This window comes from Arthrobacter sp. WCS2018Hpa-7, assembly GCF_031843805.1.
GTDB lineage: Bacteria > Actinomycetota > Actinomycetes > Actinomycetales > Micrococcaceae > Arthrobacter.
On record NZ_JAVTJB010000005.1, the window covers coordinates 229996 to 286615 of the forward strand.

Consider the following 56620-nt stretch of genomic DNA (forward strand, 5'->3'; position numbering starts at 1 on the left):
CGTCTCAGCCCCCACCACCTGAGATTTTCTGTCAGGCGAGGATCTCCACCACCGGCTGGACGTAGCTCCGGAAAACGTCGGGCTCGGCCAACAGCCTGTGGCTCATGATCATCGTGCTGGGCTCCAGATACCAGGCACGTGGTTCATTCAAGGGCAGCTCAATGATGGTCAATTCGAAGTCGCGGGAACTGCGCCCGACTTCCAGCAGCCTGTCCTCCACCATCTCGTTGAGGACCTGGGTCACACCGTTGGCTTCACGGGCCGCTTCGAGGTCGGCGTACTCGTCGATCCTGTCCGTGGCCCATCCCAGGGCCGAGCCGAAGTGGGCCTGTAGGACACGTTGGAGTGCCGGTGAGTTGCCGAAGGCCTTGAAACTGGGTGGCGCCAGTTCCGAGGCGGGCTTGGGGTAAGCCTTGACCAGGCTTTCCCACCAGGCTTCCCACTCAGTCTTCAGGGCGTGGATACCCCCGACGTCGGAGGTCAGGTGGCTGTGGTCGGCATGCCGGACTTTGGGGGCTGCGTGGGACAGGCTTGGTCTGCCGGCACCATCCAGTCCGGCGACGTCCCGCAAGTACAGGGCGATGAGCATCGGCCCGGACGTGTCCATGGTGATGCGCCACCCCGGGCCGCCTGATTCGTGCATCCGAATTCCTCCCTTGGCAGGTTCCCGACATCTCCCAGTCTATTCCCGTTGGGTCAGGACGGTAGGGGCGCGGCCGCATTTGCCTTGTGGCGGCACTGGTTGCCGGAGAAGAACCCCTTAGTGGGCAGCGGACATCCCGGACAAGGAGCGCAGATGGGCGGTGAGGACGTCGCTGCACATCTCAGCCGTCATCCACTCGGGCTGCAACAGCGCGTGCATGCACAAGCCGTCCATGGTCGCCAGAAGCCGCTCCGCCTCCGTGACGAGGGTTTGTTGCGCCTCCGCTCCGCCGGGGCTCAGGTGCATGATCAAACGCCCGACGACGGCCGCTACAGTGCGGTGGCTGCGCTCGGCTTCGGCTGCGAGGACGGGTTTGATACGGGCGGCATGCCTGAACGCGGTCCACACGCACGCATCCACGGCGAGTTCTTCGTCCAGGGGCAGGAACTGGCCCAGGAGGTTCAAGACTGCAGCATGCTGTTCCGTGCTGCCCGGCACCTCTTCTTCAACAGCTGCCATTGCTGATTCAAGTCGTCCCGCAATCCGGTCAATCACAGCGCCAAAGGAAAACACCAGGAGATCGTCGCTGCTGGCAAAGTAGTGCCGGACAGAGCCCACTGCCAGTCCGGCCTCATCCGCTACTTCCCGGAGGGATGCCCTTTCCAAGCCATCGCTGGCAATGATCCGGAATACGGCTTGGACAACTTCCTGGCGCCGGGCTTCGGCATCAACAATTTTGGGCACCAGTAGTTTTTAGCACGAACGTGCTTCAACACCGCTCAACACAGAGCGGCGTGGCTTCAATTTCCGCTAGCGTAGAGACCATGAAAATTCTTGTCACGGGTGGCACCGGCTATATCGGTTCCCACACCGTTTTGTCCCTTCAGGAAGCCGGCCACGACGTCGTCGTGCTTGATAACCTCGTGAACTCCAGCGAGGAATCCCTCCGCCGGGTCTCGGAGCTCACCGGCAAGACCGCCGTGTTCCACAAGGTTGACCTGGTGGATGAGCCCGCAGTTGAAGCCGTGTTCGACCAGCACCAGATCGACGCCGTGATCCACTTCGCTGGCTTGAAGGCCGTAGGAGAGTCCGTCCAGGAGCCCCTCGCCTACTACTACAACAACATCGTTGGCACCCTGAACCTGCTCCGCGCCATGGACAAGCACAACGTGCGCTCCATCGTCTTCAGCTCTTCAGCCACGGTGTACGGCGAGCACAACCCCATCCCGTACATCGAAAAGATGGAAATCGGCGCCAACAACCCCTACGGCCGCACCAAGGAACAGATCGAGGACATCCTCTCGGATCTGGGCAACGCGGACGACCGCTGGCATATCGCACTGCTGCGCTATTTCAACCCGGTGGGCGCGCACCCGTCCGGCCGCATAGGTGAGGACCCCCAGGGCATCCCCAACAACCTGGTACCGTTCATCGCCCAGGTAGCCGTAGGCCGCCGTGAGAAGCTCATGGTCTTCGGCGGGGACTACGACACCCCAGACGGCACCGCACAGCGCGACTACATCCACGTGGTGGACCTGGCCGACGGCCACGTAGCAGCCCTGAACTACATCGCCGGGCGCGCAGGCGTCCGACGCTGGAACCTCGGCTCCGGCCGTGGCTCCTCGGTTCTGGAGGTGCTGCGCTCCTTCGAGAAGGCCGTCGGCCAGCCGATTCCCTACGAGATCACCGGCCGCCGCGCTGGCGACCTCCCCGCTTTCTGGGCCGACGCTTCGTCCGCCCTGGCCGACCTCGGCTGGTCCACCACCAAGACCGTGGACCAAATGTGTGAAGACCACTGGCGCTGGCAGAAGAACAACCCCTACGGGTACAACGCCGCGCAGCCGGCCGCAGCCGGCGCTTAGGCGACCAGGCGCCGAGGCGACCAACGCCTCAGTAATTAACGACGGCGGCCGCCCACCTCGCGCGAGGTGGGCGGCCGCCGTCGTTATTGACTATTTTTGCCGTATCAGTTGGCCGGGTAGTTGCGCTCCGGCTCCCCTGTGTAGAGCTGCCGCGGGCGGCCGATCTTGGTCTGGGGGTCGTTGATCATTTCGCGCCACTGGGCAATCCAGCCCGGGAGGCGTCCGATGGCGAACAGTACGGTGAACATCTTCTCCGGGAAACCCATGGCCTTGTAGATGAGGCCGGTGTAGAAGTCGACGTTCGGGTACAGCTTGCGCTGGATGAAGTAGTCATCAGCCAGGGCCTTCTCTTCGAGGCGCATGGCGATGTCCAGCAGTTCGTCGTTGCCGCCGAGCTTGCCGAGAACTTCGTGGGCCGTTGCCTTGATGATCTTGGCGCGGGGATCGTAGTTCTTGTAGACGCGGTGTCCGAAGCCCATGAGGCGGACGCCGTCTTCCTTGTTCTTGACCTTCTCCATGTAGTCCTCAGGCTTGATGCCATCGGCCTGGATCTGGCGGAGCATCTTCAGCACGGCCTCGTTGGCGCCACCGTGGGCAGGGCCGAAGAGGGCGTTGATGCCTGCGGACACCGAAGCGAAGAGGTTCGCGTTGGACGAACCCACCAAGCGCACAGTGGACGTGGAACAGTTTTGCTCGTGATCCGCGTGCAGGATGAGGAGGAGGTCAAGGGCCTTGACCACTACCGGGTCCATTTCGTACTGCTCGGCGGGAAGGCCGAAGCTGAGTCGAAGGAAGTTCTCCACCAGGTTCATGGAGTTGTCCGGGTAGAGCATCGGCTGGCCGATGGACTTCTTGTGGGCGTAAGCGGCAATGACAGGCAGCTTGGCCATGAGGCGGATGGTGGAAACTTCCACGTGCTCCGCGTTGAACGGATCCAGCGAGTCCTGGTAGAACGTGGACAGCGCCGAAACAGCCGAGGAGAGCACCGGCATGGGGTGGGCGTCACGCGGGAACCCGCCGAAGAAGCCCTTGAGCTCTTCGTGCAGGAGCGTGTGGCGCCGGATCTTCTGATCAAACTCTTCCAACTCCGTGGGGGTGGGAAGGTTGCCGTAGATCAGCAGGTAGGAAACTTCCAGGAAGCTCGAGTGCTGCGCGAGCTGCTCAATCGGGTAACCGCGGTAGCGCAGGATGCCTGCGTCGCCGTCGATGTAGGTAATGGCCGAGGTGGTGGCCGCTGTGTTCATGAAGCCGGGGTCATAGGCAACGGCGCCCGTCTGCTTCAGCAGCTTGGAAACGTCGTAGCCTTCGTTTCCTTCTACAACCTGGATGCGCGGCAGTTCGAGTTCGCCGCCGGCATGGCGCAGTGTTGCGCTGGTGGTCTCAGTCATGGAGTCCCCTTCATGAGGCCTTTGGGCCTCTATCGAACGCTTGTCCAACCAACTTCTGGTGCCGCCGCCTTCGGCCCTACTGTTGCAGGGCTCCAACGGCCGAAGTGCTTTCTTAGAGAAGGCCACCATTGATAGTCAGTTAAAAAGCTACCGCCAGTAACCCTCCGGAACTAATCCGTGCCGTCGGGTTACTGGCGGAATGACGCTGTTAGTGGTGCAAGTCACAGCATTGTTATGAGGCTGTGGCAAGCCGCTCTACTGCAGCGTCGATGCGTTCGTCGCTGCCGGTGAGGGCAACGCGGATGAAACCATTGCCGGCGTCGCCATAGAACACCCCGGGGCCCACCACAATGCCAAGGTCGGCGAACCGTGCCACCGTGTCCCAGGTGGCTTCGCCTGCCGTGGACCAGAGATAGAGCCCGGCCTTGGATTGGTGGATCTGCAGTCCGAACTTCTCCAGCGCAGGAACCATCCTCTCGCGCCGGTCGCGGTAGAGGTCCTTCTGGGACAGCACGTGGCTGGCATCGCCCAAAGCAACGCGCATCGCTTCCTGCACGGGGTAGGGCACGATCATGCCCGCATGCTTCCGGCTGTTGACCAGGTTGGCCATGATGGCCGGGTCCCCGGCGACGAATGCTGCACGGTAGCCGGCCAGGTTGGACTGTTTGCTCAACGAGTACACGCACAGCAGGCCGTCGGTGGAACCGCCGGTAACGCGGGGATCCAGGATGCTGGGTATAGCTTCTCCCCCGCGCTGGGCATCCCATTCGCCCCAGCCCAGTTCGGCATAGCATTCGTCAGAGGCCACCACGGCGCCGAGCTCGCGGGCCTGGCCCACGATCCTGCGGAGCGACTCCACATCGCGAACGCTGCCTGTGGGATTACCCGGGGAGTTGATCCAGATCAACCGGACTTTGGCGCGGGTGGCCGGATCAAGTTCATCCAGGTCGTCGGCAGCGATGGCTGTGGCACCCGCCAACGAGGCGCCGATGTCGTACGTCGGGTAGGCGACAGTAGGCCGCACAACCACGTCTCCGGCGCTCAGGCCGAGCAGGAACGGCAGCCAGGCTACGAGTTCTTTGGAGCCCACGGTCGGCATGACGTCCTGCGGGTCCAGGCCGGGCACGCCGCGGCGGCTTGCGAACCAGTCCACCACGGCCTGGCGCAAGGCCACGGTGCCATGAACCGTGGGATAGCCGTGGGCGTCCGCAGCAGCCGCCAGGGCGTCACGGATCAGTTCGGGAGTGGGATCCACAGGTGTCCCGATGGAAAGATTTACTGCGCCACCGGGGTGCTTTGATGCCGTGGCGACATAGGGCGCCATGGCCTCCCAGGGGTAGTCGGGCAGGTTCAGGCCGAAAGCCGGCGCCGCGGAAATCAAAGAAGCTACCGCCCTTAGTGGTCTTGGTTCTGCGGGGGCAGTGCGGAGATGAACGGGTGATCCTTACCCGTGTTGCCAATCTTGGCTGCTCCGCCCGGGGAACCGAGGTCGTCGAAGAACTCGACGTTTGCCTTGTAGTAGTCGGCCCATTCTTCCGGGGTGTCATCCTCGTAGTAAATGGCCTCAACCGGGCACACGGGTTCGCAGGCACCACAGTCGACACATTCATCGGGGTGGATATAGAGGGAACGCTCACCTTCGTAAATGCAGTCGACAGGGCACTCTTCAATACATGCCTTGTCCTTGACATCCACACACGGCTGCGCGATTACGTACGTCACGTCCCAGACCTCTCCACGGTTTGTCCCGGCGATGGCCGGGGTAATACGGCCGGCATCATGCCGGGCACTCAACTTCCGAGCCTATTATCCAACAGTCCAATGACGCCAACCTAGCCCGCGTCTTAGTATGAAACGGTGACTCCCCCGCATTTGCCGCCCAGACAATTCCTACTCACCGCAGAGCCAGGCATCCGCGTGGTGGTCCGCTACAGGATCGACGACGGCCTGACGGATGCCCTTGGCTACTTGCTGGACACCAGCGAAAACAGTTGCACGGTACGGACGCGTACCTCCGACGTCGAAATTCCCTTGGCGATGGTCATCGCGGCGAAAGAGGTTCCACCGCCACCGCCACGGCGGCAGCCCGTCCGGCATGCAGGCGGCTCGCTGCCGCCAGCATGACCAAGGTCACCGCTGCGATGCCGAAGACCCACACGTTACCGGCAGCGTCGCCCAGGACCAACTGCTTGGCGGCTCCGGCTGATGAGAAGACGCCGACGGCGGCATAGGTCACCACGCCGGCTACCGCCGTTGGGATGACCGAGCGCGACCACGCTGCAAGCCACAGCTGCACGGACGCCAGCAACAACAGTGCCGCTGCAACGCCCCACGGAACCTCGACGCCGGCCACCGGCCCTGCTTGGCGATGCAGGGCCGTACCTGCTGCAGCAACGAAAAGAGCCGCCAGTACGGCCGCAGCAATGCCACGAACCGTACCGGCGGCTCCTCTCTTCATTCAGCTGTTCCTGACTGTTTCAGCCAGCGCAGGCTAGGACTTGGCGCGGGCGCGGTTGGCCTTGGCGCGCTCGTTGGAGTCCAGGATGAGCTTGCGGATACGGATATCTTCCGGCGTCACCTCAACGCACTCGTCTTCACGAGCGAATTCGAGGGACTCTTCGAGGGTGAGATCGCGCGGCGGCGTCAGGTTCTCGAAGGAGTCGGAGGAAGCTGCACGCATGTTGGTGAGCTTCTTTTCCTTGGTGATGTTGACGTCCATGTCGTCTGCACGGGAGTTCTCGCCCACGATCATGCCTTCGTAAACCTCGGAGGTGGGCTTCACGAAGAAGGAACCGCGCTCCTGGAGGTTGATCATGGCAAACGGGGTCACAACACCGGCGCGGTCGGCGATCATCGAACCGTTGGTGCGGTATTCGATGGGGCCGGCCCACGGCTCGTAGCCTTCGGAGATGGAGGCAGCGATACCGGCACCGCGGGTGTCCGTGAGGAACTTGGTGCGGAAGCCGATCAGGCCACGGGCGGGAACGATGAATTCCATGCGGCACCAGCCGGTGCCGTGGTTGGCCATGTTGGTCATGCGGCCCTTGCGGGCAGCCATGAGCTGGGTGACGGAGCCAAGGTACTCTTCCGGCACGTCGATGGTCATGTGTTCCATCGGCTCGTGGATCTTGCCGTCGACGGTCTTGGTGACAACCTGCGGCTTGCCCACGGTCAGCTCGAAGCCTTCGCGTCGCATCTGCTCAACCAGGATGGCCAGCGCGAGCTCGCCACGGCCCTGGACTTCCCAAGCGTCGGGACGCTCGGTGGGGAGGACCTTGATGGAGACGTTACCGATCAATTCCTTGTCCAGGCGATCCTTCACCTGGCGGGCCGTGACCTTGGCGCCCTTGACCTTGCCGGCCAGCGGCGAGGTGTTGATACCGATCGTCATGGAGATCGCGGGATCATCCACGGTGATCAGCGGCAGCGGCTGCGGGTTTTCGGCGTCGGTGAGGGTTTCACCAATGGTGATTTCCTCGATGCCGGCCACAGCGACGATTTCGCCCGGGCCTGCGGATTCGGCAGGAACACGGGTCAGCGCCTTGGTGGCGAGGAGTTCAGTGATCTTGACGTTCTTGAGCTCACCATTGGCGCGGGCCCAGGCAACAGTCTGGCCCTTGCGGAGGGTTCCGTTGTAGATGCGGAGCAGGGCGAGGCGGCCAAGGAACGGCGAAGCGTCCAGGTTGGTCACGTGTGCCTGCAGCACGCCGTCCGGGTTGTAGGTAGGAGCCGGGATGTGCTCAATGATGGTCTTGAAGAGGGGCTCGAGGTCCTCGTTCTCCGGAGCCGAGCCGTTGGCCGGCTGGTCCAGGGACGCGCGGCCAACCTTGGCGGCGGCGTAGACGACGGGAACTTCGAGGACCTTGTCCAGGTCCAGGTCCGGAACTTCGTCGGCGAGGTCCGAGGCGAGGCCCAGGAGCAGGTCCATGGACTCGTGGACAACTTCGTCGATGCGGGCGTCGGGACGGTCGGTCTTGTTGACCAGGAGGATGACCGGCAAGTGCGCAGCAAGGGCCTTGCGGAGCACGAAGCGGGTCTGGGGCAGCGGGCCCTCGGAAGAGTCGACCAGCAGGACCACACCGTCAACCATGGACAGACCGCGCTCTACCTCGCCACCGAAGTCGGCGTGGCCGGGGGTGTCGATGACGTTGATGGTGATGGTCTCGCCGTTGGACGACGGGCCGTTGTAGGCAACCGTGGTGTTCTTCGCGAGGATGGTGATGCCCTTTTCGCGCTCCAGGTCACCGGAGTCCATGACACGGTCCTCAACCTCACCATGGGAAGCGAAGGAGTTGGTCTGCTTGAGCATGGCATCGACCAGGGTGGTCTTACCGTGGTCAACGTGTGCGACGATCGCGACGTTGCGCAGATCGCTCCGCGACGCAGTGTTGGTGATGGTTTCAGACATGCGTTAATGACTCGTTTCAGTGGTGAAGTCAGCTGTTTGTATCCGCGCGCATACCTGATCGACTTGATCGGAACACACAGCGAAAAGACCCCGGGACACAGGGCACCTGCATCCAGTCTAAACGCAGTTGCATTTCCCAGCCTAAAAAGCAAGCGATTCGACCTCCGAATGTGGCGCTGCTCACATGACGTCGCGCTTTAACAACCGCTACTCCAGATGCTGGATTTTCTTGGCGTCGTGCCTCATGATTGCTGCAGAACCAGTGCAACACGGAGAACAATCGATGCGACAATCTTCGGCCGCGTTCCGCCTGCTCGCTCCATTGATCGCCGTCGGCGTTCTGGCAGTAGGTTGCGGACCCAGCCCAGCTACCCCCGTTTCCACCGCCACGCGCTCCGCCGCGCCCGGGCCCGCCCAGACGGCCGCCGCCCCGCCACTGCGGACTGCACCGGCTCCCAGCGCACTGGACCTGCCGGTTGGCTCCCTCTTCAAGAACCCGGCAAACAACCGTAATGAACTGGTACTGGCCGACGTACGCCACACGGCCGTTCTCATCGGTGATTCCCAGGCCATGCCCAAAGACTCCTGGCCCCAGCAGGGCATCGCTGCCCTGGGGTACAAGTTGCACGTGGTGGGCATGGGTGGCACCGGCTTCGTTGCGGCCAATGGCAAGACAGGCAATTACATCGACGCCTTGCAGCGAGGAGACTGGATACTCCCCTACGGAGATCCGCCCCTGATTGTAGTGCAAGGCGGCGGCAACGATGCCTCGCAAAAGGCCACGGATGCGCAGATTGCCAGTAATGCCGAGCGCCTGCTCGCGGCCCTAAAGAAGCGCTACCCCGGGGCTGCCTTGGCCATGATCGGAACCTTGGCACGCGGCGCTGACAACGGAGGCGGCCGCCGTACCGAAGTGGACGCCCTGCTGGGACGCATCGCTGCGAAGCACGGAATTCCCTTCGTCAGCACTGGCGACTGGCTCACCCGCTTCAACGCTGTGGGCGATCTCCAGGACGGCGTGCACCTTAAGCCGTCCGGGCACGTCAAGCTTGGTGCCGTCCTGGCCCGCGAACTCGCAGCACTGGGCCTCACTGCCCGCCCGGACAGCAGCGCCCCGGCGAAGTAGCCGCCGCCGTCGTCCTATCGGTCGTTGTGGGGCCTGCTCTGCGTGCTTCGTGGGCGCTATGGCACGCAGAGCAGGCCCCGCAACGGGCTCGTTAAACGGCGAGAGCCGGTGGTTTCCTTTCGGGAACCACCGGCTCTTCCGCTATCCAGCGATCAAACGTTCGACGCCGGTCAGGCCACGGCAGGTGGCAGCAGGAGCGATCCACCCGGGATGGCGTCCAGGAGCGCCTGGGTGTATGCCTCACGGGGGTTGTCGAAGACGTCGTCAGTGCTGCCCGTTTCCACAAGCTGGCCCTTTTCCATGACGCAGACGTGGTCCGCAATCTGGCGGACAACGGCGAGGTCGTGGGTGATGAACAGGTAGGTCAGGCCAAGGTTGTCCTGGAGGTCTGCCAACAGGTTCAGCACCTGAGCCTGGACGAGGACGTCCAAGGCTGAGACCGCTTCATCGCAAATGATGACTTCGGGATCCAACGCCAGCGCACGGGCAATGGCGATACGCTGCCGCTGCCCGCCCGAGAGCTCATTGGGATACCTCTGCATCATGGACTGGGGCAAAGCCACCTGGTCCAACAATTCGCGGACCTTCTTCTCGCGGCTGGCCGCATTCCCGATCTTGTGAACACGCAGCGGCTCTTCGATGGTCCTGAAGATGTTGTACATCGGGTCCAAAGAACCGTACGGATCCTGGAAGATGGGCTGCACGCGGCGACGGAACTTGAAGAGCTCCTTGCCCTTCAACCCCGCGGTATCCACGCCGTCGAAGATGATCTGGCCCTCAGTGGGCTTCTCGAGCTGGAGAACCATCTTGGCAACAGTGGACTTGCCCGAACCGGACTCGCCCACGATCGCCGTCGTGGTCCCTCGTTTGACGCTGAAGCTGACATCGTCAACAGCAGCGAAATCGGACGTCTGCCCCAGTCCCTGACGCAATTTGTAGATCTTGCGCAGGTTCTTGATCTGGAGGACCTCGTCCTGGACCCGGCTTTCTGCGGCAGCAATGGGCGCCAAAAGATCGCCGGCCTCCACACCCTGTTCCTTGGCCACCTGTATACGGCGCGATGCCAGGGAAGGCGCCGACTCAACCAGGCGACGGGTGTAGGGGTGCTGGGGGTTGCGGAGGAGTTCCAGCGAGGGACCGGCCTCCACCACGTTGCCCTGGTACATAACGATCACTTTGTCGGCGCGTTCGGCGGCAAGGCCGAGGTCGTGCGTGATCAGCAACACCGAGGTGCCGAGTTCAGTGGTCATGGTGTCCAAGTGGTCCAGGATCCTGCGCTGTACCGTGACATCCAAGGCCGACGTCGGTTCATCGGCAATGAGGAGCTTGGGCTGGCAGCTCAGGCCGATGGCGATCAGCGCGCGCTGGCGCATGCCGCCGGAGAACTCATGCGGGTACTGTTTGGCACGCCGTGCAGCGTCAGGGAGTCCGGCTTCCGCGAGGACGCGGGCAACGTCCTCCGGACCGTCCGGACGACCGTTGGCCTTCAGGGTTTCCCGCACCTGGTAACCGATCTTCCAGACCGGGTTCAGGTTGGACATGGGGTCCTGGGGAACCATGCCGATGTGGCTGCCGCGGAGCTCGATCATGCGCTTTTCCGACGCATGGGCGATGTCTTCGCCGTCAAGCAGGATCTGGCCAGCTGAGACGCGGCCGTTGTTGGGCAAGAGGCCGATGGCGGCCAGCGCCGTCGTCGACTTTCCAGAGCCCGACTCCCCCACAATGGCGACCGTTTCGCCCGGCATGATGGTCAAATGGGCGTTCTTGACCGCCTTGACCTCGCCGGAACCGGTCTTGAAGGTGATGGCCAGGTCCTTGATCTCCAGGATGGGCCGTACTGGTGCCGTGGCTTCATCAATTCTGATGTTCGCAGAAGTCATGGTCGCCTCCTTAGCGCTGACGGCTCTTGGGATCAAGAGCATCGCGGACGGCGTCGCCAAGCATGATGAAGCTCAGGACGGTGATGGACAGGGCGGCTGCCGGGTAGAGCAGGATCCCGGGGTTGGTGCGGATGGATGCGTTGGCCGCGGAAATGTCGTTACCCCACGACATCACGCTGCCGGGCAGCCCGACACCCAGGAAGGACAACGTGGCTTCCAGGACGATGAAAACGCCCAGTTCCAGCGTGGCAAGGACAATCACGGGTGCCAAGGCGTTCGGCAGCGCATGTTTGACCAGGGCACCGAACTTGGAAACACCCAATGACCGGGCCGCCGTGACGAAGTCCGCGTTACGCACTTCTATGACGGCACCTCTGGTAATACGTGCCATTTGGGGCCAGGCAAGCAGGGATATGGTCAGGACCACTGTCCAGACGCTCCTGTTCTCACGGAACAACGGCAGCTGCGTAATGACCAGGGCGCCCAGGATGATCGGCAACGCGAAGAAGATATCGCCAAGACGTGCAAGGACGGAGTCCAGCCAGCCACCGTAGTAACCGGCCAGCGCACCGAGGGTGACGCCGATAATGACAACGGCAAGCACGGACAGGACACCAACGGACAGGGACGCTTGCGTACCGTGGATCACGCGGGAGTAGACGTCGCAACCCTGCAGGGTGAAGCCCAGAGGGTGGCCGGCAGTGGGTGCGCCCTCGGAGTTGGCCAACTGGCAGTCATTGTTGGGTTCGACGCTGGTGAACAGCCCCGGGAACACGGCAACGATCACAAGGAGCAGGATCAACAGCGAGGAGACGATGAACATGGGGCGCCGCCGAAGCTTGCGCCAGGCATCAGCCCAAAGACTCAGGGGCGCCTGATCTGTCTTGACAGCGTCAGTGGCCAGAAGCGGTGTCTCCTCGACGGGAGCCACAAAGTGTTCATTATTACTGGTCATAGCGGATCCTCGGGTCAAGCCAGGCGTACAGGAGGTCAACCAAGAGGTTGGTGATAACAAAAACCAGGACCAGGACACTCACAATGGCAACGATGGTGGGACCCTCGCTGCGCTGGATGGCCTGGAAGAGTTTGTTACCCACTCCGGGAACGTTGAAGATACCTTCGGTAACGATGGCGCCGCCCATGAGCCCGCCAAGGTTGGCGCCCAGGTAGGTCACCACCGGGATCAATGAGTTCCTGAGGATGTGGGCCATCACGACGCGGGGCCGGGACAAGCCCTTTGCTGTCGCAGTGCGTACGTAGTCAGCGTTCATGTTCTCGCTGACCGAGGCCCGGGTCAGGCGAAGGACATAGGCGAAGGACACCAGGCCCAGGACGACGGCGGGAAGGATCAGGTTGCCCCAGTCCGCATTGGCACCCACCGTAGGTTTGGCCCAGCCCAGCTGGACACCGAACACCAACTGGAAGACGAAGCCCAAAACGAAGGTGGGAACTGCGATCACCAGGAGCGAAACGACCAGAACGGTGGAGTCGAAGAGCTTGCCCTTCTTCAGGCCAGCGAAGACACCGAAGGCGATGCCGAACACGGCCTGGATGATGAGGGCCTCAATGGCGAGCATTGCCGTGACAGGGAAGGCCCTTGCCAGGGAGTCAGCAATGGGCTGCTGGGTGAAGTCAACGCCGAGGTTGAAAGTAAACAAGTTCTTGATGAAGAGCCCGTATTGAACCCAGAACGGCTGGTCCAGGTTGTACTGGGCCCGCAGGGCGTCGATGACGCTCTGCGGCGGCTGGCGATCCCCGAAGAGGGCAGCAATCGGGTCGCCGGGTAGTGCGAAGACCATGTAGTAGACGAGGAGCGTGGTCCCCAGGAATACCGGGATGACCTGGAGGAGTCTACGGAAAATGAAGCGAACCACGGGTCACCCCTCTCCGGTGGTGGGGCATTGGTGTGTCATGTGTGCCTTCCTGCCAAGCAAGCAAGGGGGGCCCGGCACGTTGGCCGGACCCCCTTTGCCCTAAGGCAAGTTCAGATCCTGGAGACTACTTGGCCTCGATGTCGAAGTAGCGGACGCCGCCGTTCCAGCCGGTTTCAGCTGACACAACGTTGTTGCTCCAAACGATCGGGGTCGCCCGGTACCACAGGGGCAAGCCCGGGAGTTCCTTGAACAGGATCTCCTGTGCCTCGTTGAACTTCTTGTTGGCGTCTTCCGGAGTCTTGGCTGCAAGGCCTTCCTTGAGGAGCTTGTCGAACTCGGCGTTCGAGTACTTCTCGTAGTTGGACGAGGCGTTGGTTGCCCATACCGGTCCGAGGAAGTTGTAGAGCGACGGGTAGTCACCCTGCCAGCCGGCGCGGGTCAAGCCCGGGAGGGACTGCGACTTGCGCAGGTCCAGAACTTCAGCGAACTTTGCGAACGGCTGGATTTCAGCCTCGATGCCGAGGTTGTTCTTGAAACCGTTTGCTACGGCGTCGATCCATTCCTTGTTGCCACCGTCAGTGTTGGAGGCGATCAGAAGCGGCTTGGAACCGTCGTACGGCTTGATCTTCTCGGCGTCGGCCCAGAGATCCTTGGCCTTCTGGGCGTCGAACTTCAGGACGTCGCTGCCGGGGATGGCGTCGTTGTAGCCGTCGAGCACGGGAGCCGTGAACTCGGTGGCCGGGGTACGCGTGCCGTTGAAGATGACCTTGGTGATCTCTTCGCGGTTGATGGCGTGGGACAGTGCCTGGCGACGCAGGATACCGGCTTCACCCTGGAAGTTCGGGTTGTAGCCCGGGATGTTCAGGGTGGCGTTGTTGGCGTTCGGGCGCGTGGAGTTACGGTCCGGGAAGTCCGTGGTGTAGGTCTTCAACGCGTTCGACGGAACAACGTCCGTGATGTCGAGGTTGTCGGCCTGGAGATCCGTGTATGCGGGGCCCGGATCGGTGTAGAACTTGAAGGTCACGCCGCCGTTCTTGGCAGCACGCGGGCCGGTGTAGTCGGCGTTCTTGACCAGGGAGATGGACTGGTCGTGTACCCAGGCACCTTCCTTCTCGAACTTGTACGGGCCGTTGCCGATCGGGTTCTCGCCGAACTTCTTCGGGTCCTTCAGAGCCTCGGTAGGCAGCGGGTAGAAGGCGGAGTAACCGAGGCGCAGCGACCAGTCAGCCTCGGGCTGGCCGAGCTTGACCGTGATGGTCTGGTCGTCAGTCGCGGCCAGGCCGGACATGGTCTGCGCCGTCGGTGCCGGAGTGGAGGTCTTCTTGCCGTCGGCGCCGGTGGTCTCGGTGACTGCACTGACGTCGGCGTAGCCCTCGATGGACTCGAAGAAGAAGCCGTTGTTCTGGAGGTTGGTGCTCAGCGCGGCGAAGTTCCAGGAATCAACGAACGTCTTGGCCGTGATGGCCTCACCGTTGGTGAATTTGGCGCCGGACTTGACCTTGATGGTCCAGTTCTGCGAGTCGGTTGTCTCAATCGACTCCGCCAGAGCGTTGACGGGCTTGCCGTCCGAGTCGTAGGCGCGAAGGCCTTCGAACAGCAGCTCGACGACGCGGCCACCGTACACCTCGTTGGTGTTGGCCGGAAGCAGCGGGTTCTGCGGTTCGTTGCTGTATGCGGAAATGACCTTGTTCGGGTCAGCTGCGGCAGAGCTGTTTGTGCTGGTGCCGCCACCGCCGCCGCAACCGGTCACTGCGAGGGCGATGATCGCCGCTACGCCTAGAGCTTTGGAAGTGCGCGAGAAACGCATTCCGCCTCCTATGAGTCGTGGAGTTGAGCAGGAGAAATTCGTGATTTCCCCCAGGCACAGGCACAGTTTCCTACTGTGACGTTGCCTACATGTGTGTGTAAGCCTACCCACATTGTGTCCGGATGTTGGGACATGGTGGCCAAACTGTAACCGTTCCGCAACCTACACATGCCTAAATTGGCGGGAATTTCAAGTCAAACCCTACTCGGTGGTAGCATTCGCTGTCTGACAGCAGGACAGGACGATTTTTGGGCAAAAAAGGACCCCGGTTCTGTCGAACCAGGGCCCTTCCGATATTCTGCAGCGTGCACAGCGACCTACACGTTGAAGCGGAACTCCACCACGTCGCCGTCGGCCATCACGTACTCTTTGCCTTCGATCCGGACCTTGCCGCGGGACTTTGCCTCCGCCATGGAACCGGCGTCGATCAGGTCATCGAAGGAGACAACCTCGGCCTTGATAAAGCCACGCTGGAAGTCGGAGTGGATCACGCCGGCTGCCTGGGGCGCGGTGTCACCCTGGCGAATGGTCCAGGCCCGGGTTTCCTTGGGACCGGCCGTCAGGTAGGTCTGCAGGCCAAGAGTGTGGAAGCCGACCCGGGCCAACTGGTCCAGGCCGGATTCGCTCTGGCCATTCATTTCCAACATCTCGCGGGCTTCTTCCTCGTCCAGTTCCACGAGGTCTGATTCCAGCTTGGCGTCAAGGAAAATTGCATCAGCAGGGGCAACCAGGGCACGAAGCTCATCCTGCTTGGCCGGATCGCCAAGGATGCCTTCATCCGCGTTGAAGACGTAGATGAAGGGCTTGGCGGTAAGAAGGCCCAGCTCCTTGAGGTGCCCCATCTCCAGCTTGTCGCTCTTGATCGAGGAGAAGATGGTGTCGCCGCGTTCCAGCACAGCCTGGGCCGCCTTGATGGCTGCGAGCTCGGCAGCTTCGCGCTTCTTGATCTTGACTTCTTTTTCGATGCGCGGAATGGCGTTCTCGATGGTCTGGAGATCTGCCAGAATCAGCTCGGTGTTGATGGTCTCCATGTCGGAGCCCGGATCAACTTTGCCGTCGACGTGGATGACGTCGGGATCATCAAATACGCGGACAACCTGCGCGATGGCCTCTGCCTCGCGGATGTTCGCAAGGAACTTGTTGCCCAAACCTTCGCCCTCGGATGCACCCTTCACGATGCCGGCGATGTCCACGAAGGACACCGGAGCGGGCAGCAGCTTCTGGGAACCGAAGATTTCCGCCAGCTTCGCCAGCCGGGGATCCGGAAGGTTCACGACTCCGACGTTGGGTTCGATCGTTGCGAACGGATAGTTCGCTGCGAGCACCTGGTTGCGGGTCAGTGCGTTGAAAAGAGTTGATTTGCCGACGTTGGGCAGTCCGACGATGCCAATAGTAAGAGCCACGAGCATTGATTCTACCCGTTGGAACGTTGTCCCTGCGTGTTGCTGCCCACGAAGTGCGCCCACCGCGGTGGCCTCACTAAAACTGTCGTACCCCTGTGACAGGGTTGCCTCATGGATGGATTTGGATTGGTTTTGGCCCTGCTCATGCTGTTGATCGGCGCCGCCGTGGGCCTGGCGGCGGGCTATGTTGTCTTTCGGCGCCGGGGCGCGGGCTTGGAAGAAGACTTCGACGCCGTATCGGCGCGCCTCTCGGAGGTGACGGCGCAGCTGGCAGCAGCCGACGCCGAGCGGCGACTTTTGTTCACACAGAACCGCGAGTTGACCGCGTCCAGGAACTCGGACGGCAGTGTTCTTCGTGCCCTCGCTCCGGTCGCTGAGAAGCTGACGGCCGTTCAGCAGCAAGTGTCGCTGTTGGAACGGGACCGGGTGGAGCAATACGGCCAACTTGCCCAGCAGCTGCAGGATGCCCGGTTGTCCGACGAGCAGCTCCTGAGATCAACGCACGCCTTGGCGTCGGCCCTGCGCTCCAACAGTGCGCGTGGCCAGTGGGGCGAGGTGCAGCTCCGCAGGGTGGTGGAGGCCTCCGGGATGCTGAGGCACGTGGACTTCCATGAGCAGGTGCATTCGGGCCGGACCGAGACCACGCTTCGCCCGGACCTCGTAGTCCAATTGCCGGGTGGCAAGCAACTGGTGGTGGATGCCAAGGTCCCGCTCGCCTCCTACCTCGCCGCGCAGGAACAACTGCACGGAGACGGCGCTTTTGGGGAGTCCGTAGCACCCGCCAACAACCATGATTCCAAGACGTTGCTGGCCCAACACGCGAAAGCGTTGAAGGCCCACATCGATGCTTTGGCGGGCAAAAAGTACTGGGACATTCCCGGAAACTCCCCCGAGCTGGTGATCTGTTTCCTTCCTGCTGAGTCCATCCTGGCGTCAGCCCTCGAGGCAGATCCCGCGCTGTTGGAATATGCCCTGTCCCGGAACGTGGTGTTGGCGTCTCCCGGAACCTTGCTGGCGGTCCTCAAATCGGTGGCCTTCACGTGGCGCCAGGATGTCCTCACGGACAGCGCCCATGAACTGTTCGAGCTCGCCAAGCAGCTCTACGAGCGTATGGGCACACTCGGGGAGAATGTTGGCAAGCTGGGTAGCTCCCTGAAGACGTCCGTGGACCGGTACAACGCGATGGTGGGCACTCTGGAAGCCCGGGTCCTGCCGACCGCACGCAAGCTCAACACCATGGACGATGCCGGCCTTGCCGCGCCGATGTCCGTTGAGGCAGTCCCCCGTGCTTTGGCAGCCCCTGAGCTTCTGGTTGAAGAGTCCGAAGAGTCTGCGGCATAACGAACAGGCCCGCAGCATCGCCTTCCCTTGGGGAGGCGATGGCTGCGGGCCAGTTTTTTGAGTTCCTGTTGTGGAGCGAAGCGCGTTAGGACGTGGTCCGGTTTCCGCGGCCGCCGAGCGCACGCGTGACGTCGCCGGCTTTCTTCAATGTGGCCCGCAACTCCTTGGGAAGTGAGAAGAGAAGGTCTTCCTCTGCCGTCACGATTTCCTGCACTTCGCCGTAGCCATAATCAGCCAGCAGCCGCAGGACGTCCTTGACGAGTACCTCCGGTACAGAGGCACCCGAGGTCACACCGACCGTTGCGACGCCCTCGAACCAGGATTCGTCCACTTCGTTGGCGAAGTCCACGCGGTATGAGCTCTTGGCGCCGTACTCCAGGGCAACCTCAACCAGGCGCACGGAGTTCGACGAATTGGCTGAGCCCACCACGATGACGAGGTCAGCCTGGGGAGCAATCTTCTTGATGGCCACTTGGCGGTTGGTGGTGGCGTAGCAAATGTCGTCGCTGGGCGGATCTTGGAGGGTCGGGAACCGGTCCTTGAGGAGACGGACCGTCTCCATGGTTTCGTCCACGCTTAGTGTCGTTTGGGAGAGCCAGATCGTCTTCTCGGGGTCGCGCACGGTGACCTTGTCTACCTCGTGCGGGCCGTTGATGATCTGGATGTGATCCGGTGCTTCACCGGCGGTTCCTTCGACTTCCTCGTGGCCTTCGTGGCCGATCAGGAGGATGTCGTAGTCATCCTTGGCGAAGCGCACAGCTTCCTTGTGAACTTTGGTGACCAGCGGGCAGGTGGCGTCGATGGTACGGAGGCCGCGGTCTTCAGCGGACTGGACCACAGCCGGAGATACACCGTGGGCGGAGAAAATAACCAAGGCACCCTCAGGGACCTCGTCTGTTTCCTCGACGAAGATGGCTCCTTGTTCCTCCAGGGAGCTGACCACATGGACGTTGTGGACGATCTGTTTACGGACGTAGACCGGAGGCCCATAGTGCTCAAGGGCTTTTTCTACAGCAATGACTGCCCTGTCCACTCCGGCGCAATAGCCGCGCGGCGCCGCCAGCAGAACCTTCTTGGGACCCGTGACGGGTGCCGCTGCCTGTACCTCTTCCGGAGATCGCCGTCTGCGCGGCACCGTGGGCATAGGAATGGAAACTGCTGTGCTGGTCATGCCTCCATGCTACCGGCCCGGCCTTTAGCTTCGGGCCGAACGTGACCCTCGTCGCCCTGAGACCACTGCCGCTATGACGCCCACCACCAGGACCGCCCCGGACACCACGGCTGCGATCCAGACCCACTGGCCAAAACCGTTGCGGGCCGTGGTGAGGAACTCGTCCTTGAACAGTTCTGCCACGCCGTTGGCGCTGGCAAGACTTCCGACCATTCCACCAGCGAGGTCTGCCCCCGCCGTCCAGAGGGCTGCGAGAGCCAACCCCCCAAGGCCGAGGAAAACCACAGCCAATGACCGGCGTCGTGCGGCCGCCAGTGCCAGCAGTGCAGACACGAGCGCACCGGCAGCGGCGATCCACCACAACGGCGCAAAGGCTGCCACGCGTTCCACCAGTTGCCGGTGGGACGGCTCTCCCAGGGAGACAAGGCTCTCCGTGGGGACATCGAGCCTGATCCGCGTAGCCTCGGCAAAATGATCGCGGATCAGCCGCACAAGGGGCCCAATATCCAGGACCAGTGCTGTGGACGCCGCGGATTCTTCAGCCTGCGTGACCGTCCCGAAGTTCAGCCTGTGGCTGTTCCGTACGGTTTCCTCCCAGGCTTGCGGGTAGTCACTCCAGGACTGCATTCCCGTGGCCGCGTTCCGGAGCGCGTCGGCCGCCAGGGATTGGATGGGGCCCGGCAGGTCCACGGAGGACTCAAAGGTGCCCACTGCGGCCGCAGCCAGGCGGCTCTGGAATTCTGGATCGCTTCCCAACGATCCCGCGATCCGGACGAAGCCCTCTTCCTTAACGATGTTCTGGTCCACCCAGGCCGCGGGGACAGCGACGCCTGCCAACAGAACGGCGAGGATCACTCCCAGTGCTGAAACGAAAGTACGCAAGGTCATCCTCAGGGTCGTCGGCTGTGCCACCATCCTAGGTCTGTCCACATGATAGGAAAAATGTCCGGGCCGGCTGGGATGCTATGGATAGAGTTGGAAAGCGGCCGGCAACCAAAGCCGCACCCCGGAGCGAGGACACATCATGCAGCAACAGACACGGAGACCGGAACAGGTATGGACCGCCCATGTCCGCTGAAGCGACGCCGGAATCTACTTTGCCCGGGACAGCGGCCGAAACAAGCCCGGATAACCCCTGGCCGCTGCAACTTTTGTCCCGCAAGCTCAAAGCCCACATCGAGCGGGCACCCGCGGCGTGGATTGAGGGGCAGGTCATTGAGCTGAACCGCAGGGGTGGCAATGCATTCCTGACCCTGCGTGATGTTGACGCCGAAATTTCCCTGCCCGCATCGGTGTGGTCCACAGTGCTTGACCGCCAGAAGATCCCGCTCGAACGCGGATCCCGCGTGGTTGCCTTGGTCAAACCGGATTTCTGGGTCAAAACAGGGCGGCTGAACATGTCCGTCAAGGACATCCGGCCTGTGGGCTTGGGCGACTTGCTGGCCAGGATCGAGAGGCTTCGGCAGGCGTTGGCGGCCGAAGGCCTGTTCGCTGACTCCCGGAAACGCAAGTTGCCTCTGCTCCCCCACCGCATCGGCCTCATCACCGGCCGGGACTCGGATGCTAAAAAGGACGTCCTGCGCAATGCGGCGCTGCGCTGGCCGGCGGTTGAGTTCGACGTCCGCGAAGTTGCTGTCCAAGGCAACACCGCCGTCTCGCAGATCATCGCAGCGTTAAAGAAGCTCGACGCCGATCCTCAAGTAGACGTCATTGTCATGGCACGCGGCGGTGGCGCGTTGGAAGACCTCCTCCCGTTCAGCAACGAGGACCTCATCCGGGCAGTTTCTGCCGCCACCACTCCGGTTGTCAGTGCGATCGGGCACGAAGCCGACCGACCCATCCTTGACGACGTGGCGGACCTTCGCGCGTCAACGCCCACCGATGCCGCCAAACGGATAGTTCCGGACGTTGCCGAGGAACTGGCCATGGTCCGCCAGGCCAGAGACCAGCTCCGCCGAAGCATCGGAAGGACGGTGGACCGGGAGACGGACCGCCTCCATGCGTTGAGGTCACGGCCGGTCCTGGCGGCGCCGGCTTCCATGGTGGACGCCCGGGCGGATGACATCCACCGCCTGCAACGGCGCTCCCATTCGGCAGTCAACACGGCCGTTGTCCGGGCCTTGGACCAGGTCCATCACTTACGCGCACAGGTCAGGGCCCTGTCTCCACAAAAGACACTGGACCGTGGCTATGCCGTAGTCCAGATTGTTGGCGAGGACCAGGCCGGGCACACAGTGGTGAGCAGTCCCGAGGAAGCCCCCGACGGAACCGCACTGGCCATTCGGGTAGCCGAAGGTCGCTTCAGGGCAATTTCCACAGGCCAAGGACACATCGTGGCCCGTTGATGAATCGGTCACCATCGTCATTACCGAACACAAAGGACATCATGACCGAGAACAACTCATCCGCATCTTCACCGGAATCCCTGGACTCCTTGAGTTACGAGGAAGCCCGCGAGCAACTCATGGGCGTCGTTAGCCGCTTGGAGGCTGGGGGTGCCAGCCTGGAAGAATCCCTGGCCCTCTGGGAACGGGGCGAAGCCCTGGCGAAACGCTGCGAGGACTGGCTGGAGGGCGCCCGCAAACGCCTGGCCACAGCCCGGGATGCAAGCAACGACGCCGGTGCTGCCACCCAGTAACGCCAAAGCAGCACCGCAGACGGAGCAGCGCCGCATGGGTTCCTAGGAAGCCACCACCAGAGCGCGCTCCGCGGCGACGTCGAATTCGGCCTTGGGCCAGTCCAACTGGAGGCGTTCAAGTGCATCCAACAGAAGCTGCTGCACGGCGATGCGCGCGTACCACTTCTTGTTGGCCGGAACGACGTGCCATGGCGCAATGTCCGTTGATGTCTTCTCGAACGCAACACCGTAAGCGTCCATGTAGTCGTCCCAGAACGCACGTTCGGCAAGGTCCCCGCTGCTGTACTTCCAGTGCTTGCGGGGATCGTCCAAGCGGGCGATCAGCCGTTCCTTCTGCTCGTCCTTGCTGATATTGAGCATGACTTTGACGATGGTGGTGCCTTGGTCTGCGAGGCTGGCTTCAAAGTCGTTGATGGCCTCGTAACGGCGTTCCAGCTCCGAAGCGTCCGCCCAACCATGCACGCGATGGATCAGGACGTCCTCGTAGTGTGAGCGGTCAAAAACCCCCACCATGCCGGCACCGGGAGCTTCTTTCTCGATCCGCCAGAGGAAGTCGTGCGACTTTTCCTCATCCGTGGGGGCCTTGAAGGCATGCAGTTGAACACCCTGGGGGTCCATGGCGCCCACCACATGGCTGACAATGCCGCCCTTGCCGGCAGTATCCATTGCCTGCAGGATCAACAGGAGCCTCTTGGGACTGCCAAACCGGCCTTGGGCGAAGAGCTTCTCCTGCAGTTCTGCCAGCCGTGCGTCCTGGGCTTCCAGCAACGCCTTGCCGTCAGCTTTCGCGCCGGAATACCCGGGGGTGGAGTCCGGGTCCACGCTGGCCAGCGTGAACCCGGATCCGACCCTCAATACCTCAGCAGGACTCTTGGCGAATTCAACTGCAACAGCCATCGGGTGTGCCTTTCCGCAGGGCCGTGCCCTCGTGGAACGGCCATGGACCTCAGGCTAGTTGCCCGGGTACCTCGACAGGAAGTCCGCCATGCGGCCAATGGCCTCTTCAATGTCTTTGACGTTGGGCAGGGTGACCATGCGGAAGTGATCCGGGCGCACCCAGTTGAAGGCCCGGCCATGGGAAACCAGGATTTTCTGTTCCTTCAACAAATCGAGGACAAACTTTTCGTCGTCCCGGATGTGATAAACCTCAGGGTCCAGCTTGGGGAACAGATACAGCGCTCCCCTGGCCTGTTGGGTGCTGACTCCGGGAATGGCATTCAAGAGGTCGTAGGCTGTGTTGCGCTGCTCCAAAAGCCTGCCGCCGGGCAGAATGAGATCGTTGATGCTTTGGTAGCCACCGAGTGCCGTTTGGATGGCATGCTGCGCGGGAACGTTGGCGCACAAACGCATGTTGGCCAGGAGGTTGATGCCCTCAAGGTAGTCGGCGGCGTCCTTCTTGGGCCCCGAGATAGCCATCCAACCAGCCCGGTAACCACAGACGCGGTAAGCCTTGGACAGGCCGCTGAACGTCAGGCACAGGACGTCGTCACCGGTGAGCCCGGCGAGGTTGATGTGGACAGCGTCCTCGTAAAGGATTTTCTCGTAAATTTCATCGGCAAAGAGCACCAGTCCGTGTTTCTCGGCGAGAGCGACAATCTTCTTGAGCGTCTCTTCCGGGTACACCGCGCCGGTGGGATTGTTGGGGTTGATCACCACAATGCCCTTGGTCCGGGGCGTGATCTTCGCTTCAATGTCCTCAAGGTCAGGCTGCCAGCCGGAGTCCTCATCACAGAGGTAATGCACGGGACGGCCACCTGCCAGAGCAACTGAAGCAGTCCACAACGGGTAGTCGGGCGTGGGAATCAGGACCTCGTCGCCGTCTTCAAGAAGGGCCATGAGTGACATGGTGATGAGTTCGCTGACACCGTTGCCAAGGTAGATGTCATCGACGTGGATGTTCTGGATGCCGCGGGTCTGGTAGTACTGCGATACAGCGGTCCTGGCCGAGAAGATCCCGCGCGAATCGCTGTAACCCTGGGCGTTGGGAAGGTGGCGGATCATGTCCACCAAAATGGCGTCGGGCGCTTCAAAACCGAAGGGAGCCGGGTTTCCGATGTTCAGTTTGAGGATCCTGTGACCCTCTGCCTCCATCTGCTGGGCGGCCTGAAGAATCGGTCCACGGATGTCGTAAAGGACATTATGAAGCTTGGTGGACTGCTTGAATTTCGCCATCCCTCAAATATGCCACACAGGTCATGGACTTCAGCTGAGACTTAACTCACAGAAACGACGACGGCGGTGACGGTCCCGCGCGGGTCCGTCACCGCCGTCGTACGCGGCTTTGATCAGGCGTTACTTGACGATGCCCTTGTCCTTCAGCCAGGCGGCTGCTGCGTCCTTGGGCGCCTGCTTCTGGTCGCCGCTGACCGCGCGGTTCAGGTTGATGAGGTCATCCGTGGTCAGGATCTTGGAGACGTTGTTAAGCGCTTCCTTGGCCTTGTCCGTCATCTTGGCCTCCTTGACCAGCGGGAGCACCTGCTGGGCCTTGAAGTTGTTCTTCGGGTCTTCCAGGACCACGAGGTCGTTATCTGCGATGGACGGCGTGGTGGTGTAGATGTCGGCTACCTGCACCTTGTCCTCCAGCAGGGCCTGGAGGGTCAGGTTGCCGCCGCCGTCGCTGAAGGGCTGGAGGCCCTTGAGCTCGCAGTTGTAGTTGGCTTTCAGGCCCGGGAAGCCGTAGGCACGCGTCTCGAACGTGGCCGGAGCTGCCATGGTGAAGTCCTTGCAGACCTTGGCCAGGTCCTCGATGGATTTGAGCTGGTACTTTTCCGCCGTGGCTTTGGTGACCACCATTGCGTCCTTGGACTCGGCCTTTGCCGGTTCCAGGACTGCGAGGCCATCCGGAAGCTTGCCCGGGAGCGCTTTGAAGACGTCCTCCGCTGAAACTTCCTTGGCCTCGGTGTCCACGTAGGACAGGAGGTTGCCGGAGTAGTCCGGGACGAGGTCGATGGAGCCGTCCTGGACTGCCTTGAAGTAGATTTCACGCGAACCGATGTTCGGCTTGGAGGTTGCGGTCAGACCCGCGGCGTTGAGGGCGCCAACGTAGATCTCGGCAATGACCTGGCTCTCGGGGAAGTCGGCCGAACCAACCACCAGCGAGCCGCCGGCAGAGGATCCGCTGGGTGCCGAGGTGGATGGCGTGGCCAAGGGGCTTCCGCCACACGCGCTCAACGCGAGGGCCACACCCAGTCCGGCTGCGAGGCCGCCGAGACCACGGCGTGTAAGGGTCATGGGGACGGGGTTCTTCATGGTGTACCTCCTTGAACGGCAGCCCCGGCGGGAGCTGTGGCTGTGAGATCGTCGGACGCCTTCTGGCGGCCGCTTGAGTCGAGGGTCAGGCCTGGTGAGATAACGAGCCGCTGTACCCCGGCCAGGATCAGGTCGACGGCGATGGCGAGCCCGGCAATGAGCAGGGAACCACCCAGCATCCGGGGGAAGTCCTGCAGGACGAGGCCGTCAAACAGGTAGCGTCCCAGCCCGCCCAGAGGCAGGTAAGCCACCACCGACACGGTGGCGATGACCTGCAGGACCGCGGTGCGGATGCCACCAAACATCACCTGCAATCCGTTGGGCACTTCCACCCGGAAGAGGATCTGAAGTTCGGTCATGCCCATGGCACGGGCAGCATCTACCACGGTGGAATCAACGCTGGAGATCCCGGCGTACGTGCCGGCCAGCAATGGCGGAACCGTAAGAATGACCAGAGCCCAGACGGGCGGCATCAAACCGCTGCCCGCGAGCAAAGCGAACAGGACCAGCAAACCGAGCGTGGGGAGGGCACGCAATGCGCCGGCCACGGCGACTGCAACCACCCGGCCACGGCCGGTGTGCCCGATGTAAAGACCAATGGGGACGGCGATGGCCGCAGCGATCAGGAGAACGAGTCCACTGTATTGGAGGTGTTCCAGCAAGCGGGTGGGGATTCCACCGCTTCCGGTCCAGTTTTTGGGGCTCGTCAGCCAGGCGATGGTCTCTGCAAAGATATTCATGCGGAGGCCCCCGGATCAGGCCGAAGAGCAGCGTGTGGAGCGGCTGGCCCGGACTTGGGTTCGGTGAGGAGCGCAGTTCCGTCCTGCCGCGAGGTCTTGCCGCCTGCAGCACGCGTCCATGGAGTCAGAAGCCGCTCAAGAACCACCAGGACAGCATCCATCAGCAAAGCCAGAATCAGAATGGCGATGATGCCCACCACCACAACAGTGATGAACGTACGCTGCAGGCCGTCAGTAAACAGGACTCCGAGGTTTCCCACCCCAAGAAGAGCGGCGACGCTGACCAAAGAGATGTTGCTGACCGACACCACGCGCAGGCCTGCGAACAACACCGGCAAGGACAAGGGCAGGTCAACCTGGAAGAAACGGGCCAGGGGCTTGAACCCCATGGCAACCGCCGCATTGCGGAGGTCGTCGTCCACGGAATCGAACGCATCAATGGCTGCGCGGACCAGCAGCGCCACCGCATAGATGGTCAACGCCACCACGACGTTCAGCGGATCCAGGATCCTGGTGCCCAGGATGGTGGGGAGAATAATGAAAAGTGCCAGCGACGGAATGGTGTACAGCAACGAGGTAGCGGTGGTCACTATCGACCTGAGCGTGCTGTTGCGCCTGGCCAACTGGGCCAGCGGGATGGAAATCAGCAGGCCCAGGATCATGGGAATGATGGCGAGCACCATATGCTGGCCCGCCAATCCCAGGACCATGCCACTGTTGTTGAGGAACCACTCCATCAGGTGGCGTCCTCCCTGTGGTGGCGGACTTCTTCGATGAGTGCCAGGACTTCCGGCGCCTTCAAGACTCCGGCCACGCGGCCGTCGTCGTCTACTGCCACGCCAAGACCCGACGGCGACGACAACGCCGCGTCCAGGGCGCGGCGCAGGGTGTCTCCCTTACGGAACAGCGACCCGCCCGGGATCAAACCTGCACCATCGCGCGGCGAGGACCATCCCAACGGGCGGGAGTCGGCGTCGACCACCAAGGCCCACTCCCCCGATGCCCGGCCCGCGTGATGACCGTCGGAAGGACTGACCATGGTGACTGGGTGCACGGTCACGGCGTCCGCTGCGTTGAAAGCCAGGTGCCTGAACCCGCGGTCGCGTCCTACGAAGGAGGCCACGAAGTCGTTGGCCGGTGCCCTCAGGATTTCTTCCGGCGCGGCATACTGGGCAAGTTTGCCTCCAACGGCGAAGACCGCAACTTTGTCGCCAAGAACCGTTGCTTCGTCGATGTCGTGAGTGACGAAAACAATGGTCTTGGCCAGTTCCCGCTGGAGGCGCAGGAGTTCTTGCTGCAGTTCGTCACGGACCACCGGATCCACCGCGCTGAAGGGTTCGTCCATCAGCAGGACGGGCGGATCAGCAGCGAGCGCCCGGGCCACCCCGACGCGCTGCTGCTGACCACCTGAGAGTTGCGACGGGTACCGCTTGCCGAGGACCGAAGCCAATCCCACGACGTCCAGGAGTTCCACCGCGCGTTTCCGCGCATCCGCCTTGGAAACACCGTTGAGGCGCGGAACGGTGGCGATGTTGTCCAGGACGGAGCGGTGCGGCAGGAGGCCCGATGACTGCATGACATAGCCCATGGATCGGCGGAGCTCGGGCGCAGGAACCTGCGAAACGTCCTTGCCCGCCACCGTGATGGTCCCGCTGGTGGGTTCCACCATCCGGTTGATCATGCGCAGGGATGTGGTCTTGCCGCAGCCCGAAGGCCCAACGAACACCGTGATGGAGCCTTTGTCGATGGACATGCTGAGGGCGTCCACCGCCGGCCGCCCGCCCTGGTATTGCTTAGTCACGCTTTGGAACTCAATCATGGCTTCGGCCATACCCGGGCTTACCTATCTGTGGTCGAGAACATCGGTAGAGCCACACGATCATATGCACTCTTATTACTTGGCTGCAAAGCAATCTTCACCCAGACTAGCCAGCACCGCGGGCGATGTCAGCGCCGCCACGTTTTCCGTAATGAATCGGCAATGTTCAGCGCTTCCGTCGTTTGCTGCCTTTCCCGGCCCGCTCCTCGGCTTGGTCGTGTCTGTACCGTTCAGCCGCGCGTTGGCCCCTTTCGGCCGACACCACCTTCTGGTGCCACTCACGCTGGTAGGCGCGACGGGCTGCGGCGTCATGTTTCCTGGCCAAGGCAGCCAGCTCACGTTGCAATTTCAGGTAGCTTGCCCACCGCCGGGGATCGAGTGCTTCTTCTGCGAGCGCCTCCTGGACCGCACATCCCGGCTCGGCCTGGTGTGCGCAGTCGGCGAAGCGGCATCGGGTGAAAAGTTCTTCCAGATCGCCGAACATTTCCTCCATGCCGTCATCGGCGTCAAACAGGCCGAACCCGCGGACTCCCGGGGTGTCCATCAGTACAGCGCCGCCGGCCAGGGGCACCAGTTCCCGCGACGTAGTGGTGTGCTTGCCTTTGCCGTCACCGGCCCGGACCTCGCCCGTCTGTTGCACCTGACGTCCCGCGAGCGCGTTGATGAGCGTTGATTTCCCCGCACCGGAGGGTCCCAAGAGGACAAGTGTGGAGCCGGACGGGATGTGCTGCATGAGTTCGTCGAGTCCGTCTCCGTGTTCCGCTGAGGTGGTCACCACCTCCACGCCCGCGGCCTGAAGGATGACCTCCCCCACGACGTCGTCGGCCAGGTCGGCCAGATCCGCTTTGGTGATGACCACCAGCGGCGTGGCACCGGAGTCCCAGGCGGCAACCAAGGTCCGCTCAAGACGGTTGTGGGTCAGCGGCCGGTCCACGGGCACCACCACGGCGACGATATCGATGTTGCTGCCCAGGATCTGCTCCTCGGAGGAGGCCTCAAAGGCGCGCTTGCGGCTGAGCGCGGAACGACGAGGCAAAACCTCGACGACGGCGGGCTCGCCCGCGTTGTTGTGCCCAAGCCATACCCAGTCTCCGGTAGCCGGCACCATCCCGTGTGAAGAATGGGAGGGGTAGGGCAGATGGAGCAGCCCGTCGGCCGAAGCCACCAGTACACGGTTCCGGTCAAGGCGGACCACCCTGCCCGGGCGGACAGTTTCCTGGGCGTGGGGCAAGGAGTTGGCGTGGAAGAGTTCAGCAGTTGCCTCGGTGAAGCCGTACTCCACGGGGCCACGGAGTTGCAGGGTGGAACTATTGGAAGGGTTGCTTGAAGAAGCGAAGGAATTCAAGGGAAGCCTCTGGTGAGGCCCGGCCGCCTAGCTCTGGCAGGCTGATGCCGGGACAGGAATGATGGGCTGATGACGGCGCGCCGCAACTGAGAGCGGGGCGCGCAAGGTCGCTGCAATCATCAAATCCACCTCCTCGGCATCAAGGCCGGCAACTGTAAAGCCGGCAACGTTGTTTAGAGTAGCCAAGGAGCGGAGCTTTGGCTAGCCCTTGGCGGTCCGTTCTTAGCTGGGTTTCCCGTCTGCCGGGCGCTCCCGGTGCAGGCGCAGCGCTGTATCAACCAATGACACCCGGTTGAGTTTGTGGACGTCTTCCAGGGGAATCCATGCAGCATGGGTGGTGCTTCCATCCACCTCGTGGGTCAGTTCTCCCGCATGCAGCCGTCCACGGGGTGTTCGGCAAGGTCCAGGCCTCCCCCTGGCAGCGTCCACCCTTCCTTGCCGTCCTGCTTCCAGTAGGCCAGCAGGATCTTCCCGTCCCGGACAATGACGGCGTATGCGGCTGGGCGGGTATCGAACTGCAGGGTCATGGAGCCAGCATAATTCCCTGGACCAGCTCCATTAAGGAAGTTCGGCCGCCGCGATGGGCCCCGCTTCGACAGGTCCCAGATCGGGCGACTCGCGAAGTTCGACGACGGTCCCCGGCTTCCCGAGTTCCAGCACCTTGATGCTGTTCTTGCCGGACTTAAGCAACGGAGCGGGCGCGTAGAGGGTCACTTGCGGCCCCTTCTCCCAGTACCTGCCCAGAAGGAAGCCGTTGAGCCAGACGAAGCCCTTCCCGGAATCCGGCAACGCGATGTAGGTGTCGGCCGGCTCGCCAATCTCGAAGTCAGCTCCGGCCAGGCCTTCGAGTTGTTCCTGCTTCCAGTCGGTCAGCGCCACTGGCGTCTGCGTCCAGTGGAACGTATAGCGCTGGTTGATGAGGACGCCGCCCAGAATGCCCTTGCCCTGGCCCGTCAGCGGCCCGTAGTTGATGCGTCCCAGGTTCTCCACCAGAATTTCAATCCTGACGGAAACTCCTGTGCCGGTAACAACCAGTCCTTCCGCAGCCGTGACATCATCCAGTACACCGGCGAAGTCGCCCTCCACCCATACATAGGCGCGGTCGTGAAGGCCGGTGATCTTCAGCCGGCTTTCGGTGGGCAGCCCTGGTTGTCCCGGCAGGATGGCTTCCGCGCTGTACAGGACCAAGCCGGCGTCGAGGCCCAGTTGTTCAAAAGTGAGTGGCTTGACGCTGCTGACGGCCACTCCTGAATTTCGAACAAGCCCCAACAATTCGGGGCCGCCGGACAGCGGCAGTGATTGGGCCGGTAACACGGGAGCGTCAGCCAGCAACTCCACGGGGACTTCGGGCAGATCTTCAATGCCCTGGGCACGGAAGAACTCTTTGCGGAAGGCGTGGAACTTGGACGTCAGTGCGCCGTTCTCCGCGATGGGTGCGTCGGAGTCGTAACTGGTGACCGTGGGCTGGAGCATGGTGCCATCGTGGTTGCTGCCGGAAGTGAGGCCGAAGTTGGTCCCGCCGTGAGCCATGTAGGCGCAGAGTGAACCGCCAAGGTCAAGCATCTTGCGTGCTTCCATGGCGGCATCATCGGCGTCACGGCGGTGGTGGAGTTCACCCCAGTGGTCGAACCAGCCGCCCCAAAACTCAACGTTGAAGAACGGCTCTCCGTGCCGTCGTCGTTGCCAGGTGGCTATGGCTTCGTCGCCCCGGCTTCCCAGCGTTGCGGTGGCCCATGTCCCTGCGATCGACCCGCCGTCGAGGAAGTAGTCGTTGCCGCCGTCGGCCGTGAAAAGCAGTTCAGTGATGCCACGCTCCTCCAGGACCCGCCGGTTCCACCGGATGTACTCGTGATCGTCGCCGTAGCTGCCGTATTCATTCTCGATCTGCACGGCCACCACCGGCCCGCCGGCCGAGGCCTGGCGCGATGCGATGATCGGCAGGAGGTGGTCAAACCATTCCTCGATCGCCGCAGTGAACACCGGATCCATGCATCGCAGGCCGATGCCGGGAATTCCGGTCAGCCACGCGGGAAAGCCGCCGTTGTCCCATTCGGCACAGATATAGGGCCCCGGCCGGACAATGACATCGAGGCCTTCTTCCGCTGCGAGGTCAATGAACCGTCCCAGGTCCCGCCAGCCGCTGAAGTCCGGTTCTTGATCCCGCTGAGGCTGGTGGAAGTTCCAGGCGACATAAGTGTCAACAGTATTGGCCCCCATTGCCTTGAGACGACGCAGGCGGTCCTGCCACAGGTCCGGGTGGACCCGGAAGTAGTGGATGGCTCCGGCGAGGATACGATACGGTTCACCCGAACGGTAAAGGACGGCGTCGTGGTAGCTCAAGAGGGCGTTGTTCACACGGAACAGATTAGCTCAATTTCCAACATTTATGCACAGGTGATGAACACATGACCAATCTTGATACTTCCCCGGCGCAAGAGGTCTGCCCGGCAGCCCACGAAGGTCAAGGGCCTTGCGTTCAGCTATGGCCCGAACGTGAGGTGCCCTTGGGTGGCGTCCGCGCCATGAACGTCTTACGGACGCTGCCCCAACGCGGGCTGCCCACCGTGGGCGCCTGGTGCTTCCTGGATAGTTTCGGCCCCGACAGGGTGGCCATGAGCGTCCTCCCCCACCCGCACAGTGGGCTGCAAACGGTCACGTGGCCCCTCGAAGGCGCCGTCCGGCACCGCGACAGCGTTGGCAGCGATGTGGTGGTCCGGCCCGGTGAGTTGAACATCATGACAGCGGGCCACGGAATCTCGCACTCCGAGTTCTCCGTCCTGCCCGCCACCACGGCGACCGGCTCGAGCCCGCTGGTGGAGGAAATCCCCATCTCCCGCGGTTTGCAGCTTTGGGTTGCGCTGCCCGAAGAGCATCGCCACCGCGCGCCGTCGTTCGAACAGGTCCGGGACCTGCCGGTTGCTGTTGGCCACGGCTTTACCGCCACCGTCATGGTGGGCGAATTTGCCGGTCAACGCTCCCCCGCCACCATGTTCAGCCCGATTGTCGGAGTTGACATCACGGGCACGGGGTCCCTGGATCTCCCCTTGCGACCGGACTTCGAGCACGCCGTGTTGGTCCTGGACGGTCACGTGGTGATTGACGGTCAGGACATTGAGGCCGGACCACTGGCCTATCTCGGTGCCGGCCGGACCAGCCTGGCTGTAGAAGCAGAGCCGGACACCCGTTTCATGCTCCTGGGCGGCGAGCCGTTCGGCGAAGACCTGCTCATGTGGTGGAACTTCGTGGGGCGGACCCACGAAGAAGTAGAACAGGCCCGCGAGGAATGGGAGGCGGAGGGATTGCTCGACGACGCTGCTGCCGCCGCCTCACGCTTCGGCTTCGTCCAAGGCCACGGGCCCGACGCAGGGCCGGAAGCAGGCCGCATACCCGCTCCCCCGCTCCCTGGAGTCAAGCTGCGCCCGAGAACCCGGGGCTAAGGTTTTGTACAGCTGATGCCCTCGTACCCGCTCTTTAGGGGCATCAGCTGTACAAACTCCCACTATCGGCGCTGCTCGGCCACCAACCGCGGCACGCCGAACACAGGGTCCTGCTGAAGTATGCGGACGTCCACAATCCCGTCCTCAGCCAGCTTGGCCTTGAACGCTTCCTGCAGCAACGGGACGTTCATGCCAAGACCGCTTCCGAGAATTACCGGACCATCCATTCCCAGCTGGCGAACGGCTTGCCGGGCCAGGTCAGCGAGGTCCTTGCCAGCCTGTTCCACCATGGCTTTGCTGATGTCGTCTCCGGCGTCGGCGGCTTCAACAACCAGCCTCGCCTGCTGTGCCCAATAGCGGCGGCCGGTGTCCGGTGAGTGGAACATGGCAATCAGCTTTCCGGGTTCATCCACTCCGCACGAGTCCAGCAGGGCACGGCTGAGCGCATCCGGCTCCAGACCTTGGTTCATTCGCCTCAGACTGTGGCGAACGGCTTCACGCCCCAGCCAATAGCCGCTTCCTTCGTCGCCCAGGAGGTAGCCCCATCCACCCGCCCGGGCCTCTTCCCCGGCGTCGTTCTTTCCCCACGCAGCTGAGCCGGTACCGGCAATGACCGCAACGCCCGCACTCGCGCCGCCGGCTGCCAACAACAGGCGGGAATCATGAACCACGGTGATGCGGGCCCCGGGCGCATGAGGAGCGATCAGGTCGGCGAGCGCCTGCGCATCTTCTGCAGTATCGATCCCGCCGGCTCCTGCGTAGACTTCGTCAATTTCGCCGCCGCCGATTTTGCCGAACAGTTCGGCGAGGTTGGCTGCTGCCTGTTCCCTGCTGACGTTCTGCACGTTGGAACTTCCGGCGCTTTCATCACGGACGGGCGCGCCATTCTGGAACCGCACGCCACGGGTCTTGGTGCCGCCGATATCGAGCCCAATGACCGTTCCACTCAAGGCCTCAGAAGGGGCAGGGGAATGCTGGGCAGAGTCAAGGTTGTTCACCGTGAAAGACTAGCTTGGAGCGTCCGGAGGAGAAACTGTCCATGCCACATCCCCTGTTCAACACACCGTTTATTGCTGCTCCCATGGCGGGCGGAACGTCAACGCCGGCGTTGGTTCGGGCCGTTCATGAGGGTGGTGGCCTGGGTTTCCTCGCTGCCGGCTACAAGAGCCCTGAGTCCATGAGCGCCGAGATCGCAGCGGCCAGGTCCCTCGGCATTCCGTTCGGCATGAACGTTTTTGTACCCGACCCACGCCAGCTCCCTCCCGGTCCGGAGGCAGTGGCACGGCTTGAGGCCTACCGGACAGAGTTGGAGCCTGAGGCCGCCCGGTACGGCGTGACCCTGCCTCCCTTGCGCCTTGATGACGACGACGCCTGGCAGGACAAGATCGACGCCCTCCTCGCGGACCCGGTAGAGTTCGTCAGCTTCGCTTTCGGCCTTCCGGGCAAACAGGTGGTGACCGCGCTGCAGAAGGCTGGAACGACCGTTATTTCCAGCGTGACCAGCGTCGCTGAGGCCTTGGCTGCCGCTGAAGAGGGTCCGGACGCCCTCGCCGTCCAGCACACTTCTGCGGGTGGGCACACGGCGGCCTTCCTGCCGGGCTCCCCGGCAGCAGCGGAAACCCCGGGAGCCGGAACCCCGGCCCGGACGACGGTGGAACTGGTCGCCCAGGTGCGTGCCGCCGTCGGACTTCCCCTGATCGCGGCAGGGGCCGTCATGGACAGCCGGGGACTACGTGAGGTGCTGGCGGCCGGGGCGTCAGCGGCCCAAATCGGGACCGCCCTGGTTCGGACCAACGAAAGCGGCGCCCGGCAGCCGCACAAGGATGCTTTGGGTGACCCTGCGTTCACGCAAACCGCCATGACCCGGGCCTTTACCGGGCGTTCGGCACGCTCGTTGGTCAACGACTTCGTCCGTGACCATCAGGACGCACCCGAGGGCTACCCTGCCATCCACCACCTCACCGCACCGGTAAGGGCGGCCTCGTCCGCGGCCGGCGATCCGCAGCGACTGAACCTCTGGGCGGGGACCGGCTGGCAGCGTGCGCGGCAAGGAACTGCCACCGACGTGGTCAGGGAGTACCTGAACGGGCTCTGACAAGTTCGGCCAGCAGTTCCCCGCCCTCGGCGACCACCAGTTCACGGAAGAGCCGCACAGCATCCGGTTCGAAGCTTCTCTCCCGCCAGGCGAGGCCGATCTGCCGGAACGCCAGGTCTGATTCGATGGCCACCTCAACCAGTCCAAGTTCGGCTTTGGGAAGGAACTGGCCTGTTCCTGACCCGGGACCCGCGGGCGGAAGGATGCTGAAGCCCAGGCCTGCCGACACCAGCCCGCGGGCCGAGGCGGATTCCTGGACTTCAAAAGCGATCCGCGGGCGGAAGCCGGCCTCACGCAGGAGTGCTTCGCCCAGTGCCCGCAGGCCAACCCCGGCTGGAAGCGTGATGTAGGGGTCATGGCGCAATTCTGAAAGGTGCACACTGGCCCGCACGGCCAGGGGGTGCCGGTAGTGCAGGACCACCCTGAGTGGCTCCCGGTAGAGGGGAAGGGACCGGATGCCTTTGCCTTCGGGCGCAATGGGTGCGGTCAGCGCAAAGTCCATCTCTCCGCTGGCCAACTGCTGCAGGCAATCATCGCGGGGACCTTGCCAGAGTTCGAAGACCGCATGGGGGTGGAGCCCGCGAAACGCGCTGATGAGCAGCGGAAGCGTCGCCTCTCCGAACGTGTGTTGGAAAGACACGCCGATGCGGCCCCTCACCACGTCCGACTCATGCCTGACCCTGTCAAGCCCTGCCTGGAAATTCTCCAGCGCTGCTTCGATGTAGGGCAGCAGTGTTCTGGCCTCCGGGGTGAGCCGGATGCCTCGGCCGTCGCGGATCAGCAGGTCCGCCCCTACGATCGCACTGGCCCTCGCCACCGCACGGCTCACCGTCGACTGTGGGACGCCAAGGATCTCCGCGGTTTCGGTCATGTGTTCCGTGCGGCCAAGTTCAGCAAGGACAGGCAGGAGCGGAAGTAACTGAATGAGCTGGTGGTGGTCCGGCTCCATGGTGGTCTCCCTTCGGCAGCAGCCCACCGTCAAGGCGCCGCTTGCAGATTCATGCTCTGATGCATCAATTGTAGGCAACCCATGCATTGGAAAGCTGAGTCAATGGCGCCCTACTCTTGCCGGGTGACCAACACCATCGCCACCGGCAGCGCAGAAACGTGGGACGGCCATGCCAAGGGTTCCCGCGGTTACAGCCGGATTCTCGCAGCACTGGCTCTTGCAGGGGTAGCCACCTTTGCCCAGCTGTACTCGACGCAGGCTGTCCTGCCCCTCATGGCCAACGACCTCAAGATCACTGCTGCCGAGGCCGCACTCAGCATTTCCCTCGCCACCGTAGGCCTCGCCATGACCGTCCTGCCGTGGTCGTTCGTGGCGGACAGGATCGGCCGCGTGCGTGCCATGGCCATCGGCATCGCCGTGGCAACACTGCTGGGGTTGCTGGTTCCTTTGGCACCCACTGTGCCCATGTTGCTGGCACTGCGCACGTTGGAGGGCATGGCTTTGGGCGGAATCCCCGCCATAGCCATCGCGTACCTTAACGAGGAAGTGACCAAGGTCCATACGGCCTTGGCGGCCGGGACGTATGTAGCAGGGACCACGTTGGGCGGCTTGGCCGGACGCCTGGTAGCCGGCCCCGTGGGCGAGCTCTGGGGCTGGCGCGCGGCGGCCCTGGCTGTCTCCTTGCTGGCCACCGTGTCCGCTGTCTTGTTCCTGGTACTCGTGCCCAAGCAGCGGCGTTTCAGTCCAGCCCCGGCACTGGGATTCCGGGGCGCGCTCAAGACGTTGAAAGGACACTCGAGCAACCCCAAACTGGTGTCGCTGTACCTGCAGGCCTTCCTGCTCATGGGCGGCTTCGTAGCGGTCTACAACTACCTGGGCTTTCGACTGCACGCCGAGCCGTTCGGGCTCCCAGCCACTGTGGTTAGCCTGATCTTCCTCGCGTATTTGTCCGGCACTGTCAGCTCTCGGTGGGCCGCAGGGCTGACTACGAGGTTTGGCAGGCGCAACGTCCTGGTGGCCGGAATTGCCATCATGTCCGCGGGGCTGGCGCTGACCTTGGTGGAGAACCTGGCAGCCACCCTCGCCGGGCTCGTGATTTTCACAGGCGGTTTCTTCGCCGCCCACAGCGTTGGTTCAGGCTGGACGGGGGCCATCGCCACCACGGGCAGGGCACAGGCGGCATCCCTGTACAACCTGTCCTACTACCTGGGGTCCAGCGTGATCGGCTGGGCCGGCGGTTTGGCCTTCCAGGCGTTTGGCTGGCCGGCTTTGGCGTTGAGCGTCATCGTCCTTTCATGCACGACGGCGGCAGTCACCTTGATGGTGCACCGCACGCCACGCCAACCCCGCTGATTTCCGGCCGCCTGCCCCTAGAATCGGAGGCATGACACAGGTCACGAAAAGCCGGGAACTGTCGTCACCGGAGCGTTTGCAGGCGTTTACGGATGCCGTGGTGGCGATTGCTTTGACGTTGTTGATCCTTCCGCTGATGGAGAGCGTGGGTGAGCTGGCAGACCACAACGGCACCACGGCCGAATGGTTGGCCGAAGAACAGTACGCTTTGCTCGGCTTCGTGCTGAGCTTTGTCCTCATTGCCGTGTTCTGGGTGCACCATCACAAGCTCTTCCGCAGCGTCAAGCACGTTGACCCGGGCCTGTTGTGGCTGACGGTGGCCTGGATGTTCACCATCGTGGTGATGCCGGTGGCCACATCGCTCTCCACCCAGATGCCCTCTGACTGGGCCCAGCCGCTGATCTACATCGGCACCCTGTTTGCCACCAGCCTCATGCTCCTCCTGGCACGCGCCTACCTGCGGTCCCACCCCGACCTCCACACCATGGATGATGCGGAATCGGTGTCAGGAATTCGAGCAAGTGGCATCGTTTCCGGGCTCTTCCTGGCGGCCTTGCTTCTGGCCGTTGCCATTCCGGGTGCAGGCAACTGGCCCCTGCTCCTGATGCTGCTCAGTGAGCCACTCCAACGACTGGATCGGCGACTGGTCCGCCGTGTACGGGCAAAACGATAGTCACCTGAAGAATTCACGGATTAGGATGGATGGAAGGCAATTTCAGGAGGATCCGTGAGCAACCCCACGAAGAATGTTCGGTCAGGCGCGGGCAGCGCTGAGCCGCTGGACGCGATCGATGAACGAATCCTCGCAGCGTTGGTGGATGATGCCAGGATCTCCAACAAGCAATTGGCGGAGCTTGTGGGGATCGCCCCCTCCACGGCCCTCATGCGGACCAGGGCACTTTCCGAACGCGGAATCATCGAAGGCTTTGAGGCAGTGTTGAGCCTGCCGGCCATCGGCCGCTCCGTCCAGGCCCTCATCGCCGTCCGTCTCCGCGCCCACGACCGCGATCAGATCGACCGTTTTACGGCACGCGTTCCGAAGCTTCCGGCCGTGATCTCCACGTTCCACACCACCGGTTCAGTTGACTACTTGCTGCACATCGCCGTCGCCAATACCGACGACCTCCGCAATTGGCTCCTGGACAACCTCGCCACGGATCCGGTGGTAGGCCACACGGAAACCACCATGGTCTTCCAGCACATACCGGGCAACCGCGGGCCGCTGCCGGAATAAAACGAAGGAGCGGCTCAGGTCAGGAACGCACTGCGCTCCGCAGTGAGATGGCCGCGAGCGTCAGCGCCGCAACGCCGCACAGGGCCGTGAAACCCACGACGGCGGCCTGCAGCCCGAGTGCCGAGACAGCCAGTCCCAGCCCGATCACCGGTACGGCGCTTCCCAGGTACGTGATGACGTAGACGGTACTGATGACCTGGGCGTGGCGGGAAGCCTCAACCTTTCCGGCAACTTCATTGAAGACCTGCCGGAACGCTATGCCTTGACCCATGCCTGCCGTGATGCTCGCGGCCACCAGCAACCACGGGCTTGACCATGCGGCCGCAGCGCCCACCAAAACAACCGAGACGCCCAGGACCGCCAAGGCCACGGGGACGACAAAGCGGCCACGGGTACCCAAAAGCTGGCTCAGTGCCGAGGCGCCCAAGGTGACTCCTGCCAGCAAGCCGATCAGCGGCCGCGAGTCTGCGTGGACCACACTGGCGAAGTACCCTGGGGCCAGTGACAGGCAGAAGCCGAAGACTGCGAAGCTCAGGAACCCGGTGGCCGCGGCCATCCAGAATGCTCCGCGGGCGTCCCGGGAGATGGACGGCTTCCTGGGAGCAAGGACCTTCAACGGCTTCGGGCCTTCTGCCGGGGCAATCGCCGGCCTGGCTTTCAAAAGCCACAAGGGAACCAGCGCGGCGAGCAACACCGCCGAGTGGAGGTAGTACGGGGTCCGCGTGGGGTCAGGCAACAGCGACAAGAGCCCACCAATTGCGGGACCCGCTGCAACACCACCTGCCGAGGAGAGCAAAGTGAATCGGGAGGCCCACTCGGGGCGCTGGGGCAACAGTTCACGCAAAGCCGCTGAACTTGCTCCAGTCGCCAGCCCCACTGCCACCCCCTGGAGTGCCCTCCCCAAGGACAAGGCAACCAGCGTGTCCGCGTTCGCGAAGATCACACCACCCACCAAACCGACCAGGACAGCCAACACCAGCGCCGCCCGACGCCCAATGTGGTCCGACCAGTGGCCTGCCACCATGAGGACACCCACCAGTGCAAGGACATAGCTGGAGAAAGCCACTGTCACGTCCACCGATGTCATACCGAGTTTGGCCTGCAGCAAGGGATACAACGGAGTGGCCAGGTTGGCACCCACCAGCAGCGTAAAGATGACGACGCCGGTCAAGACCAGCCTGGCGGTGGTGGAGGCATCCCATCCCCAGCGGTCGGCGGTAACCGGACGCATGCGGAGTTCGCTCAAGACAGTCATATCCATGCCTTCGGGCTCGGTGGCCGGCCTGGTTGGTTCCTTGTGGGAAGCGCAGTCCGGCTAAGTATTGGTGGCAACAGAATGCAGCAGAGTTGATCTGAACATGCTGCAATAGTTTGAGAATTGAGCAAAAGACTCAAACTCGAACGAGCCAAGTGAGCTGGAGTGACCATTTGAACACCCTCGACCCCATGGACCTGAAGATCCTCCTGGAACTCATCAAAGATCCCCGCATCCAGATCGCCGAGTTGAGCGACACCTTGGGCATTGCGCGCAACACTGCCCAGAGCCGGGTCAAGCGCCTTCTGCGGTCCGGGGTGCTGCACGCCGCCGGACGGGAGGTAGATCTCGAAAAGGTGGGGTACGACGTCGTCGCTTTCGTGACGATTGAAGTCACCCACCGCGAACTCGACGGCGTCATAGGCGCGCTGCGCCTGATCCCCCAAGTCCTGGAGGTCCACGAAATCTCTGGCCGCGGCGATCTGTGGTGCCGGGTAGTGGCAACCGACACCCACAACCTGCAGTCGGCGCTGCGATCTGTCCTGCGCACCAAAGGCGTGATCCGGACGGAAACTGTGCTGGCCCTGCATACGCACATCCCGTACCGGACTGAACCACTCATCGAAAGGATGTCTGCAACACCAACACGGCCAAGGCAGGAGAGCCAGAGCCCCGGGTCACAGGCCCGAACAGACTAGGATTTCAGGAATGGATTGGCTCTCACACATCTCCCAGATCAACTGGTTCGCTGTACTTCTGGCCTTCGTTTCAAGCATGGTCATCGGTTTCGTCTGGTACATGCCCGCCGTCTTTGGACGCCGGTGGATGCAAGCGATCAACAAGACCGAAGACGACCTCAAAAACATTGAGGGCGGCGCCGGTATCTGGGTTCCCATGATGGTGGCAGCAGCCCTGACCAGCATCCTCCTCGCTGGCCTCATCAGCGCGCTGGAACTCAACACTTTCTGGGCCGGCGGATTCTTCGCTTTGATCCTGGCCTTGGTGATCCGTGCCGGCGGCCACGTCATCCACAATGGCTTCGCGGGCCGACCCACCGCTGTAACTGTTATTGATTCGGGCCACGACCTCGTTGCCATGACCATTGCGGGCGCCATCATCGGAGCAATACAGTAGCGTTCTCCCAGTGACCATCATTGACAACGCCGTATACGTAGACGGTGTCCGCACAGCCACACCGCACAGCCTTGAGCAAACGTTTGAGACCCTGGCCGAACACGGCGGCATGGCCTGGATCGGCCTGTACCGGCCGACGAAGGACGAGATGGCCGCCGTCGCCCAGGAATTCGGTCTCCACGAACTCGCCGTGGAGGACGCCGTTTCGGCACATCAGCGGCCCAAGCTTGAGCGGTACGACCACAACCTGTTCACTGTCCTCCGCCCCGCCAGATACCTTGATGAAACCGAGACGGTGGAGTTCGGCGAACTGCACATCTTCACCGGACCGAACTTTGTGGTGACCATCCGGCACGCTGAAACCGGTGGGGTGGCCCGGGTCCGCCACCGGCTGGAGACACGTCCGGACCTCCTCTGCCACGGACCTGAAGCGGTGCTCTACGCGCTCCTGGACCAGGTGGTGGATGACTACGCGCCGGTAGTGGCGGGTCTTGAGAACGACATCGACGAAATCGAAGACCAACTCTTCAGCGGCGACAGCGCCGTGTCGCGCCGCATCTACGAGCTTGCCCGTGAAGTGATCCAGTTCCAGCGGGCCATCCAGCCCCTCCCGAACATGATGGCGCTGTTGGAAAAGGGTTTCGAAAAATATGGCGTGGACATTGAGTTGCAGCGCTCCCTCCGCGACGTCGAGGACCACGTTCAGCGCGTCATCTCCAGGGTGAACTCCTTCAGGGACCTCCTGCAGAACGCGCTCACCCTGGATGGCACTCTGACTGCAAACCGCCAGAACGAGGCCAGCGCCGCGCAGAACGAGCAAGTCAAGAAGATCTCCTCCTGGGCTGCCATCCTCTTTGCACCCTCATTCGTGGCAGGCGTGTACGGGATGAACTTCGACCATATGCCTGAGCTGCATTGGGACTTCGGTTATCCCCTGGCGGTGGGGCTGATGTTCGGTGCAGCCCTGCTCATGTACCTCATTTTCAAGCGCAAAGGCTGGCTGTGACGCCTCTCCCGAGGCCTGTTCCCCGCTCTGCGCGGGACGCTGTCCGCGGTTTGCTGGCGGGTATGGAGCACGACGCCGGACGGGCGGGTTTTGCTCTTGAGCCCAGTCAGCGGCAAGCAGCCGAGAGGTTGGCGGCCTTCGGCGCCCAACTGACGGGCCGTCGTCGTGCACTTTCCCGCAAGACGCCGCGCAGCCTCTACTTCCACGGGCCGGTGGGCCGCGGCAAGACGTGGCTGATGGACAGCTTCTACGCGCGGCTTGACGCGCGGAAACGTCGTGTCCACTTCCACGACTTCTTCCGCAGGCTCCATGCGGGAACCCACGGCGTCGAGGCCGGCAGCGGAACTGCCATCCAGCAGTCTGTGGATGCGTTGCTGGATGGCATCGAGGTGCTGTTTTTCGACGAGTTCCATGTCCATGATGTTGGCGATGGCATGTTCATTGCCCGGTTGTTGCGATCTGCTGCGCAGCGCCGCATCCCCCTGGTAGTGACATCGAACTACGCCCCGGACGACCTCCTGCCCAATCCCCTCTGGCACGAGCATTTCCTGCCCACCATCGAGGCGATCAAAGAGATGATGGACATCGTGGAGATCGAGGGCACTACGGATTTCCGCCGTTTTCCGGCCGCTGGAACTGCTCCTGCCGAGGGGTTCGCTGCGTTCCGCTCAGGTCGAATCGTCTCCCCCGGCACGCCCGCACAGCTGGGGCGCCTCGGCCTCTTCCGGCCGGCACCATCCCAGGGCCGCGTTTTGCAGCCGACAACCCAGCCGATGGTGGTCAGGAATTCCGACCCCGAGGTGCTCTGGGTCGGTTTCGAGGAGCTCTGCGGCGGGCTCACCTCAACAGCGGACTTCCTGGTGTTGGCGGAGACCTATGGAACGTGGGTGATCGACGACGTTCCCTCTCCTGCAGTAAGGGACTCGGCATCCGCGCCCTCATGGCAGCGGTTCAGCAATGTGGTGGACGTCCTGCACGACCAGGACATCACGCTGTTCCTGATCGGCGAGGGCCCATTGGAATGGGACATCGACGCATCCGGCAGCGTTTCACCGGTTCCACCGGTTTTGCCCGTGGACTTGGCGCGGATAGCGAGTCGTTTGTCCCTCTTGGGGCGGGTGGAGCACCACGATGGCGTGGACAGTGCTCTGCACAGTAAAGAGGCCGCCGGAAGCTAAGCTTCCGACGGCCACAGGAATGATGTGGATCCGGCCCTAGATGACGCCGCCAGCTGCGGACGGTGCGCTGGCATCGTTTCCGCCGTCGCCGACCGTTTCGCGGGCGACGTAGTTCTCGATGTCGAAGAGGTTCTCGGCCCGTTCCGTGATGTTGAGCAGCGTGGTCATGGAAGCAACTTCCTCAACCTGCTCCTTCAGGAACCACAGCATGAACTGCTCGCCCAAGGCATCTCCCTCGGCGCGGGCAACACGGAACATCTCTTCGATGTTGCGGGTGACTTCCTTTTCCTGCTCCAGGGCCAACGCGATGGGTTCCTTGGCGTTGGAAAAGTTGTTGCGAACAGGGGCGATGCCCGGGATCTCCACGTGCACATTGCGGTCCAGCATGTACTGGACCATCATCATGGCGTGGTTGCGCTCCTCGAGGGATTGGCGGTAGAAGTGCCGGGCGAGCTGCGGCAAGTCTTCGCCATCAAAGTACACAGCTACTGCGATGTATTGCTGGGAGGCCGCAAACTCATTCGCAACCTGGGCGGACAACAGCTCATTGAAAGTCTTCTTAGCCATGGCTCGATCCTACAGGCGGAGAATGCCAGTTCCGGTGGTGAGATTCGCCACTGCTCAGGGCAGCAGGAGACTGATCCACACACCCGCAGCAGCCGCCATGACGCTCACGGCCATGGTCCCCAACCCATTGATGACTGCCAATGCTGTACGCCCGCTTTGAACGAGCCGGATGGTCTCAAGGCTTGCGGTGCTGAAGGTGGTGTAGCCGCCCAGGAATCCGGTACCGAGGATGAGCATCAAGGACTCCGGTGCCTGGCCGCGCATGATCAGGCCTGCCAGGAAACCCAGTAACAGTGAGCCGGAGACGTTGATGGTGACGGTCCCCCATGGGAAGGCAGTCCTGAGCCGCGCCCGGACGAACCCGTCCACCACAAACCGCACTGCCGCACCCACCCCACCGGCCAGAGCAAGAAGGATGACTGTCACGAGCGTCGTCCGGTTGCGCGCCGGTGATGCCAGGCACCCAGCCAGATTCCCGCGGTGGTAGCGGCGGCCCCACCCAGTAAGCTCGCAGCGAGGTACCCCGCAGCGGCTGTGGCCGCTCCAGCGGTAAACAGATGCACCGCGTCCAAGGCCAGTGTGCTGTAGGTGGTGTAGGCGCCCAGGAACCCCGTGCCCAAGGCGAGCCGCAGGACCCGGCGATTGCCGACGTCGGGCCCCCCGCGTGAAAGTCCCTCCAACAGCGCGCCCAACGCCAAGGCACCCGAAAGGTTGATGACCAGGGTGGGAAGCGGCCACGCTCCGGGCGCAGGGATGACCAGCCCCAGACCGTACCGTGCGAGTGCCCCGAACACCCCGCCGGCTGCCACGATCGCAATGAAACCCCAATGGAGGTGAACGGGGTTTTTGGCCTCAGTCGTCGTCATCGTCAATGGGGACCCTGGGATTGACGGGAACAACGAGCACCGGCCGGACCTGGCGGTGGAACAGGTGGCGCGCCACCGAGCCTGCCGTCAGTTCCTTCAAGGCGGCAGCCAGTTTGTGCTCCCGGGTACCCACCACGATCATGGACGCTCCAATGTCCTCAGCCTCACGGGCCAAAGCGCGGGCGGGTTCCCCGGCCAGATGGACCAGAGACCATTCAACGCCGTTGCCGTCCAAGTGGTCATGAAGGGTTTGCGCCAGCGATTCGGGGATCGTGTGAAGATCCGCATCAATGCCGTCCGGATCGATCGGCGCTGCCGGCCCTGCCGTGCTGCCGTCCACCGGATACACCGTGACGTCTGCGTAGGCGCACACCAGAGGCAGCCCGGCACTGGCCGCCACAGTCGCTGCTTGTTCGAGGACTACTGGGTGCTGCCCCGGCATGACGCCAACCAGAATGGGGCCGGCCGCACTGGTGGAGGCCTCGGAACGCGGAGCGGGAGTCTCTGTCACAAGGAAAGTCTACGGCGGTAGCCGGAGCCGGCGGTTGTTCTCAGGACTGACGCCGCCCCGACCACAGGCCATAGAGCAACGGGACCGCTGAGCCGATCATCAGTACATTGCCAAGTCCGGGATCATCCGTCCGCAAAACGGCTCCGGCGATCAGCAGTGCGGCGAAAATCAGCGCCGCCACTGCCCGTCGCGCTGTGAGGATGAGACTCGCCATCTGCCGCTCCAGGCGCCGGTTGCCCACTTGGAGGGATCCTTCTTCCAGTTTCGAGACCAGCCCGTCCAGCCTCTTGGGCAGGCGAAGGGCGATGGCGGCGGCTTCGACAGTCTGGGACGCGACATCGTTGATCAGGTTGTCGCGCTCGTCACGCAGAAGTTGCGCCGCATATGGTTCCACCGAGTCCCACAGGTTGAAGCGGGCATCCAGAGAACTGCACACACCCGACGTCAGGGACATGGCCCTGATAATGAGCAGGAAATTCTCGGGCAGTTGGAAGGGCAGAGAGCGGATCACGCTGCCGAATTCAGTGCCGAATTCACGGAACTCCCGTGGGTCGACATCGCGAAGCTCGGCGAAGCCCATGCCACCGAAACGCGCAAAGAGCTGCGTCATTGCCCGCTCAAGCTCCGCGGTATCGGCCGACTGCATCAGCACCCCTACATCGCTGATTGCGGTCACCAGTCCCTTGCCGTCACGAGAGGCAGCGGCAATCAGGAGCTTCCGGAGGCCGCTGCGCGTCTTCACCGGAACCTCGCCCATCATGCCGAAGTCAATGAACGTCAGTTTCCACGGATGTTCACTGGAGGGATCATTGACCGGTGTAACGAAGATATTGCCGGGGTGGGGATCGGCGTGGAAGAAACCGTTGGTGAACAACTGGTCAAACATCACCGAGGCGAAGACCGGTGCCACCTCGGCCGGGTCTATGCCGGCCAGGCGAAGCGAATCCGCGTCCGTAATCTTGATGGCCGTGACATCTTCGAGGGTGAGCACACGGCGGGTGGTCCGCTCCCAAACCACCGCTGGAACGGTCACCCGGGCGTCAGCGGCGAAGTCAGCAGCAAACCGCTCTGAATTGGCCGCTTCATTCAAGTAGTCGATTTCCTCGAGGCTGGTCTGCGCGAATTCCTTGATCAGCGCAGGGACGTCCGCACGATTCGAAACCAGGCGGATGCGGCTGAGCCAGCCTCCCACTTTCCGCAAGGCAGCGAGGTCGACGTCTACTATTTCGGCGATGCCGGGCCGCTGCACCTTGAACACCACGCTGCTGAGCCCTGTGTCCTCGGCGTTACCGGAGAGGAGTTTTGCCCGATGCGCTTGTCCCAGTGAAGCCGCCGCGATGGGAGTCTCCTCGACCGAAGCAAACACTGCCTCCAAGGGAGCACCAAGTTCGGCCTCGGCAAGCGCCCGGATGGCGGGAAAAGGGACAGGCGGAACTTCGTCCTGCAACCCCTCCAGCTCCGAGGTAATTTCCGGCGGGAGCACATCAAGCCTGGACGACATGAACTGGCCCACCTTGATCATGAGCCCGCCGAGCTCCACCGCGAGGCCATGAAACCGCCGGGCGAAGCGCCGCATTCTGTTGGCGCGGTTCCGTTCTGTCAGCCTGCGCAGGCCCACTCTGGGCAGGAACAGCTCAAACCACCAGGTCACCGCCAAGTGCCATGCGGCGAATCGCAGGATTCGACGATAACGGGCACGGGGGTCCCCGGCTCCCCTCAGGGAATCAGCCCGCTCACGTCGAATCGACGTCACCCCTTCAGTCCTGGGCGAGGATCGAGTAGAGGCGACGGCGGGCCTCCTCAAGCACTGTCACAGCCTCCTGCACTTGCTTGGGTGTTCCGGTGCGGCCGACCTGCGCCGCAGCCTGAGCCAGGTCCACACCTGCCTTGGGCAGTGCAGCGAACCCCGGGCTCGACGACGTTCCCAGGGAGTCCCATGGCGCGGACGTTTCAGAACCAGCCACATCCTCACGGCCTGCTTCGGTCAGGGAGTAGATCTTGCGCCCGTTGGATTCTTCCGCGCTGACGAAACCTTCGTCTGCCAACAGCTGCAGGGTGGGATAGACGGAGCCGGCGCTCGGCTTCCAGCTTCCTCCGCTGCGCTGTTCGATTTCATGGATGATCTGGTAGCCGTGCATGGGACGCTCGGCCAGCAGGGCAAGAATCGCCGATCGCAGCTCACCGCGGCCCGCTCGGGTTCCGGAACGTTTTTCGAACCGGGAACGGAACTCCTCAACGGCTTGCCACATGCCGTCCAGGTTGTTGCCCATGAATCCGTTTGCAGGGAATGAATTGTGCATCAAGCTCACCTCAATCAATCGCGAACGATACTAAACGATAGTTAACGATATACCCCCACGCGGTTCCGGAACAACGACGGGCTCGAGGCGGGGCTGCTCCGGAAGAAGACGGAAAGGAGATGAGGTGTTTGCTCATCGAGACAGTTCCTTCGTCGCGGGACGGGCGATGATCACCATCCTCGCCGATGCCACGGCGCCGCGGAAAGGACCTTTAGCGCAGGGCCGGACAGCACTTCTGGGTGATGCCGTCCGGCCCCAGCCGCGGAACCTTGGGGCAGCTCCGGCGAACGAGGGGGATCATTGGCCGTTGCGTGGGATCCGCTGGGTTCAGTAAAGATGATCCCTGGTTCAGGCACACGAGTAGTTGGTACTCGTCTTTTGCTTGTGCTTGAAGGATCCACTACTTGCCGGGCCCGATAGCCAGGGGCCAAATGTGGAGCTAAGGAGATTCGAACTCCTGACCTCTTCGATGCGAACGAAGCGCTCTACCAACTGAGCTATAGCCCCTGGACCAATCCGTAACCGTCCGGCCAGTGTCCCTAGGCTACAAACTTTCCCGGCGCTTTTCCAACCACGACACGAACGTCTCCACGCCATGCTTTTGCCCCGGGATCAGGTTGTTGCCGGATCGCAGGAAGGCACCCATCGCGCCGGGCAACGGCACCTCCACTATCTTGCCCCGCGCGCCGCTAACGGCCTGCCACGACTCCGCCATCTGCCGCATGGTGAGCACTTCCGGACCGCCCACCGTGCGCAGGCGATGACGTTCAGGGCCGGTGCTTTCCAGGGCAGCCTCCAGCAGTGCCCCTGCAACGTCAACCGGCGAAATGGTCTGGAATTTTGCGCGCTTGAAGACGGGAATGAGGCGCACCTTGGCCCCGGCAGCGAAGATCATTGCTACCAGGCCGTGAAACTGTGTTGCGCGAACCACCACGGTCTCCAGAGGAGAAGCAGAGTACTTCCGCTCTTTCCCGGCCTTCGAGACGTAATACGAGTACGTGCTCAGATCGCAGTTGATGATGGACAATGCCACCGCCCTGCCCACCCCCGCACTGTGAGCAGAGGCAAGAAGCCGGGCACCGCCGTCGGCGAATTTTCGTTGGGCTTTGCCGAACTGACCTTCAAGGCAGTCAATCACGACGTCGGCGCCCTCCAGTGAGGCCGCCAGCCCTTCTCCCGTGGTGACGTCGCCCGCTACGTAGGTGGCGCCGTCGTGGTGCTTCTCCGAGCCGGGAGGCGGCGCGTGGCGTGACAAAGAGGTCACCGTATGACCCGCATCCAGAGCAAGCCGGACAACCTCGCGACCTACCTGGCCGGTACCGCCCGCGACGCAGATACTGGCCATGCGTGTCTAGGCGCGGCGGCGCTGCAGTACGTCGTCCAGGTTGCTGAGCGCGCTCTGCCCCTTAGCGGAGACCGCAGCAGTGGCCTCGGCCTGCTCAGCACTTTGCTTCAGGACGGGCTTGCCCACCGGTTTGGGAGCCTCAGGGAGGTCCAGCGGTTCAGGGGCCGGCCTTGAAGCTTTAGCGGCTTCAACATATGTGGGCTTGGGAACTGCGACAGGCTCCCAGCTTGAACCTTTGGAGTCTTGGGATGCTTGCGCCGATGTATCCCCTGCGGCAACGGCAACCGCCAAAGCAGCCTGGCGAAGCTCAACAGCGGATAGGCGCGCAGCTTCACGGCTGGTGGCTTCGGCGTCGAAAACCGTGGTTTCCTTCGCTTCCACTGCCGGTTCCTTCGGCAAGTAACGTGCTGGCGTCGGGATGGGGGCTGCCTGTGCCGCACGGCGTGCCCGGCGTTCGCGAAGATCCCTGAGAGCGAGCTTCCGCAACGTTACGACGGCGAACACCGCACCGATGAAGGACACCAGCGGCATCCAGATTGACCCGGAACCAAAGATGAGAAAGATGCCCGAAATGGCCGCTGTCACCAGCAAGGCAAGGCCTGCCAGGGCCAAAGTGAGCCGGGCATAGCGGATGGTGAATGGAGTGGTGGGCGCTTTCCGCTGGGACGGCTCAGCCACGTGGGATTCCTGGGGCGACGCCGGTGCTTTGCTGTGCATGGTCTCCATCGGTTTCTCCTGCTGAGGTGCCAAAGTCAGTACCACCCCTGCCTGCGGTTCGTCTGGTTCGTCGTCGATTGCCGCTGCTGGAACAGCGGCCGTTTGGACTTGTTGACGCCTGTTCCGGAGAACGTAGGGCGCCACCCAGACCATCCACAGCGCAACAGTGACTACGAGTATCACTGAGCTGCTGAGAGGGAAGTCCACATTCAAAACCGTAGAAGCAAATCACCGGGGGCGGCGGCATTGCGGCCGGTGTGTCGTCGTCGAGTCCGCAAATGACTGGATATACGGACAAAATGCCCCATGACCTGCCCGTTTATCCCCTGAGCCACCGACGCAGCAGGCCCTCTGGGACCTCATCCGATGTCAGGGCAAAGGACCGGTGGTCAGCCCATTCGCCGTTGATGTGCAGGTACCGTTCCCGATACCCCTCATCACGGAATCCAAGCTTCTCCACGACCCTCAGACTGGGGGTGTTTTCGGGCCTGATGTTGATCTCCATGCGATGAAGGCCCAACACCTTGAAGCAGTGGTCCGTTGCCATGGCAACCGCCGTCGGAGCAATACCGTGCCCTGCCCGGTCCTTATCGACCCAGTATCCCAGTGTGGCCATCATTGCCGATCCCCAAATGATGGAAGAAACAGTCAATTGGCCCACGATGAGCGGGTCTCTGAATCCAGGGGTGCGCTCGACAATGAGGAATGGCAATGCCGTGGACTGTCGGGCTTGGTTGTTCAGCGAGCCCACCATCTGCCGATAACTGGGCAGGCGCCCACCCGGGGCCGGGTTGGACGCCTCCCAGGGAGCAAGCCATTCACTGTTCCGCGAACGGACGTCAGACCACTCCCGCTTGTCGCAGTATCGGATAGGGCGAAGAAGCAGGTCTCCGCTCTCCAGCGTCACCGGCCAGATCGCAGAGCCGTACATCCTGAGGTTACTTGGGAAGCGAGGCAGTGAAAGTCGGCAGCCACTCACGCAGTTCAGGACCGAGGTCCTCGCGTTCGCAGGCCAACTCGATGCAGGCCTTGAGGTAACTGAGTTTGTCACCGGTGTCGTAGCGACGGCCCCGGAAAACAACGCCATACACGCCGTAGCCTTCACCTTCGCCGGCTGCCAGCACCTCAAGGGCGTCGGTCAACTGGATCTCGCCGCCACGGCCCGGCTCAGTCTTCTCGAGAACATCGAACACTGCCGGGTGCAGCACGTAGCGGCCGATCACGGCAAGGTTGGACGGTGCCTCTTCGGGAGAAGGCTTTTCCACGAGCTGCTTGATGCGGACGTAGCCGTCCTCGCCGATCTCCTCGACGTCGGCGCAACCATAGGCGCTGATCTTGGAGGGCTCCACCTCGATCAGGGCAACCACGGAACCGCCGGTCTTCTGCTGAACGGCGATCATGTCGCTCAGGAGGTTATCGCGGGCGTCGATCAGGTCATCGCCGAGGAGTACGGCAAAAGGCTCGTGCCCAACGTGCTGCTTTGCACGAAGGACCGCGTGGCCCAGGCCGTTGGGGTCGCCCTGGCGGACGTAGTGGATGTCACCGAGGTTGGTGGCGGATTGGATGGCCTCAAGCTTGGCGGTATCGCCCTTTTCGGCCAGCGTCGCTTCCAGCGCCGGCACACGGTCGAAATGATCCTCCAGGGCGCGCTTGCTGCGCCCCGTAATCATCAGGACGTCGTGCAGGCCAACCTTGACCGCTTCTTCGACGACGTACTGGATGGCTGGCTTGTCAACCACGGGCAGCATTTCCTTCGGCATCGCCTTTGTTGCAGGCAGGAAACGGGTACCAAGACCCGCTGCGGGGATGACGGCCTTACGGACAGCATTGTTATCGAGAGTCACCGGACTAATGTAACGGAAGGAATACATCATCGGCTAAACCCTCGCCGCGCCGGGACAACATTTCTGTGGACCGGACGGCAGCTTCTGTCGCCGCACCGGCATCAGACGAACCTCACGATCGGACACCCATGGCATCGAAGGAAGACATCCGCAGCAGCCGGCGCCTCCAAAGGCGCGCTCTCTCCCCCGAGCAGATCGCCGCTGCCGGCGCGTCGATCGCGCAGCATGGAACGTCATGGGCGGCTGCCGCTTCCTCCGACCCCCCGGCCGCTTTTGCCGTCTATGTAGGTGTCGCCTTTGAGCCACCCACCATGCCGCTCATCCATTCCCTGCACGAGGCCGGGCACAGGATCCTCCTTCCCGTGTGCGAGCCCGGCCGGCAGCTGAGTTGGGTCTATTGGACCCCCTCGACAGTTTTTGTCCGCTCCTCATATGCCCCTATCGACGAACCCGAGGGCGAACGGCTTGAAAGCCAGGTGGTGGCCGGCGCCGCGGGGATCTTCATGCCCGCCACAGCGGTGGACATGGATGGCAACCGGATCGGGCAGGGCGGCGGCTACTACGACCGGCTCCTCCATGGGCTCGACGATGCCGGCCAGCGGCCGCCCACCATTGCGGTGGTGTACGACGACGACCTGTTGCCTTCAGGTTCGATTCCCGCCGAAGCCTTCGACCGCCCCGTGCGGGAAGTGCTGACTCCCTCCGGCGTGGTCCGCCTGGGCGGGACGGAAGATCCCGACGGGACTCCAGTCACCAGCGGCCCTACGCATACCGCCTGAGGGCATCGGACGGGCTGGTGAGGTCGGGCACATCCACTGGCGCATGCACTGTGGACGGATGATAGAATTGGCACTCAGGCCCTGCGACTGCTAATGCGAAGCGAAATCTCCGCCGTTGCTGCACAGGACCTGACCTTTGTCCTGAAGGAGGAACTCAGTGCCCACATACGCATACGCCTGCAAAGACTGTGACCATGCCTTTGACATCGTCCAGTCCTTCTCCGACAGCTCCCTGACGGAGTGCCCCGAATGCAAGGGCTCCCTTCGCAAGAAGTTCAACAGCGTCGGCGTCGTCTTCAAGGGCTCGGGTTTCTACCGGACTGATTCCCGTGATGCCAAGGGCAGCACTGTTTCAGCCGCGCCTGCTTCACCTGCCGCCGCGTCGTCTGCTCCAGCAGCCACCCCGGCGCCGGCCGCTGCAGCCAGCTAACTTCCCCCCCTTTTCCACATAGCGCCTCTGGCCGCTATTGGACTGCCCGGCTGGCTGGCTAACGTGGCCGCATGCCACAACAGTCTCGAAGCGCCCTTCTTGCCCGCGCCCGGCGTTCAGCGTCGTCTGGCGGTCCTTGGCCCCCGGTTCCATCTGGTGCCAGAGGGCGGTCGTCTCAACGGCGCAACAATGCCGCAAGCTTTCCCCGGCCGCTGGACCATTCTTCCCCTCAGGGCAGAAGGCGAAAGATCGGCTCCTGGATCGCCCGGAACCGCCGCCTCACAGTTGCCCTCCTGCTGTGCCTGGCCGCCGGCATCGCCGTCCAACAGCTGACCCCGGCCTCGGAACTGCGAATCAGCGTCATGGCGGCCGCCCGTGACCTGCCAACGGGAACCACTCTCACAGAAGCCGATTTCACCCGTGTGGGAGTGCCCCAGGACCTCGCCATGACCGGGGCGCTCTCTGATGGCGGGGCCCTCGCCGGCCGCCAGCTGGCCGCACCCTTGAGCCGGGGGCAGATCCCCACGGAGTCCAGCCTCCTGGGTCCCGGGCTTCTTACAGGATCACCCATGGGTACCGCAGCTGTTCCCCTGCGAATGGCCGACCCGTCGTCCATCCAGCTCCTCTCCCCCGGGCAGTTGGTCACAGTGGTCCTCACGGCCGCCGGTTCCTATGACGAATCCAGGCAAAGCCAGGTACTCGCCGGTCCTGTCCCCGTGCTCTGGACCTCAGCCCACGGGGGCAAGACAGGCGAATGGCTGGGCACCAGCGACACCGAAGGATTAGTGGTGGTTGCTGCGGATCCACAACAAGCAGAAAAGCTTGCCGGCGCGTCAACGCAAGGCAAGCTTTTCTTTGTTCTGGTCAACCCGTGATGGGCCGTTCAGGTGGTGGTGGCCGGTCAGCCCCAGTGCGGCGGCTTTTGCTCCTTGAGCCACTGCTCATGGTCGTAACCGGACTCATCGCCCCAGCGCCGGGGATCGTCTTCCGCGGCTTTGGTGGGAAGAATGCCACTCACGCCTGGTTTGGCTCCGGCGTCCTTGGCATCCAGGGGCTCTTCAGCGGTGTCGGCGCCGGGCACGGCGGATTCCGTCTCAGGCCCTTCTTCCGGACCGGTTGCTTGTTCCATCAGTGGTACTTCTTTCCCGTTCTCTGCTTCGCTGCCTGCATCACCGGCAGCTTCATCATGCTGTCCTGGTGCCTGCCGTGCCGGACTCGGAGCGAATGTTGGCTGCCCTTTGTCCACACTCAATTGTTCAACGTCCATGTCCAGGAAGCCATGCTGAGGCGACGTCGACCGCGGAATGTGATTTTCCAGCCCAAGGTAGGAGCCGATGCGATCTGCGCAGGACGAAGGATCAGTGAACACCTCAATGGTCCACAGGGACATGTAGCGCCATCCCATGCGCTCCAGCAGCTGCGGACGCAACCGGCTGCGTTCCCGGACGCTCATCCGACGGTAGCGTTCTGTGCCATCGGATTCGATCGCGACCGGCGTGGGAATTTCCGCGCCCTCCCGGCCAATAGTGTGGACGGGGTCTGCCGCAGCAGCGATATCCAGAACGCCATCGTAGAGATGCCAGACCCGGGCGCCCCGGGCCCGCAGGCGTTCTCCGAGGTCAGCGACCAAGGGATCCTCACCGAGCGCCTGCTCACTGGCAACAGCGCGGGACGCGGGCGTACCGAGGTTGCTGTTTCCCGAAAGTTCACGGTCAAGCAGTTCGTAGAAGTCAACTGCACCATGGGCCAACCGATCGAGGTCAAGGTCCTCGGGACGGAAGCAGCTCAGGACATGCATGGAACGCCGTGCGCGGGTCATGGCCAAGGCGAACCTGTTCCGGCCACCCTCAGCGGACAGCGGACCGAACGAATGAAGTGCCCGGCCGTGTGGCGTGCGGCCGTAGCCAAGCGAGAAGATCACGTGGTCACGAACCAGCCCTTGGGCTCGCTCAAGATCCACCACGCGGAAGGATTCGGGGCCGGCGCCGAAGAACGTGGACAGCAAGGGATGGTTGGGCAGTTGGAGCCTGATGGCCTCGCCGATACGGGCAGCATGGCGCAAGCTGGCAGTCACCACCGCCAAGGACGTGCGGGGCCGCAGCCTGGCGTGTTCGAACACGAGGTCCACCACGCGATTGACCTCGGCGGTGACGGACTCCACACCTTCATGGTCTGCCCCCGGAAGTCCGGTGCCATCGGGGATGTACTCCACCAGGATGGAACGGTCCAGACCCGTGACAGAGTTGCCGTCAGGCAGGCGGCGCAGGCCGCCGTCGTAGTAATTCTTGCTCAACTGGAGGATCAAATCCTCGTCCACGGCGCGGTAGACCCAATTCAGTTGCCACGTGGGCAGGACCCTTGCCAGCGCTTTGAAGGCGCTGTCGACGGTCTCGTGGCTGGCAACACCGGCTACCGGTGGTTCCACAGCTACGCTGAACGTACGTGCATGGGCAATCTTCGCATCACCGAAGGCCACCACTTGCTTCGCCCGGGCGATGGCAGGAAGTACGGCCTGCAGCGAGGTGGATTCGGCGTCTATGACCACCACGGCGTCAAACTTTTGCTCGGCCGGAAGAACACCGGTCAGGAGGTAGGGACTGACCGACCAAACGGGCACCAGCAGTGGCACAAGCTCCGGCGCTTGGGCGCTCAGCGCCGGCAACGTGACCCTGCCATCCTTCAGCAGGGCCCGCAGCAGTTCCGCCTGCCTGGGGTGCTCAAGCAGCCCCTGATGCCATTTCTGTGCCAACTGCCACCGGAGACGCGCGGCACCACTGGCGATGTGGGCCTGGTCCGCGAGCCGGTATTCGGCTTCGAGGCGACGCAGGGAGTCGCCATCGGACATCGCCAGGTAGTCATCGCCGCTGATCATGGCTTCCAAAGCGGATTGCCACCAGGCCAGATCCAATTCGGCGGCCACGGAGCCGGCAGGAACTTCGCGGGCAGCCAGATCGGACAGCAGCTCACCGAGGCCGTGCTCGCGCATTTCCTCGATCAGGAGGGTGCGCTCGGGAAGTGTCTCCAGTGTGGCCGTGTCAGCAACCAGCCGTTCCAGCCGCTCCATCAGCTCCAAGTACGGCGTCCCGTGCAGGGAGCCACCAGCGCTGGTGTGCTTGAGGGCAGCACCAAGGCGGTGCAGTTCGCCGTCCAGCTCCCTGTACAGCGCGCCAAGATCTGCCAGCCCGGAAGGCACGGCGGGGTGGCGCTGGGTGGTGGCGTATCCGGCCCACAGGGCCCGCTGCTCCTGAACCAGGACCAGGGAGCTGTGGAGGTCGGCGATGTGGACTCCGGGCCGCACATATTCCTTGGCTACCCGGCGCAGGCGGGAGCGCTGCATGGAGGGCATCTCCAAGTTGCGCTCACGGCGCCAAGCGGAGCTGGCTGTGGCGGAAATGAGGTCGTGCACCGGCCGGTCAAAGATGTCGGGAGTGAACTTATCCAGGCTCTCCCGGACGGCAATGAGCAGTTCGAGCTGCGCGCCCCATTCAGTGAAGGTATCCCCCAGCCGGATTTCAGCGTGATCGGACACCTGCTTCATCCGGTCCCGCAGGACGGGAAGCTTTTCCTCTGCCAGGCGGGCGAGTTGTTGGGCTTCCTCGGTCTCCTTGCGCGTCACCAGTCGCGCTCCATACCAAGGGCTGGAGGTGGACGACCGGCTGAAGCTGCCAAGCTCAGCGGCCCGGCGCAGGCGGCCTGCCAACTCTTCCCGGTCCTTGATGTTGTCCAGGACGCTTCGCTTCAAGCGGACCGTGGTGGAAGGCGCGGGGTGGATGGACGTCAGCTCTGCCAGCGACTGCATGGCCTGGTACGGCGAGCAACCCCACCGTTCACGGACGTTGTGCAGCGAGGCAACATGGTCCATCAGTGCGTGGCGGTGTCCTGTCAGCGTCTGATGCAAGTTGCCCAGTTGTGGCTCAAGCGCTTTTTCATTGCGCATGATGGCGCGGACCAACTGGCCTTTGAGCTGCTGCGGCGTGGTCCCGTTACCCGGACGGAACAGCATGGAGTCGAGGCCGAGCGATTCGAGGTGTGCGGAAAGGCCCGCCAGGCTGGACTGCCTGTCGCCTACCACCAGCACGGATTTTCCTTCGCTGACCAGCGCACCGATCGCATTGATGGCCGTTTGGGTCTGTCCGCTTCCCGGCGGGGTGCTGACAACCAGGGAATCTCCGGCACGGACGGCATCCACCACGTACTGCTGGTCGGTGTCAGCGTCCAGCAGGAGGAGTTCATCTGCCGGATCACGAAGGTCAAGGCTTGGGAATCGGCCCGCCTTAATGGGCTCAGGCTCAACGTCACCACCGTTTGCCGCCTCAGCAAGCGCCGCTACGGTGGGGTTGTTCGTGTTGATCCAGGGATCATCGAGGTTTCCCGAAAGGTCAGCCAGGGTGGTGACCAACAAGTTGAATTCCACCTCGGCGCCGTGGATCGGCTGGACGAGCGTAGCCAAGCGGTCCAGCACCGGCTGGGGATCGAACCGTGCCGTGTTGTAGGCCATGCGCGCTACTGCGTTGACGTCAAAGACGATGCCGTGGACTGACTTGAGGTGGCGCACCAGGGCAGGGTTCATGCGTGCCTGCTCGGTGAGCTGAAGTTCAAAGTCGTCTTCGCCCGGCCTGATGGTCAGGATGATGGAAGCGAGCATCACCGGCGCCGAAACACGCTGCGGCTTTCCACCCACAGCAGAGGTCCACACCACTGTGCCTGCGGACAAATATCCGGCCTCGATGCCGCGATCGTTGCTCAGCTCAAAGATCTTGGACCTGATGTTGCGGGCAGCACGGGCCGCCACCAAGTATTGTTGCCTGTCGCGGATCAACGTAGACAAGCGTGTTCTGCGACCTGCCAGCAACTGCGCGAGCCCCGAGGGGTGCGCGTTGCTCAGATCGATGGCGCCTTCGGGCGTCTTGACGAAACGCAGCATCG

At 62.8% G+C, this 56620-nt stretch carries 55 protein-coding genes and 1 tRNA gene (2 of these 56 running past the window's edge); 18 read left to right on the plus strand and 38 right to left on the minus strand.

The window, feature by feature from the left end; all coding sequences use genetic code 11:
- Positions 1-22 carry the final stretch of a hypothetical protein gene (locus RQH14_RS08300; RefSeq protein WP_311212821.1) on the plus strand. 821 nt of this gene lie to the left of the window's left edge, so only the last 22 of its 843 coding nucleotides appear in the window; its start codon lies off the left edge, out of view; its stop codon occupies positions 20-22.
- 9 nt (positions 23-31) lie between these two features.
- Here RQH14_RS08300 and RQH14_RS08305 read toward each other — a convergent pair whose 3' ends face one another.
- A complete protein-coding gene (locus RQH14_RS08305; protein ID WP_311212822.1) occupies positions 32-643 on the minus strand; it encodes a hypothetical protein in 612 nt (203 codons plus the stop codon).
- A 117-nt stretch (positions 644-760) separates the two neighbouring features.
- Positions 761-1387 (minus strand): TetR family transcriptional regulator C-terminal domain-containing protein, encoded by a 627-nt coding sequence (locus RQH14_RS08310; RefSeq protein ID WP_311212823.1) that lies wholly within the window; start codon positions 1385-1387, stop codon positions 761-763.
- Positions 1388-1467: 80 nt separating this feature from the next.
- Between RQH14_RS08310 and galE the strand changes: the two genes are divergently transcribed.
- Positions 1468-2505, plus strand: a complete 1038-nt coding sequence (galE, locus tag RQH14_RS08315) for a UDP-glucose 4-epimerase GalE (RefSeq protein ID WP_311212824.1) — start codon at positions 1468-1470, stop codon at positions 2503-2505.
- A 104-nt stretch (positions 2506-2609) separates the two neighbouring features.
- On the opposite strand, the gene RQH14_RS08320 is transcribed toward galE, so the two are convergent.
- The 5 genes from RQH14_RS08320 to typA form a co-directional block, all read right to left on the minus strand.
- On the minus strand, positions 2610-3893 hold the full coding sequence (locus RQH14_RS08320; protein WP_090818059.1) for a citrate synthase: 1284 nt from the start codon (positions 3891-3893) through the stop codon (positions 2610-2612).
- A 232-nt stretch (positions 3894-4125) separates the two neighbouring features.
- A complete protein-coding gene (gene dapC / locus RQH14_RS08325; RefSeq protein ID WP_311212825.1) occupies positions 4126-5274 on the minus strand; it encodes a succinyldiaminopimelate transaminase in 1149 nt (382 codons plus the stop codon).
- A 14-nt stretch (positions 5275-5288) separates the two neighbouring features.
- Positions 5289-5615, minus strand: coding sequence for a ferredoxin (fdxA, locus tag RQH14_RS08330; protein ID WP_024817464.1), 327 nt, complete (start codon positions 5613-5615; stop codon positions 5289-5291).
- Positions 5616-5934: 319 nt separating this feature from the next.
- A complete protein-coding gene (locus RQH14_RS08335) occupies positions 5935-6351 on the minus strand; it encodes a hypothetical protein (protein WP_311212826.1) in 417 nt (138 codons plus the stop codon).
- A gap of 33 nt (positions 6352-6384) precedes the next feature.
- On the minus strand, positions 6385-8301 hold the full coding sequence (gene typA / locus RQH14_RS08340; RefSeq protein WP_311212827.1) for a translational GTPase TypA: 1917 nt from the start codon (positions 8299-8301) through the stop codon (positions 6385-6387).
- Positions 8302-8584: 283 nt separating this feature from the next.
- Here typA and RQH14_RS08345 point away from each other — a divergent pair, with 283 nt between their 5' ends.
- Positions 8585-9427 carry an SGNH/GDSL hydrolase family protein gene (locus tag RQH14_RS08345; RefSeq protein ID WP_311212828.1) on the plus strand — a complete coding sequence of 281 codons (843 nt, stop codon included), beginning with the start codon at positions 8585-8587 and terminating at the stop codon, positions 9425-9427.
- A gap of 170 nt (positions 9428-9597) precedes the next feature.
- On the opposite strand, the gene RQH14_RS08350 is transcribed toward RQH14_RS08345, so the two are convergent.
- The 5 genes from RQH14_RS08350 to ychF all read right to left on the minus strand — a co-directional run bounded on the left by RQH14_RS08350 (position 9598) and on the right by ychF (position 16391).
- Positions 9598-11307, minus strand: a complete 1710-nt coding sequence (locus RQH14_RS08350) for an ABC transporter ATP-binding protein (RefSeq protein WP_311212829.1) — start codon at positions 11305-11307, stop codon at positions 9598-9600.
- Between the two features lie 10 nt (positions 11308-11317).
- Positions 11318-12262, minus strand: a complete 945-nt coding sequence (locus RQH14_RS08355; RefSeq protein ID WP_089595704.1) for an ABC transporter permease — start codon at positions 12260-12262, stop codon at positions 11318-11320.
- Positions 12252-13181, minus strand: a complete 930-nt coding sequence (locus RQH14_RS08360) for an ABC transporter permease (RefSeq protein WP_026539948.1) — start codon at positions 13179-13181, stop codon at positions 12252-12254. The genes RQH14_RS08355 and RQH14_RS08360 overlap by 11 nt, the downstream gene beginning before the upstream one ends.
- A gap of 124 nt (positions 13182-13305) precedes the next feature.
- Complete coding sequence (locus tag RQH14_RS08365) at positions 13306-14988, minus strand: ABC transporter substrate-binding protein (RefSeq protein ID WP_311212830.1); 1683 nt, start codon at positions 14986-14988, stop codon at positions 13306-13308.
- Between the two features lie 317 nt (positions 14989-15305).
- Positions 15306-16391 (minus strand): redox-regulated ATPase YchF, encoded by a 1086-nt coding sequence (gene ychF / locus RQH14_RS08370; protein WP_089597521.1) that lies wholly within the window; start codon positions 16389-16391, stop codon positions 15306-15308.
- 111 nt (positions 16392-16502) lie between these two features.
- Between ychF and RQH14_RS08375 the strand changes: the two genes are divergently transcribed.
- Entirely contained in the window at positions 16503-17732 is a 1230-nt protein-coding gene (locus tag RQH14_RS08375) for a DNA recombination protein RmuC (RefSeq protein ID WP_311212831.1), read from the plus strand.
- Between the two features lie 85 nt (positions 17733-17817).
- On the opposite strand, the gene RQH14_RS08380 is transcribed toward RQH14_RS08375, so the two are convergent.
- Both RQH14_RS08380 and RQH14_RS08385 read right to left on the minus strand, forming a co-directional pair.
- On the minus strand, positions 17818-18903 hold the full coding sequence (locus tag RQH14_RS08380; protein ID WP_311212832.1) for a 4-hydroxy-3-methylbut-2-enyl diphosphate reductase: 1086 nt from the start codon (positions 18901-18903) through the stop codon (positions 17818-17820).
- 24 nt (positions 18904-18927) lie between these two features.
- A complete protein-coding gene (locus RQH14_RS08385) occupies positions 18928-19791 on the minus strand; it encodes a hypothetical protein (RefSeq protein WP_311212833.1) in 864 nt (287 codons plus the stop codon).
- Between the two features lie 179 nt (positions 19792-19970).
- Between RQH14_RS08385 and xseA the strand changes: the two genes are divergently transcribed.
- Both xseA and RQH14_RS08395 read left to right on the plus strand, forming a co-directional pair.
- A complete protein-coding gene (xseA, locus tag RQH14_RS08390; RefSeq protein ID WP_311212834.1) occupies positions 19971-21248 on the plus strand; it encodes an exodeoxyribonuclease VII large subunit in 1278 nt (425 codons plus the stop codon).
- Positions 21249-21289: 41 nt separating this feature from the next.
- Positions 21290-21541, plus strand: coding sequence for an exodeoxyribonuclease VII small subunit (locus RQH14_RS08395; protein ID WP_311212835.1), 252 nt, complete (start codon positions 21290-21292; stop codon positions 21539-21541).
- 42 nt (positions 21542-21583) lie between these two features.
- Here RQH14_RS08395 and RQH14_RS08400 read toward each other — a convergent pair whose 3' ends face one another.
- The 9 genes from RQH14_RS08400 to RQH14_RS08440 all read right to left on the minus strand — a co-directional run bounded on the left by RQH14_RS08400 (position 21584) and on the right by RQH14_RS08440 (position 31049).
- Entirely contained in the window at positions 21584-22438 is an 855-nt protein-coding gene (locus RQH14_RS08400) for a polyphosphate kinase 2 family protein (RefSeq protein ID WP_311212836.1), read from the minus strand.
- A gap of 54 nt (positions 22439-22492) precedes the next feature.
- Positions 22493-23713 carry a pyridoxal phosphate-dependent aminotransferase gene (locus RQH14_RS08405; RefSeq protein ID WP_311212837.1) on the minus strand — a complete coding sequence of 407 codons (1221 nt, stop codon included), beginning with the start codon at positions 23711-23713 and terminating at the stop codon, positions 22493-22495.
- Between the two features lie 120 nt (positions 23714-23833).
- Positions 23834-24790: an ABC transporter substrate-binding protein gene (locus tag RQH14_RS08410; protein WP_311212838.1), complete on the minus strand. Its 957-nt coding sequence runs from the start codon at positions 24788-24790 to the stop codon at positions 23834-23836.
- On the minus strand, positions 24787-25530 hold the full coding sequence (locus tag RQH14_RS08415; protein WP_311212839.1) for an ABC transporter permease: 744 nt from the start codon (positions 25528-25530) through the stop codon (positions 24787-24789). Before RQH14_RS08415 ends, RQH14_RS08410 begins: the two co-directional genes overlap by 4 nt.
- The gene (locus RQH14_RS08420) at positions 25527-26267 is read right to left on the minus strand and encodes an ABC transporter permease (RefSeq protein WP_311212840.1); all 741 of its coding nucleotides are present in this window, start codon (positions 26265-26267) and stop codon (positions 25527-25529) included. The genes RQH14_RS08415 and RQH14_RS08420 overlap by 4 nt, the downstream gene beginning before the upstream one ends.
- Positions 26267-27361, minus strand: coding sequence for an ABC transporter ATP-binding protein (locus RQH14_RS08425; RefSeq protein ID WP_311212841.1), 1095 nt, complete (start codon positions 27359-27361; stop codon positions 26267-26269). The genes RQH14_RS08420 and RQH14_RS08425 overlap by 1 nt, the downstream gene beginning before the upstream one ends.
- Positions 27362-27515: 154 nt before the next feature.
- Positions 27516-28694 carry a ribosome small subunit-dependent GTPase A gene (rsgA, locus tag RQH14_RS08430; RefSeq protein ID WP_311212842.1) on the minus strand — a complete coding sequence of 393 codons (1179 nt, stop codon included), beginning with the start codon at positions 28692-28694 and terminating at the stop codon, positions 27516-27518.
- A 359-nt stretch (positions 28695-29053) separates the two neighbouring features.
- On the minus strand, positions 29054-29221 hold the full coding sequence (locus RQH14_RS23150) for an NUDIX domain-containing protein (protein ID WP_396136297.1): 168 nt from the start codon (positions 29219-29221) through the stop codon (positions 29054-29056).
- Between the two features lie 31 nt (positions 29222-29252).
- On the minus strand, positions 29253-31049 hold the full coding sequence (locus tag RQH14_RS08440) for a beta-galactosidase (protein ID WP_311212843.1): 1797 nt from the start codon (positions 31047-31049) through the stop codon (positions 29253-29255).
- Between the two features lie 50 nt (positions 31050-31099).
- On the opposite strand from RQH14_RS08440, the gene RQH14_RS08445 reads away from it, so the two are divergent.
- Positions 31100-32131 carry a pirin family protein gene (locus RQH14_RS08445; RefSeq protein WP_311212844.1) on the plus strand — a complete coding sequence of 344 codons (1032 nt, stop codon included), beginning with the start codon at positions 31100-31102 and terminating at the stop codon, positions 32129-32131.
- A gap of 62 nt (positions 32132-32193) precedes the next feature.
- On the opposite strand, the gene RQH14_RS08450 is transcribed toward RQH14_RS08445, so the two are convergent.
- Positions 32194-33129 carry a BadF/BadG/BcrA/BcrD ATPase family protein gene (locus RQH14_RS08450; protein ID WP_311212845.1) on the minus strand — a complete coding sequence of 312 codons (936 nt, stop codon included), beginning with the start codon at positions 33127-33129 and terminating at the stop codon, positions 32194-32196.
- A 41-nt stretch (positions 33130-33170) separates the two neighbouring features.
- On the opposite strand from RQH14_RS08450, the gene RQH14_RS08455 reads away from it, so the two are divergent.
- Positions 33171-34226: a nitronate monooxygenase gene (locus tag RQH14_RS08455; RefSeq protein WP_311212846.1), complete on the plus strand. Its 1056-nt coding sequence runs from the start codon at positions 33171-33173 to the stop codon at positions 34224-34226.
- Here RQH14_RS08455 and RQH14_RS08460 read toward each other — a convergent pair.
- Complete coding sequence (locus RQH14_RS08460; RefSeq protein WP_311212847.1) at positions 34201-35175, minus strand: LysR substrate-binding domain-containing protein; 975 nt, start codon at positions 35173-35175, stop codon at positions 34201-34203. The genes RQH14_RS08455 and RQH14_RS08460 overlap by 26 nt on opposite strands.
- 102 nt (positions 35176-35277) lie before the next feature.
- On the opposite strand from RQH14_RS08460, the gene RQH14_RS08465 reads away from it, so the two are divergent.
- The 3 genes from RQH14_RS08465 to RQH14_RS08475 are packed head-to-tail and all read left to right on the plus strand — an operon-like array spanning position 35278 to position 37762.
- A complete protein-coding gene (locus tag RQH14_RS08465; RefSeq protein WP_396136298.1) occupies positions 35278-36528 on the plus strand; it encodes an MFS transporter in 1251 nt (416 codons plus the stop codon).
- Between the two features lie 31 nt (positions 36529-36559).
- Positions 36560-37201 carry a TMEM175 family protein gene (locus RQH14_RS08470; RefSeq protein WP_311212849.1) on the plus strand — a complete coding sequence of 214 codons (642 nt, stop codon included), beginning with the start codon at positions 36560-36562 and terminating at the stop codon, positions 37199-37201.
- Between the two features lie 54 nt (positions 37202-37255).
- Positions 37256-37762 carry an Lrp/AsnC family transcriptional regulator gene (locus RQH14_RS08475; protein WP_311212850.1) on the plus strand — a complete coding sequence of 169 codons (507 nt, stop codon included), beginning with the start codon at positions 37256-37258 and terminating at the stop codon, positions 37760-37762.
- Between the two features lie 19 nt (positions 37763-37781).
- Here the strand turns inward: RQH14_RS08475 and RQH14_RS08480 are convergent, their stop codons facing one another.
- Positions 37782-39017, minus strand: coding sequence for an MFS transporter (locus RQH14_RS08480; protein WP_311212851.1), 1236 nt, complete (start codon positions 39015-39017; stop codon positions 37782-37784).
- A gap of 173 nt (positions 39018-39190) precedes the next feature.
- On the opposite strand from RQH14_RS08480, the gene RQH14_RS08485 reads away from it, so the two are divergent.
- Genes RQH14_RS08485 through zapE form a run of 4 tightly spaced genes read left to right on the plus strand, consistent with a single transcriptional unit; the run spans position 39191 to position 42335 of the window.
- Positions 39191-39715: an Lrp/AsnC family transcriptional regulator gene (locus RQH14_RS08485; protein ID WP_311212852.1), complete on the plus strand. Its 525-nt coding sequence runs from the start codon at positions 39191-39193 to the stop codon at positions 39713-39715.
- 10 nt (positions 39716-39725) lie between these two features.
- Complete coding sequence (locus tag RQH14_RS08490) at positions 39726-40151, plus strand: DUF1761 domain-containing protein (protein ID WP_311212853.1); 426 nt, start codon at positions 39726-39728, stop codon at positions 40149-40151.
- 10 nt (positions 40152-40161) lie between these two features.
- Positions 40162-41157: a magnesium/cobalt transporter CorA gene (corA, locus tag RQH14_RS08495; RefSeq protein WP_311212854.1), complete on the plus strand. Its 996-nt coding sequence runs from the start codon at positions 40162-40164 to the stop codon at positions 41155-41157.
- Positions 41154-42335 (plus strand): cell division protein ZapE, encoded by a 1182-nt coding sequence (zapE, locus tag RQH14_RS08500; RefSeq protein WP_311212855.1) that lies wholly within the window; start codon positions 41154-41156, stop codon positions 42333-42335. The genes corA and zapE overlap by 4 nt, the downstream gene beginning before the upstream one ends.
- 36 nt (positions 42336-42371) lie before the next feature.
- Here zapE and RQH14_RS08505 read toward each other — a convergent pair whose 3' ends face one another.
- The 11 genes from RQH14_RS08505 to galU all read right to left on the minus strand — a co-directional run bounded on the left by RQH14_RS08505 (position 42372) and on the right by galU (position 50515).
- Positions 42372-42902: a ferritin gene (locus RQH14_RS08505; RefSeq protein WP_311212856.1), complete on the minus strand. Its 531-nt coding sequence runs from the start codon at positions 42900-42902 to the stop codon at positions 42372-42374.
- 54 nt (positions 42903-42956) lie between these two features.
- Positions 42957-43328, minus strand: coding sequence for a fluoride efflux transporter CrcB (gene crcB, locus RQH14_RS08510; protein WP_311212857.1), 372 nt, complete (start codon positions 43326-43328; stop codon positions 42957-42959).
- On the minus strand, positions 43325-43768 hold the full coding sequence (locus RQH14_RS08515; protein WP_311212858.1) for a CrcB family protein: 444 nt from the start codon (positions 43766-43768) through the stop codon (positions 43325-43327). The genes crcB and RQH14_RS08515 overlap by 4 nt, the downstream gene beginning before the upstream one ends.
- The gene (locus tag RQH14_RS08520; RefSeq protein ID WP_311212859.1) at positions 43755-44279 is read right to left on the minus strand and encodes a universal stress protein; all 525 of its coding nucleotides are present in this window, start codon (positions 44277-44279) and stop codon (positions 43755-43757) included. The genes RQH14_RS08515 and RQH14_RS08520 overlap by 14 nt, the downstream gene beginning before the upstream one ends.
- Before the next feature lie 40 nt (positions 44280-44319).
- Positions 44320-46032: an AarF/UbiB family protein gene (locus tag RQH14_RS08525; RefSeq protein ID WP_311212860.1), complete on the minus strand. Its 1713-nt coding sequence runs from the start codon at positions 46030-46032 to the stop codon at positions 44320-44322.
- 4 nt (positions 46033-46036) lie between these two features.
- Complete coding sequence (locus tag RQH14_RS08530; protein ID WP_311212861.1) at positions 46037-46579, minus strand: PadR family transcriptional regulator; 543 nt, start codon at positions 46577-46579, stop codon at positions 46037-46039.
- 434 nt (positions 46580-47013) lie between these two features.
- A tRNA-Ala gene (locus RQH14_RS08535) sits at positions 47014-47086 on the minus strand.
- A 37-nt stretch (positions 47087-47123) separates the two neighbouring features.
- Positions 47124-47924, minus strand: coding sequence for an NAD(P)H-binding protein (locus RQH14_RS08540; protein ID WP_311212862.1), 801 nt, complete (start codon positions 47922-47924; stop codon positions 47124-47126).
- A gap of 6 nt (positions 47925-47930) precedes the next feature.
- Positions 47931-48794: a hypothetical protein gene (locus RQH14_RS08545; protein ID WP_311212874.1), complete on the minus strand. Its 864-nt coding sequence runs from the start codon at positions 48792-48794 to the stop codon at positions 47931-47933.
- Between the two features lie 166 nt (positions 48795-48960).
- A complete protein-coding gene (locus RQH14_RS08550) occupies positions 48961-49572 on the minus strand; it encodes a GNAT family protein (RefSeq protein WP_311212863.1) in 612 nt (203 codons plus the stop codon).
- 7 nt (positions 49573-49579) lie between these two features.
- Positions 49580-50515: a UTP--glucose-1-phosphate uridylyltransferase GalU gene (gene galU / locus RQH14_RS08555; protein ID WP_198318245.1), complete on the minus strand. Its 936-nt coding sequence runs from the start codon at positions 50513-50515 to the stop codon at positions 49580-49582.
- A 98-nt stretch (positions 50516-50613) separates the two neighbouring features.
- On the opposite strand from galU, the gene RQH14_RS08560 reads away from it, so the two are divergent.
- The 3 genes from RQH14_RS08560 to RQH14_RS08570 all read left to right on the plus strand — a co-directional run bounded on the left by RQH14_RS08560 (position 50614) and on the right by RQH14_RS08570 (position 52569).
- On the plus strand, positions 50614-51264 hold the full coding sequence (locus RQH14_RS08560) for a 5-formyltetrahydrofolate cyclo-ligase (RefSeq protein ID WP_311212864.1): 651 nt from the start codon (positions 50614-50616) through the stop codon (positions 51262-51264).
- Positions 51265-51421: 157 nt separating this feature from the next.
- Entirely contained in the window at positions 51422-51694 is a 273-nt protein-coding gene (locus RQH14_RS08565; protein WP_311212865.1) for an FmdB family zinc ribbon protein, read from the plus strand.
- A 71-nt stretch (positions 51695-51765) separates the two neighbouring features.
- Entirely contained in the window at positions 51766-52569 is an 804-nt protein-coding gene (locus RQH14_RS08570) for an RcpC/CpaB family pilus assembly protein (protein WP_311212866.1), read from the plus strand.
- Positions 52570-52595: 26 nt separating this feature from the next.
- Here RQH14_RS08570 and RQH14_RS08575 read toward each other — a convergent pair whose 3' ends face one another.
- A protein-coding gene (locus tag RQH14_RS08575) for an AAA family ATPase (RefSeq protein ID WP_311212875.1) crosses the window boundary here: on the minus strand, positions 52596-56620 show its 3' portion. The gene runs 139 nt beyond the window's last position; only the last 4025 of its 4164 coding nucleotides appear in the window; the start codon falls outside the window, past its right edge; the stop codon is at positions 52596-52598.

Bases quoted from the DNA above. Each gene is read 5' to 3' on its own strand.
- RQH14_RS08560 (WP_311212864.1), top strand. From the start codon at position 50,614: ATGGCATCGAAGGAAGACATCCGCAGCAGCCGGCGCCTCCAAAGGCGC.
- RQH14_RS08530 (WP_311212861.1), bottom strand. From the start codon at position 46,579: ATGCACAATTCATTCCCTGCAAACGGATTCATGGGCAACAACCTGGAC.
- RQH14_RS08400 (WP_311212836.1), bottom strand. From the start codon at position 22,438: ATGGCTGTTGCAGTTGAATTCGCCAAGAGTCCTGCTGAGGTATTGAGG.
- RQH14_RS08375 (WP_311212831.1), top strand. From the start codon at position 16,503: ATGGATGGATTTGGATTGGTTTTGGCCCTGCTCATGCTGTTGATCGGC.
- RQH14_RS08345 (WP_311212828.1), top strand. From the start codon at position 8,585: ATGCGACAATCTTCGGCCGCGTTCCGCCTGCTCGCTCCATTGATCGCC.
- xseA (WP_311212834.1), top strand. From the start codon at position 19,971: ATGTCCGCTGAAGCGACGCCGGAATCTACTTTGCCCGGGACAGCGGCC.
- RQH14_RS08460 (WP_311212847.1), bottom strand. From the start codon at position 35,175: ATGGAGCCGGACCACCACCAGCTCATTCAGTTACTTCCGCTCCTGCCT.
- RQH14_RS08455 (WP_311212846.1), top strand. From the start codon at position 33,171: ATGCCACATCCCCTGTTCAACACACCGTTTATTGCTGCTCCCATGGCG.
- typA (WP_311212827.1), bottom strand. From the start codon at position 8,301: ATGTCTGAAACCATCACCAACACTGCGTCGCGGAGCGATCTGCGCAAC.
- RQH14_RS08415 (WP_311212839.1), bottom strand. From the start codon at position 25,530: ATGAATATCTTTGCAGAGACCATCGCCTGGCTGACGAGCCCCAAAAAC.
- RQH14_RS08365 (WP_311212830.1), bottom strand. From the start codon at position 14,988: ATGCGTTTCTCGCGCACTTCCAAAGCTCTAGGCGTAGCGGCGATCATC.
- RQH14_RS08380 (WP_311212832.1), bottom strand. From the start codon at position 18,903: ATGACCAGCACAGCAGTTTCCATTCCTATGCCCACGGTGCCGCGCAGA.
- RQH14_RS08425 (WP_311212841.1), bottom strand. From the start codon at position 27,361: ATGGCCGAAGCCATGATTGAGTTCCAAAGCGTGACTAAGCAATACCAG.
- RQH14_RS08570 (WP_311212866.1), top strand. From the start codon at position 51,766: ATGCCACAACAGTCTCGAAGCGCCCTTCTTGCCCGCGCCCGGCGTTCA.
- RQH14_RS08505 (WP_311212856.1), bottom strand. From the start codon at position 42,902: ATGGCTAAGAAGACTTTCAATGAGCTGTTGTCCGCCCAGGTTGCGAAT.
- galE (WP_311212824.1), top strand. From the start codon at position 1,468: ATGAAAATTCTTGTCACGGGTGGCACCGGCTATATCGGTTCCCACACC.
- RQH14_RS08420 (WP_311212840.1), bottom strand. From the start codon at position 26,267: ATGGAGTGGTTCCTCAACAACAGTGGCATGGTCCTGGGATTGGCGGGC.
- galU (WP_198318245.1), bottom strand. From the start codon at position 50,515: ATGATGTATTCCTTCCGTTACATTAGTCCGGTGACTCTCGATAACAAT.
- RQH14_RS08405 (WP_311212837.1), bottom strand. From the start codon at position 23,713: ATGGCGAAATTCAAGCAGTCCACCAAGCTTCATAATGTCCTTTACGAC.
- RQH14_RS08335 (WP_311212826.1), bottom strand. From the start codon at position 6,351: ATGAAGAGAGGAGCCGCCGGTACGGTTCGTGGCATTGCTGCGGCCGTA.
- RQH14_RS08490 (WP_311212853.1), top strand. From the start codon at position 39,726: ATGGATTGGCTCTCACACATCTCCCAGATCAACTGGTTCGCTGTACTT.
- RQH14_RS08540 (WP_311212862.1), bottom strand. From the start codon at position 47,924: ATGGCCAGTATCTGCGTCGCGGGCGGTACCGGCCAGGTAGGTCGCGAG.
- RQH14_RS08550 (WP_311212863.1), bottom strand. From the start codon at position 49,572: ATGTACGGCTCTGCGATCTGGCCGGTGACGCTGGAGAGCGGAGACCTG.
- RQH14_RS08445 (WP_311212844.1), top strand. From the start codon at position 31,100: ATGACCAATCTTGATACTTCCCCGGCGCAAGAGGTCTGCCCGGCAGCC.
- RQH14_RS08480 (WP_311212851.1), bottom strand. From the start codon at position 39,017: ATGACTGTCTTGAGCGAACTCCGCATGCGTCCGGTTACCGCCGACCGC.
- RQH14_RS08545 (WP_311212874.1), bottom strand. From the start codon at position 48,794: ATGGTCTGGGTGGCGCCCTACGTTCTCCGGAACAGGCGTCAACAAGTC.
- RQH14_RS08305 (WP_311212822.1), bottom strand. From the start codon at position 643: ATGCACGAATCAGGCGGCCCGGGGTGGCGCATCACCATGGACACGTCC.
- RQH14_RS08470 (WP_311212849.1), top strand. From the start codon at position 36,560: ATGACACAGGTCACGAAAAGCCGGGAACTGTCGTCACCGGAGCGTTTG.
- RQH14_RS08515 (WP_311212858.1), bottom strand. From the start codon at position 43,768: ATGACGACGACTGAGGCCAAAAACCCCGTTCACCTCCATTGGGGTTTC.
- RQH14_RS08410 (WP_311212838.1), bottom strand. From the start codon at position 24,790: ATGAAGAACCCCGTCCCCATGACCCTTACACGCCGTGGTCTCGGCGGC.
- RQH14_RS08350 (WP_311212829.1), bottom strand. From the start codon at position 11,307: ATGACTTCTGCGAACATCAGAATTGATGAAGCCACGGCACCAGTACGG.
- RQH14_RS08395 (WP_311212835.1), top strand. From the start codon at position 21,290: ATGACCGAGAACAACTCATCCGCATCTTCACCGGAATCCCTGGACTCC.
- RQH14_RS08355 (WP_089595704.1), bottom strand. From the start codon at position 12,262: ATGACCAGTAATAATGAACACTTTGTGGCTCCCGTCGAGGAGACACCG.
- RQH14_RS08385 (WP_311212833.1), bottom strand. From the start codon at position 19,791: ATGACCTTGCGTACTTTCGTTTCAGCACTGGGAGTGATCCTCGCCGTT.
- RQH14_RS08465 (WP_396136298.1), top strand. From the start codon at position 35,278: ATGGCGCCCTACTCTTGCCGGGTGACCAACACCATCGCCACCGGCAGC.
- RQH14_RS08320 (WP_090818059.1), bottom strand. From the start codon at position 3,893: ATGACTGAGACCACCAGCGCAACACTGCGCCATGCCGGCGGCGAACTC.
- RQH14_RS23150 (WP_396136297.1), bottom strand. From the start codon at position 29,221: ATGACCCTGCAGTTCGATACCCGCCCAGCCGCATACGCCGTCATTGTC.